Annotated in this window: 49 protein-coding genes, 2 pseudogenes and 1 riboswitch (1 of these 52 running past the window's edge); of the genes and pseudogenes, 23 read left to right on the top strand and 28 right to left on the bottom strand. The window is 71.4% G+C overall.

The window, feature by feature from the left end; translation table 11 throughout:
• Window positions 1-217: 217 nt before the first annotated feature.
• From JCO01S_RS06405 to JCO01S_RS06430, 6 genes and pseudogenes are all read left to right on the top strand, one after another.
• Entirely contained in the window at window positions 218-1618 is a 1401-nt protein-coding gene (locus JCO01S_RS06405; protein ID WP_068252521.1) for a MoxR family ATPase, read from the top strand.
• Window positions 1608-3621, top strand: a pseudogene (locus tag JCO01S_RS06410) (VWA domain-containing protein). Before JCO01S_RS06405 ends, JCO01S_RS06410 begins: the two are co-directional and overlap by 11 nt.
• 117 nt (window positions 3622-3738) lie before the next feature.
• A complete protein-coding gene (locus JCO01S_RS06415; RefSeq protein WP_245634346.1) occupies window positions 3739-5136 on the top strand; it encodes a branched-chain amino acid ABC transporter permease in 1398 nt (465 codons plus the stop codon).
• A gap of 21 nt (window positions 5137-5157) precedes the next feature.
• On the top strand, window positions 5158-6150 hold the full coding sequence (locus tag JCO01S_RS06420) for a branched-chain amino acid ABC transporter permease (protein ID WP_068252524.1): 993 nt from the start codon (window positions 5158-5160) through the stop codon (window positions 6148-6150).
• Window positions 6137-7015, top strand: a complete 879-nt coding sequence (locus JCO01S_RS06425) for an ABC transporter ATP-binding protein (RefSeq protein ID WP_084342695.1) — start codon at window positions 6137-6139, stop codon at window positions 7013-7015. Before JCO01S_RS06420 ends, JCO01S_RS06425 begins: the two co-directional genes overlap by 14 nt.
• On the top strand, window positions 7008-7745 hold the full coding sequence (locus JCO01S_RS06430) for an ABC transporter ATP-binding protein (RefSeq protein WP_068252527.1): 738 nt from the start codon (window positions 7008-7010) through the stop codon (window positions 7743-7745). The genes JCO01S_RS06425 and JCO01S_RS06430 overlap by 8 nt, the downstream gene beginning before the upstream one ends.
• 142 nt (window positions 7746-7887) lie before the next feature.
• On the opposite strand, the gene JCO01S_RS06435 is transcribed toward JCO01S_RS06430, so the two are convergent.
• A complete protein-coding gene (locus JCO01S_RS06435) occupies window positions 7888-9144 on the bottom strand; it encodes an ABC transporter substrate-binding protein (protein WP_218002234.1) in 1257 nt (418 codons plus the stop codon).
• Between the two features lie 238 nt (window positions 9145-9382).
• On the opposite strand from JCO01S_RS06435, the gene JCO01S_RS06440 reads away from it, so the two are divergent.
• On the top strand, window positions 9383-9997 hold the full coding sequence (locus JCO01S_RS06440; RefSeq protein WP_068252530.1) for a hypothetical protein: 615 nt from the start codon (window positions 9383-9385) through the stop codon (window positions 9995-9997).
• A 14-nt stretch (window positions 9998-10011) separates the two neighbouring features.
• On the opposite strand, the pseudogene JCO01S_RS15380 reads toward JCO01S_RS06440, so the two are convergent.
• The 5 genes and pseudogenes from JCO01S_RS15380 to JCO01S_RS06465 all read right to left on the bottom strand — a co-directional run bounded on the left by JCO01S_RS15380 (window position 10012) and on the right by JCO01S_RS06465 (window position 14250).
• A pseudogene (locus JCO01S_RS15380) lies at window positions 10012-10807 on the bottom strand (putative hydro-lyase).
• Between the two features lie 5 nt (window positions 10808-10812).
• Entirely contained in the window at window positions 10813-11691 is an 879-nt protein-coding gene (locus tag JCO01S_RS06450) for a 5-oxoprolinase subunit C family protein (RefSeq protein WP_068252534.1), read from the bottom strand.
• Window positions 11688-12299 (bottom strand): 5-oxoprolinase subunit PxpB, encoded by a 612-nt coding sequence (pxpB, locus tag JCO01S_RS06455; RefSeq protein WP_068252537.1) that lies wholly within the window; start codon window positions 12297-12299, stop codon window positions 11688-11690. The genes JCO01S_RS06450 and pxpB overlap by 4 nt, the downstream gene beginning before the upstream one ends.
• The gene (locus JCO01S_RS06460; protein WP_068252693.1) at window positions 12296-13075 is read right to left on the bottom strand and encodes a LamB/YcsF family protein; all 780 of its coding nucleotides are present in this window, start codon (window positions 13073-13075) and stop codon (window positions 12296-12298) included. The genes pxpB and JCO01S_RS06460 overlap by 4 nt, the downstream gene beginning before the upstream one ends.
• A gap of 26 nt (window positions 13076-13101) precedes the next feature.
• A complete protein-coding gene (locus tag JCO01S_RS06465; protein ID WP_169796903.1) occupies window positions 13102-14250 on the bottom strand; it encodes an NRAMP family divalent metal transporter in 1149 nt (382 codons plus the stop codon).
• Here JCO01S_RS06465 and JCO01S_RS06470 point away from each other — a divergent pair.
• Entirely contained in the window at window positions 14249-14704 is a 456-nt protein-coding gene (locus JCO01S_RS06470; protein WP_245634347.1) for an FCD domain-containing protein, read from the top strand. The genes JCO01S_RS06465 and JCO01S_RS06470 overlap by 2 nt on opposite strands.
• Before the next feature lie 19 nt (window positions 14705-14723).
• On the opposite strand, the gene nhaA is transcribed toward JCO01S_RS06470, so the two are convergent.
• From nhaA to JCO01S_RS06500, 6 genes are all read right to left on the bottom strand, one after another.
• Entirely contained in the window at window positions 14724-15995 is a 1272-nt protein-coding gene (nhaA, locus tag JCO01S_RS06475) for a Na+/H+ antiporter NhaA (protein ID WP_084342698.1), read from the bottom strand.
• 96 nt (window positions 15996-16091) lie between these two features.
• Entirely contained in the window at window positions 16092-17522 is a 1431-nt protein-coding gene (locus tag JCO01S_RS06480) for an MFS transporter (RefSeq protein WP_068252547.1), read from the bottom strand.
• 199 nt (window positions 17523-17721) lie between these two features.
• Window positions 17722-18114, bottom strand: a complete 393-nt coding sequence (locus JCO01S_RS06485; RefSeq protein WP_068252550.1) for an ectoine synthase — start codon at window positions 18112-18114, stop codon at window positions 17722-17724.
• Between the two features lie 32 nt (window positions 18115-18146).
• Window positions 18147-19439, bottom strand: coding sequence for a diaminobutyrate--2-oxoglutarate transaminase (gene ectB / locus JCO01S_RS06490; RefSeq protein WP_068252553.1), 1293 nt, complete (start codon window positions 19437-19439; stop codon window positions 18147-18149).
• Window positions 19440-19492: 53 nt separating this feature from the next.
• Window positions 19493-20011, bottom strand: coding sequence for a diaminobutyrate acetyltransferase (gene ectA / locus JCO01S_RS06495; RefSeq protein ID WP_084342699.1), 519 nt, complete (start codon window positions 20009-20011; stop codon window positions 19493-19495).
• Between the two features lie 129 nt (window positions 20012-20140).
• On the bottom strand, window positions 20141-21271 hold the full coding sequence (locus tag JCO01S_RS06500; RefSeq protein WP_068252560.1) for a MalY/PatB family protein: 1131 nt from the start codon (window positions 21269-21271) through the stop codon (window positions 20141-20143).
• A 41-nt stretch (window positions 21272-21312) separates the two neighbouring features.
• Between JCO01S_RS06500 and JCO01S_RS06505 the strand changes: the two genes are divergently transcribed.
• The 9 genes from JCO01S_RS06505 (at window position 21313) to gcvP (ending at window position 29394) form a co-directional block, all read left to right on the top strand.
• Window positions 21313-22302, top strand: coding sequence for a DUF881 domain-containing protein (locus tag JCO01S_RS06505; protein WP_068252563.1), 990 nt, complete (start codon window positions 21313-21315; stop codon window positions 22300-22302).
• Window positions 22299-22631, top strand: a complete 333-nt coding sequence (locus tag JCO01S_RS06510) for a small basic family protein (RefSeq protein WP_068252566.1) — start codon at window positions 22299-22301, stop codon at window positions 22629-22631. Before JCO01S_RS06505 ends, JCO01S_RS06510 begins: the two co-directional genes overlap by 4 nt.
• The gene (locus tag JCO01S_RS06515; RefSeq protein WP_068252570.1) at window positions 22628-23431 is read left to right on the top strand and encodes a DUF881 domain-containing protein; all 804 of its coding nucleotides are present in this window, start codon (window positions 22628-22630) and stop codon (window positions 23429-23431) included. The genes JCO01S_RS06510 and JCO01S_RS06515 overlap by 4 nt, the downstream gene beginning before the upstream one ends.
• A gap of 26 nt (window positions 23432-23457) precedes the next feature.
• Complete coding sequence (gene gcvH / locus JCO01S_RS06520; RefSeq protein WP_068252574.1) at window positions 23458-23844, top strand: glycine cleavage system protein GcvH; 387 nt, start codon at window positions 23458-23460, stop codon at window positions 23842-23844.
• A gap of 46 nt (window positions 23845-23890) precedes the next feature.
• Window positions 23891-24343, top strand: a complete 453-nt coding sequence (locus JCO01S_RS06525; RefSeq protein WP_068252578.1) for an FHA domain-containing protein — start codon at window positions 23891-23893, stop codon at window positions 24341-24343.
• Between the two features lies 1 nt (window position 24344).
• On the top strand, window positions 24345-25046 hold the full coding sequence (gene ftsR, locus JCO01S_RS06530; protein WP_068252587.1) for a transcriptional regulator FtsR: 702 nt from the start codon (window positions 24345-24347) through the stop codon (window positions 25044-25046).
• Window positions 25047-25080: 34 nt separating this feature from the next.
• Entirely contained in the window at window positions 25081-25554 is a 474-nt protein-coding gene (locus tag JCO01S_RS06535) for a bifunctional nuclease family protein (protein ID WP_068252590.1), read from the top strand.
• A 144-nt stretch (window positions 25555-25698) separates the two neighbouring features.
• A complete protein-coding gene (locus JCO01S_RS06540; RefSeq protein WP_068252593.1) occupies window positions 25699-26280 on the top strand; it encodes a MerR family transcriptional regulator in 582 nt (193 codons plus the stop codon).
• 65 nt (window positions 26281-26345) lie between these two features.
• A riboswitch (glycine riboswitch) is annotated at window positions 26346-26435 on the top strand.
• Window positions 26436-26505: 70 nt separating this feature from the next.
• Window positions 26506-29394 (top strand): aminomethyl-transferring glycine dehydrogenase, encoded by a 2889-nt coding sequence (gcvP, locus tag JCO01S_RS06545; RefSeq protein ID WP_068252596.1) that lies wholly within the window; start codon window positions 26506-26508, stop codon window positions 29392-29394.
• Between the two features lie 10 nt (window positions 29395-29404).
• Here gcvP and JCO01S_RS06550 read toward each other — a convergent pair whose 3' ends face one another.
• The 6 genes from JCO01S_RS06550 to JCO01S_RS06575 all read right to left on the bottom strand — a co-directional run bounded on the left by JCO01S_RS06550 (window position 29405) and on the right by JCO01S_RS06575 (window position 39084).
• Window positions 29405-32548 (bottom strand): AAA family ATPase, encoded by a 3144-nt coding sequence (locus JCO01S_RS06550; protein WP_068252598.1) that lies wholly within the window; start codon window positions 32546-32548, stop codon window positions 29405-29407.
• Window positions 32545-33714: an exonuclease SbcCD subunit D gene (locus JCO01S_RS06555; RefSeq protein WP_068252607.1), complete on the bottom strand. Its 1170-nt coding sequence runs from the start codon at window positions 33712-33714 to the stop codon at window positions 32545-32547. The genes JCO01S_RS06550 and JCO01S_RS06555 overlap by 4 nt, the downstream gene beginning before the upstream one ends.
• A 99-nt stretch (window positions 33715-33813) precedes the next feature.
• On the bottom strand, window positions 33814-36294 hold the full coding sequence (locus JCO01S_RS06560; RefSeq protein WP_068252610.1) for an FtsX-like permease family protein: 2481 nt from the start codon (window positions 36292-36294) through the stop codon (window positions 33814-33816).
• A gap of 2 nt (window positions 36295-36296) precedes the next feature.
• Window positions 36297-37058: an ABC transporter ATP-binding protein gene (locus JCO01S_RS06565; protein ID WP_068252619.1), complete on the bottom strand. Its 762-nt coding sequence runs from the start codon at window positions 37056-37058 to the stop codon at window positions 36297-36299.
• Entirely contained in the window at window positions 37055-37837 is a 783-nt protein-coding gene (locus JCO01S_RS06570; protein WP_084342701.1) for a response regulator, read from the bottom strand. The genes JCO01S_RS06565 and JCO01S_RS06570 overlap by 4 nt, the downstream gene beginning before the upstream one ends.
• Complete coding sequence (locus JCO01S_RS06575) at window positions 37834-39084, bottom strand: sensor histidine kinase (protein ID WP_068252623.1); 1251 nt, start codon at window positions 39082-39084, stop codon at window positions 37834-37836. The genes JCO01S_RS06570 and JCO01S_RS06575 overlap by 4 nt, the downstream gene beginning before the upstream one ends.
• A 121-nt stretch (window positions 39085-39205) precedes the next feature.
• Between JCO01S_RS06575 and JCO01S_RS06580 the strand changes: the two genes are divergently transcribed.
• Genes JCO01S_RS06580 through JCO01S_RS06590 form a run of 3 tightly spaced genes read left to right on the top strand, consistent with a single transcriptional unit; the run spans window position 39206 to window position 41788 of the window.
• On the top strand, window positions 39206-40687 hold the full coding sequence (locus tag JCO01S_RS06580) for a glutamate-cysteine ligase family protein (protein ID WP_068252628.1): 1482 nt from the start codon (window positions 39206-39208) through the stop codon (window positions 40685-40687).
• Window positions 40684-41127, top strand: coding sequence for an OsmC family protein (locus JCO01S_RS06585; protein WP_068252630.1), 444 nt, complete (start codon window positions 40684-40686; stop codon window positions 41125-41127). Before JCO01S_RS06580 ends, JCO01S_RS06585 begins: the two co-directional genes overlap by 4 nt.
• A gap of 40 nt (window positions 41128-41167) precedes the next feature.
• Window positions 41168-41788, top strand: a complete 621-nt coding sequence (locus JCO01S_RS06590) for an L-threonylcarbamoyladenylate synthase (RefSeq protein ID WP_068252632.1) — start codon at window positions 41168-41170, stop codon at window positions 41786-41788.
• Window positions 41789-41793: 5 nt separating this feature from the next.
• Here the strand turns inward: JCO01S_RS06590 and JCO01S_RS06595 are convergent, their stop codons facing one another.
• The 3 genes from JCO01S_RS06595 to JCO01S_RS06605 form a co-directional block, all read right to left on the bottom strand.
• Window positions 41794-42981: a glycine C-acetyltransferase gene (locus tag JCO01S_RS06595; protein WP_068252635.1), complete on the bottom strand. Its 1188-nt coding sequence runs from the start codon at window positions 42979-42981 to the stop codon at window positions 41794-41796.
• Window positions 42982-42984: 3 nt separating this feature from the next.
• A complete protein-coding gene (gene tdh / locus JCO01S_RS06600) occupies window positions 42985-44025 on the bottom strand; it encodes an L-threonine 3-dehydrogenase (RefSeq protein WP_068252638.1) in 1041 nt (346 codons plus the stop codon).
• Window positions 44026-44101: 76 nt separating this feature from the next.
• Complete coding sequence (locus tag JCO01S_RS06605; RefSeq protein ID WP_369407281.1) at window positions 44102-45166, bottom strand: methyltransferase domain-containing protein; 1065 nt, start codon at window positions 45164-45166, stop codon at window positions 44102-44104.
• 179 nt (window positions 45167-45345) lie between these two features.
• Here JCO01S_RS06605 and JCO01S_RS06610 point away from each other — a divergent pair, with 179 nt between their 5' ends.
• Complete coding sequence (locus JCO01S_RS06610; RefSeq protein WP_068252644.1) at window positions 45346-46563, top strand: mechanosensitive ion channel; 1218 nt, start codon at window positions 45346-45348, stop codon at window positions 46561-46563.
• Window positions 46564-46684: 121 nt separating this feature from the next.
• Here the strand turns inward: JCO01S_RS06610 and JCO01S_RS06615 are convergent, their stop codons facing one another.
• From JCO01S_RS06615 to JCO01S_RS06640, 6 genes are all read right to left on the bottom strand, one after another.
• Window positions 46685-48316, bottom strand: a complete 1632-nt coding sequence (locus JCO01S_RS06615; RefSeq protein ID WP_068252647.1) for an AMP-binding protein — start codon at window positions 48314-48316, stop codon at window positions 46685-46687.
• A 71-nt stretch (window positions 48317-48387) separates the two neighbouring features.
• Complete coding sequence (locus JCO01S_RS06620) at window positions 48388-49620, bottom strand: MFS transporter (protein WP_068252650.1); 1233 nt, start codon at window positions 49618-49620, stop codon at window positions 48388-48390.
• The gene (locus JCO01S_RS06625) at window positions 49617-50066 is read right to left on the bottom strand and encodes a MarR family winged helix-turn-helix transcriptional regulator (RefSeq protein ID WP_245634349.1); all 450 of its coding nucleotides are present in this window, start codon (window positions 50064-50066) and stop codon (window positions 49617-49619) included. Before JCO01S_RS06625 ends, JCO01S_RS06620 begins: the two co-directional genes overlap by 4 nt.
• Window positions 50067-50175: 109 nt before the next feature.
• Window positions 50176-52197 carry a choline BCCT transporter BetT gene (betT, locus tag JCO01S_RS06630; protein ID WP_068252656.1) on the bottom strand — a complete coding sequence of 674 codons (2022 nt, stop codon included), beginning with the start codon at window positions 52195-52197 and terminating at the stop codon, window positions 50176-50178.
• Window positions 52194-53954, bottom strand: coding sequence for a choline dehydrogenase (gene betA, locus JCO01S_RS06635; RefSeq protein WP_068252659.1), 1761 nt, complete (start codon window positions 53952-53954; stop codon window positions 52194-52196). Before betA ends, betT begins: the two co-directional genes overlap by 4 nt.
• A 31-nt stretch (window positions 53955-53985) precedes the next feature.
• Complete coding sequence (locus tag JCO01S_RS06640) at window positions 53986-55476, bottom strand: aldehyde dehydrogenase family protein (RefSeq protein ID WP_068252662.1); 1491 nt, start codon at window positions 55474-55476, stop codon at window positions 53986-53988.
• 103 nt (window positions 55477-55579) lie between these two features.
• Here JCO01S_RS06640 and JCO01S_RS06645 point away from each other — a divergent pair, with 103 nt between their 5' ends.
• The gene (locus tag JCO01S_RS06645) at window positions 55580-56179 is read left to right on the top strand and encodes a TetR/AcrR family transcriptional regulator (protein WP_157074507.1); all 600 of its coding nucleotides are present in this window, start codon (window positions 55580-55582) and stop codon (window positions 56177-56179) included.
• Between the two features lie 38 nt (window positions 56180-56217).
• Here JCO01S_RS06645 and JCO01S_RS06650 read toward each other — a convergent pair whose 3' ends face one another.
• Window positions 56218-56955 (bottom strand): methyltransferase domain-containing protein, encoded by a 738-nt coding sequence (locus JCO01S_RS06650; protein ID WP_369407282.1) that lies wholly within the window; start codon window positions 56953-56955, stop codon window positions 56218-56220.
• Between the two features lie 38 nt (window positions 56956-56993).
• On the opposite strand from JCO01S_RS06650, the gene JCO01S_RS06655 reads away from it, so the two are divergent.
• Window positions 56994-57113: the beginning of an LOG family protein gene (locus JCO01S_RS06655; protein ID WP_245634350.1), read on the top strand. It continues 471 nt past the right edge of the window; 120 of the gene's 591 nt are visible here — the first part of the coding sequence; it begins with the start codon at window positions 56994-56996; its stop codon lies off the right edge, out of view.

The following is a 57113-nucleotide window of genomic DNA, read 5'->3' on the forward strand; positions in this document are numbered from 1 at the left end:
TCAGCCCGACCGAGTGAGAGGCCCGGAAACCCAAGGGTTTCCGGGCCTTCGTCGTGTCCGGAGTGGACCTGCGGCGCATCTCGGGTCGGCATGTCGTGCGGCAGTTCATCCCCCTTCGCGCGCAACGGCCGCGGCATACCGGGCCCTCCCACCCCGTCCCGGCCGGACTGCCGTGCGAGCTGCACCGCCTCACCGCCGAAGGACTAGCCTCGGGACGGTGAGCACCTCGACTGCCGCCCCGACCATCGCGACCGTCGGCGAGCTGCGCGCCGCCGGTCACGTTGCCAAGCCGCTGCGCACCGAGCTGCGCGACAACCTCCTGGAGCGGCTGCGGGCGGGGGTGGACCCGTGGCCCGGGATCCACGGTTACGAGGACACGGTGGTCCCGCAGCTCGAGCGGGCCCTGCTCGCCGGTCACGACATCGTCCTGCTCGGCGAGCGCGGCCAGGGCAAGACGCGCCTGCTGCGGGCCATCGCCGGACTCCTGGACGAGTGGACCCCCGTCATCGAGGGCTCCGAGCTCGCCGAGCACCCCTTCGAGCCCATCATCCACGCCTCCCGCCGGCGGGCCGCCGAGCTCGGGGAGGACCTGCCGGTCACCTGGCTGCACCGCGACGAGCGCTACGTCGAGAAGCTCGCGACGCCCGACACCTCGGTCGCCGACCTCATCGGTGACGTCGACCCGATGAAGGTCGCCGAGGGCCGCTCTCTGGGCGACCCCGAGACGATCCACTTCGGCCTCGTGCCACGCAGCCACCGCGGCATCGTGACGATCAACGAGCTGCCCGACCTCGCCGAGCGCATCCAGGTCGCGCTGCTCAACGTCATGGAGGAGCGCGACATCCAGATCCGCGGCTACGTGCTGCGTCTGCCCCTCGACGTGCTCGTGCTCGCCAGCGCCAACCCCGAGGACTACACCAACCGCGGCCGGATCATCACGCCGTTGAGCGACCGCTTCGGCGCCGAGATCCGCACCCACTACCCGCGCGAGCTCGAGGCCGAGATCGCCGTGACCCGGCAGGAGGCACACCTCGCCGCGGAGGTCCCCGACCACCTGCTGGAGATCCTCGCCCGCTTCACCCGCAATCTGCGCGAGTCCTCCTCGGTCGACCAGCGCAGCGGCGTGAGCGCACGCTTCACCATCGCCGGCGCCGAGACGATCGCCGCCTCGGCGCTGCACCGCGCCGCCCGCCAGGGCGAAGGGGAGGCCGTCGCCCGGGTCGTCGACCTCGAGACCGCGGTCGAGGTCCTCGCCGGCAAGATCGAGTTCGAGAGCGGCGAGGAGGGCCGCGAGCACGAGATCCTCACGCACCTGCTGCGCACCGCGGTCGCCGAGACCGTGCGCCACCTCGTGCGCGGCATCGACTTCGGCCCGCTCGTCACCGCCATCGAGGAGGGCGCCGAGGTCGCCACCGGTGAGCAGGTGAGCGCCTCCGACTTCCTGGCGGGGCTCCCTTCGCTCGCGGAGGCCACCGTCTACGAGGACCTCTTCGAACGGCTCTCCGCCGGGTCCGAGGGTGAACGCGCCGCGGCCGCCGAGCTCGCGCTCGAGGGCCTCTACCTCGCCCGCAAGGTCGGCAAGGACACCGCGGGAGGCGAAACCGTGTATGGCCACTAGCCGCAGCCGCTTCCGGCGCTATGACGGGGGCGACCCGCTGGCGCCGCCCGTCGACATCGCCGAGGCGCTGGACTCGATCGGCGAGCGGGTCATGGGGGGGGTCCTCGCCGGAGCGCGCCCTGCAGGAGCTGCTCCGGCGCGGCAGCAACGGTCGCCCCGGGCTGGACGTCCTCTCCCGGCAGATCCACGAGAAGCGTCGGGAGCTGCTGGCGCGACACGACCTCGACGGCACGCTGCGAGAGGTCCGCGAGCTGCTCGACCGGGCCGTCCTCGAGGAACGCGGCCAGCTGGCGCGCGACGTGCACCTCGACGACACCGAGCGTGCCTTCGCCGAGATGCGTCTCGAGGGGCTCCCGGACTCCACGGCCGCGGCGGTCCACGACCTCGCGGACTACCCGTGGCAGTCCACGCGGGCGCGGGAGGACTACGAGCGGATCAAGGACCTGCTCGGCCGCGAGGTCCTCGACCAGCGCTTCGCCGGGATGAAGCAGGCCCTCGAGGACGCCACCGACGCGGACCGGGCGGCCGTGGCCGACATGCTCGCCGACCTCAACGATCTGCTGGAGAAGCACCAGCGGGGGGAGGACACCCCGCAGGACTTCGAGGACTTCATGGCCGAGCACGGGGACTTCTTCCCCGAGGGGCCCAAGGACGTCGAGGAGCTCATCGACACCCTGGCGAGGCGGGCGTCCGCCGCGCAGCGGATGCTGAACTCGATGACCCCCGAGCAGCGCGAAGAGCTCATGCAGCTATCCGCGCAGGCCTTCGGCTCACCAGAGCTGATGGAGTCGTTGGGGCGCCTCGACGGCAACCTGCAGACGCTGCGGCCGGGTGAGGACTGGAGCGGGTCCGAGCAGTTCGGCGGCGAGCAGGGGATCGGCCTCGGCGACGGTACCGGCGTCCTGCAGGACCTGGCAGCGTTGGACGCCCTCGGCGAGCAGGTCTCCCAGACCTACGGGGGCGCACGGCTCGAGGACATCGACCTCGACGAGCTCGCCCGTCAGCTCGGCGACGAGGCGGCCGTCGACGTGCGAGCCCTGCGAGACCTCGAGCAGGCACTCCGCAGCAGCGGATCGGTCCGGAGCGACTCCCGCGGGCAGCTGCGGCTCACCCCCAAGGCGATGCGGCAGCTCGGCCGCTCGCTCCTGCGCGACATCGCCCGGCGCATGTCCGGTCGCCAGGGGCAGCGCGACCTGCGCCAGGCCGGCGCCGCCGGCGAACGCTCCGGCGCGACCCGACCGTGGGCCTTCGGCGACACCGAGCCCTGGGACATCCCCCGCACCATCCTCAATGGCGTCCGTCGGCGGGCGGGCGAAGGGGGAAGCCGCCTCATCACGACCGACGACATCGAGGTCAACGAGACCGAGGCGCGTACCCAGGCGGCGGTCGCCCTGCTCGTCGACACCTCCTTCTCGATGGCGATGGACGGACGGTGGGTCCCCATGAAGCGCACCGCACTGGCGCTGCACACCCTGATCCGCAGCCGCTTCCGCGGGGACGACCTGCAGCTGATCGGCTTCGGCCGGAACGCCAGGGCGATGGAGATCGAGGAGCTCACCGAGCTCGACGCCTTCTGGGACAAGGGCACCAACCTCCACCATGCGCTGCTGCTCGCGCAGCGTCACTTCCGCAGGCACCCGAACGCGCAGCCGGTCCTGCTCATCGTCACCGACGGTGAGCCGACCGCCCACCTGGAGCCCCACGGCGAGACCTTCTTCGACTACCCGCCACACCCGCTGACCATCGCGCTCACCGTCCGCGAGCTCGACGCCCTCGCGCGGCTCGGCGCCCGGACGACCTTCTTCCGGCTGGGGGAGGACCCCGGCCTGGCCCGCTTCATCGACAGCCTCGCCCGCAGGGCGGACGGGACCGTCGTCGCCCCCGAGCTGGACGACCTCGGCGCCGCGGTGCTCGGGTCCTACCTCGGCTCCAGACAGCCGGGGCGGCCGCCCGGTGGGTATGACGATTGGTTCGGCGGCCGCGGGTTCTGGTTCGACGGCTGAGGAGCACCCGCCCGGAAGGTCACAGTCGGATGTCATCGACGCGCACGCCGGCCCCGGGCATCCCCGTCCGGCTATGCTCCCTCCGATCCGACAACGACGTCTTCCGGAGGCCGATCCGTGCGCTCCCGCCTCGTGGTGGCCTTCACGGCACTGCTGCTGACCCTGTTGGTGACCCCGGCTGCCCTGGCGAGCACGATGACGGCACCGAGCACGGTGACCGAGGCCGAGGGAGAGGCCATCCAGGGCACGCTGCGCGGTCCGGACCGGGAGCCGGTCGAGGGCGCTGCACTGAGTGTCGCCGCCAAGGGCAAGGAGGTCGGCAGCGCGAAGACCGATGCCGACGGTGCCTGGCGGGTCGACGTCCCCGGGCCGGGCACCTACACGGTCACCCTCGACGTGGCGACCATCCCGAAGGGGATGCAGCCGCGGGACAAGGGAGGAGCGACCCTCTCGGACGTGCAGGTGCGCAGCGGACGTGCCTCGACGGTGATCTTCCCGCTCATCGCGGCGAGCGCGAAGCAGCAGGACCCGGAGGCGGCCAGCGAGACATCCTCGAGCTCCACGGAGGACTCCACCGCCGACACGGGCGGCGCCGACGCGCCGGCCCCACCGGCCCAGGAGGGATCCGGCTTCGCGGGGCGCTTCCTGCAGCTGGTCGTCGAGGGCATCAAGTACGGCACCATCATCGCGATCACCTCGGTGGGCCTCTCGCTCGTCTTCGGCACGACGGGACTGATCAACTTCGCCCACGGTGAGCTCGTGGCGCTCGGTGCGATCGCCGCCTTCTTCTTCTCCTCGGGCCCCGTCGACCTGCCACTCGTCCTCGCCGCCGTGCTCGCCATCATCATCGGCGGCGCCTCCGGCGGGGTGCTCGAACGCGGGCTGTGGCGCCCCCTTCGCAAGCGGGGGACGGGCCTGATCCAGATGTTCATCATCTCCATCGGGGTCTCCCTGCTGCTGCGTCACCTGCTCCTCGTGCTCTACGGGGGAGGCCGCCAGCAGTACGACCAGTACGGGCTGCAGGGGGAGATGGCCCTCGGGCCGGTCTCGATCACCCCGCGCGACCTGACGGTGACCGTCATCGCGATCGTCGTCATCCTCTGCGTGGCGCTGATGCTCCAACGCACCCGGATCGGCAAGGCGATGCGTGCCCTCAGCGACAACCGCGACCTGGCGGAGTCATCGGGGATCAACGTGGACCGGGTGATCCTGCTCGTGTGGATCCTCGGCGGGGGACTGGCCGCGCTCGGCGGCGTCTTCTACGGGCTGACCACGGCGGTGTACTGGGACATGGGCTTCAACCTGCTGCTGCTGATGTTCGCCGGCGTGATCCTCGGCGGGCTCGGCAGCGCCTTCGGGGCCGTCGTCGGCAGCCTCGTCGTCGGCCTGGTCGCCCAGCTGTCCACGCTGTGGTTCCCCACCGAGCTGCAGAACGCGTGGGCGCTGCTCGCCCTGATCATCGTCCTGCTCGTCCGCCCCCAGGGGATCCTCGGCCGCGCGCAGCGCGTGGGTTGACCGGGGGAGGCAAGGAGAGAGATGGACTGGCCCAGCATCTTCGGCAACGCCGTCCAGGGCATGATCGGCCCCGAGGCGGCCTACTTCGCCCTGGCCGCGGTCGGGCTGAACATCCACTTCGGGTACACCGGTCTGCTGAACTTCGGGCAGGTGGGCTTCATGCTCGTCGGTGCCTACGGGGCGGCGGTCTCGGTGGTGACCTTCGGGTGGTCCCTCTGGGTGGGACTGCTCGTGGGCCTCGCCTGCGCAGTGCTCCTGGCGCTCGTCCTCGGACTGCCCACGCTGCGGCTGCGGGGGGACTACCTGGCGATCGCCACCATCGCGGCGGCGGAGGTGCTGCGCTACGTCTACCGGTCCAGCACGCTGGAGCCGATCACCGGCGGCGTGTACGGGCTGCGGCAGTTCGCCGGGGAGTTCTTCGAGCTCAACCCGTACCCGCCGGGCAGCTACGGGTGGGGTCAGGTCACCTTCGACCACCGCTCGCTGTGGGTGATGACGGTCGGCTGGAGCCTCGTCGCCCTCAGTTGCCTCATGGTGCTGCTGCTCATGTCCAGCCCCTGGGGCCGGGTGCTCCGCTCGGTGCGCGAGGACGAGCTGGCAGCCCGCAGCCTGGGCAAGAGCGCGTACGGCTTCAAGCTCCAGAGCCTCGTCCTCGGTGGTGTGCTCGGTGCCCTCGCCGGCGTGCTCATGGCGATCAGCGTCCAGTCGGTCCAGCCGGACAGCTACGACCCGAAGGTGACCTTCTACCTCTACACGATCGTCATCCTCGGTGGCGCCAGCCGCGTCCTGGGGCCGGTGCTCGGGTCGGTCATCTTCTGGTTCCTGCTGACCTTCCTCGACAGCTTCCTGCGCGGGGCCACCGCGTCCGGGCTGATCTCTCCCGAGGTCCTGGACAGCGGCGACGTCGGTGCTGCCCGGTTCATCGTCGTCGGGCTCGCCCTCGTGCTGCTGATGGTGTACCGACCGGCCGGGATCCTCGGCAACCAGAAGGAGCTGCGCCTTGACGTCAAGTGAGCAGGCACCGGCGGCGAAGGGGGTCGGCCGCCTCGTCGACGTGCGCCCGGAGCCGGGCGTGGCCAAGCCGGACGCGATCTTCGTCGCGGACGACGTCGTGCGCAGCTTCGGCGGCCTGCGCGCCGTGGACGTGGACCACCTGGAGATCCAGCGGGGCACGATCACCTCGCTCATCGGGCCCAACGGCGCGGGCAAGTCCACCTTCTTCAACGTCGTCTCCGGCTTCGACCGCCCCGAATCGGGCCGGTGGAGCTTCCGGGGCAGCGACATCACGACGCTCCCGGCCCACCGGGTTGCCCGCACCGGGATGGTGCGCACCTTCCAGCTGACCAAGGCGTTGACCCGGCTCACGGCCCACGAGAACCTCATGCTCGGGGCGACGGGACAGCGCGGGGAGCGCTTCCTCCCGGCTCTCGTCAAGCCGATGTGGAAGCGGCAGGAGGCGGAGATCTCGGCCCGCGCCGATGAGCTGCTGGAGCGCTTCAACCTGGCGCACATGCGCGACGAGTTCGCGGGGACGATGTCCGGTGGCCAGCGCAAGCTCCTGGAGATGGCCCGGGCGCTCATGGTCGAGCCCACGATGATCATGCTGGACGAACCGATGGCCGGGGTGAATCCGGCCCTGACCCAGTCGTTGCTGGGCCACATCCAGGCGCTGCGCGACGAGGGGATGACGATCGTGCTCGTCGAGCACGACATGGACGTCGTCATGGGCATCAGCGACTGGATCGCCACGTTCGCCCAGGGACGACTCATCGCCGAGGGACGCCCCGAGGACATCCGACGGGACGAGGCGGTCATCGAGGCCTACCTCGGTGCCCACCGCAGCCTGCCCCCGCAGGAGGAGGAGACCGAGGATGACTGACACCGACACCACCCCCGTACTGGCCGCCGTCGACCTCGTGGCGGGCTACATCCCGGAGGTGGACATCCTGCGCGGCTGCACCGGGCACGTGGGGAAGGGCGAGCTCGTGGGCGTCATCGGCCCGAACGGCGCGGGCAAGTCCACGCTCATCAAGGCGATGTTCGGCCTCGTCCCGGTCCGCTCGGGCCGGGTGATGCTGGGGGAGAAGGACATCACCGCGCTCCCGGCGCACGCGCTGGTCTCCGAGGGGCTGGGTTACGTCCCCCAGAACGACAACGTCTTCCCCTCACTGACCGTCGAGGAGAATCTCGAGATGGGGATCTACCTGCGGCCCAAGGAGTTCCGCACCCGCTATGCCGCCGTCAGCGACCTCTTCCCGCTCGTCTCCGACCGTCGCTCGCAGAAGTGCGGTTCGCTCTCCGGCGGCGAGCGACAGGTCGTGGCCATGGGCCGGGCCCTGATGACCGACCCGACGGTCCTCTTCCTCGACGAGCCCTCGGCGGGCCTGTCCCCGATGATGCAGGACACCGTCTTCGAGTCCGTCCGCACCATCAACCAGTCCGGGGTCTCGATCCTCATGGTCGAGCAGAACGCGTCCAAGTGCCTCGAGATCGCCCACCGTGGGTACGTGCTGGACCAGGGCCGGAACGCCTACGAGGGCACCGGCGAGGAGCTCCTGAACGACCCCAAGGTCATCGAGCTCTACCTGGGCACGCTCGCCAAGATCTGAGCAGGCCCCGGGGTGGGTCGGCTCCGCGGGAGAGGAGGTGGGGGTCCGCCCGACTCAGGACGTAGGCCGCCCGCGGCCGTAGTCCAAGGGCGGCGCCCCCACCTCCTCCTCTCGCGGGGTCCACTCCGGGGCACTCGCGCAGCTACTCCTGGGCCTTGACCTGCTCGGTGGAGATCGTGTTGAGGTCACCCTTCTTGTTGAAGCCGTAGACCTCGATCGAGGCCGCCCCGGGCTCGCCGTCGTCGACGAAGTCCAGCGGGCCGCTCTTGCCCTGGTAGTTGATGTCCTTGCCGTCCTTGATCAGGCCCTTGCACTCCTTGAAGGTGGCGCACTCGGTGCCCTCGCGGGTGACGCCGACGACCTCCTTCTTGAAGTCCGTCGGGTCGGTGCTGTCGGCCTGCTCGGCCGCGAGCGCGATGATGTTCACGCAGTCGAAGACCTGCGGCGCGAACTGGGTCTCCTTCAGCTTGGGGGCGAAGCCCTTGAGCTCCTTGACGAAGTCCTTGTTCGCCGACGAGGCGGGCGCCGTGCCCTTCATGCCGTCCAGGACGCTCGGGTCCTTGGGGGAGACCAGCTCCGGCAGCTCCTCGCTGCGCAGGCCGTCCGCCCCGTAGATCCCGACCTCGTCCGTGGTCAGACCGGACTCGACGAGTCCCGAGAGGACCTGCTTGCCCTCCTCGAAGGCGATGAGCACGACGGCGTCGGGGTCGCTGGAGACGGTCTTCTGCACCACCGCGTCGAAGTTGGTGGACTTGGGGTCGTACATCTCCTGCGTCGCCACCGTCGCGCCGGAGCTCTCCAGCGCGTCCGCCGTGGCCTTCGCCAGGCCCTTGCCGTAGTCATCGGCCCGGGCGACGATCGCGACATTGCTGTAGCCGTCGGCGATGATCGTGTCGGCCAGGACCGGCCCCTGCATGGCGTCCGAGGGAGCCGTGCGGAAGTAGTAGCCGTCGTCCTCGTAGCCGGTGAAGGTGGGCGCCGTGTTCGAGCCCGAGCACTGGACGACCTGGGCCCCGGTGACCTTGTCGATGATGGCCAGGGACATGCCCGAGGCGGCCGCCCCGATGATGGCATCCACGTCCTCGCCCAGCACCCGCTCGGCGGACTGGGAGGCCACCGCCGCGGTGTCGGCCTCGTCGCCGCTCACCACCGGGGGCAGCTTCTTGCCGAGCACGCCGCCGGCGTCGTTGATCTCGCTCATGGCGTACTTGGTGGCCTGCACCTGAGGGGGCCCGAGGAAGGCCAGCTGCCCGGTCTCGGGCAGGACGTACCCGAGCTGGAGCGGCTCGCTGGAGCCGCCACCATCGCCGCCGTCGCCGCTCCCCCCACCACATGCCGAGAGGGCCAGCATCCCGGCCACCGTGAGGCCGAGGGCCTTCGTGCGCATGCCGATTCGCATACGGTCTCCTTTGACGTGACGCCCGGTCACCGGGACCCGGCAGGATGCCGGGAGGGCGCGGACGGTGCGAATGATCCGGTGAACCTAGCACCTGAGGGACCCCGGCGGATCCCGGCGACAGGAGCCGTGACCGGCTTGAGACCTTGGCGGGGACGAGACCGGCATGGTGGTTGGGGCAGGAGACGTCGGACGTGTCAGTATGAAGGGCCCACGCACGTGACCAGACAAGGAAGGGTGGATGGCCTACTTCAACCCGCCTCCGGACTGGACGGTGCCTGAGGGATGGACCCCACCCAAGGGCTGGCGACCGGACCGGGACCTGCCCGAGGCGCCCCTCGGCTGGGACTTCTGGGTCGACGAGAAGGGCAACGCGACCACCGGGCCTCCCGGCTACTACAAGGGCCTGAACCTCAAGGGCCTCTGGTTCGGCGTGGTCGTCGGCGCCATCGCGCTGGCGCTCATCGGCATCCTCGTCGGCTACGGCGTCGCCAAGCCGCAAGGTGGTCTCCTGCCGCCGCAGGCGGACACGACGACGGAGACGAGCACCGACACCACGACGACGACGGCCCCGCCCGAGACGAGCACCGACACCAGCACGGCCACGGCCACGGCCACCGAGACGGAGACGCAGACCGTCGCCGGTGAGGCCACCACGGTGACGGTGCCGGGCGAGGCGCAGACCGTCACCGACCAGGTCACCCGGACGGTGACGAAGACCGGCGGGGGTGGTCAGAGCACGGTGACCACGACGGCACCGGCGGAGACCATCACCCAGACCGTGACCAAGAGCGCGCCACCGAAGACGAACACCGTCACCGTCACCCGCGGCGGTGGTCAGGGCAACGGCAACTGATCGTCGCCGGGACCTCAGGGGACGACGTACTCGCTGTCCCTCGCGTCGGTGACGGCCATCATCCCCGGCGCGTGGCCGATGGCGAAGGGGGGGCCGTGAGGCCATCACCGCCGCCTGGGGCGTCACCCCGCAGGCCCAGAAGACGGGTACCTCTCCCGGCCGGACCGTGACCGGGTCGCCGAAGTCCGGTGCCGCCAGGTCCTCGATGCCCAGCTCTGTCGGGTCGCCGACGTGGACCGGCGCCCCGTGCACGGCTGGGTAGCGGGAGGTCACCCGCACCGCAGTGGCGACCTGCTCGGCGGGGACCGGTCGCATGGAGACCACGAGCGGTCCCGAGAGCGCACCGGCCGGGCGGCAGTCCCGGCTCGTCCGGTACATCGGCACGTTGCTGCCGGCCTCGATGTGCCGGACGGGCACACCGGCCTCGAGCAGCGGGTCCTCGAAGGTGAAGCTGCAGCCGATGAGGAAGGCGACGAGGTCCTCGCGCCACACGTCGCGCACGTCGTCGACCTCCGCCGTGAGCCGCCCGTGCTCGTAGATCCGGTACCCCGGCAGGTCCGTGCGCAGGTCCCCGGCGAAGATCCCGGTGGCGACCTCGCCCGGCTCGCCGACGTCCAGCACGGGGCAGGACTTGGGGTTGCGCTGGGCGAAGAGGAGCACGTCGTAGGCGTGCTCGCGGGGCACCGCGATGAGGTTGGCCTGGGTCCAGCCTGCGCACCATCCCGATGTCGGGGCGCCCAGCCCGGCACGGAAGTGCTCGCGTGCCTCGCTCGGTGACAGCAGGTCCGGTTGCTCCGGCAGCGCGCTCATGACGATCAGCTCCCTTCCCGGGACGTGAAGTGGATCCGCTGCCCGGGCCGTGCCTGGGCAGCGAGCGGGACGTCGCGTGAGAGGACGACGGCGATGACGGGGTAGCCCCCGGTGACCGGATGGTCGGCGAGGAAGAGCGTGGGCCGACCGGACGGCGGTACCTGGAGCGCTCCGAGGGTCATGCCCTCGCTGGGCAGCTCCCCGTCCCGGCTCCGCCGGAGGACGGGCCCCGAGAGCCGCATGCCGACGCGGTCGCTCTCCGAGGTGACCTCCCACGGCTCCGCGAGGAGTGCCCGCAGCGAGTCCCCGTCGAACCAGTCCTCCCGCGGACCGAGCCGCACGCGCAGCCGTACGGGACCAGTCGTCGGGGGAGCCACGGGAGCACGGTCCACGAGTGGGTCGCCCGCCGGGGGCCGGCCCACGGGCAGCTGCCGTCCGGGGGAGAGGGGCTCGGGTCCCAGTCCGGCGAGGGTGTCGGTGGAGCGCGAGCCGAGCACCCGGTCGACACCGATACCGCCGCGTACCGCCAGGTAGCTGCGCAGGCCACTCCCGGGCGGCTCCAGCCGCACCCGGGCACCGTTGGGAACCCAGCACACGGAGGCGTGGCCGACCGGGGTGCCCTCGATCGTCATGGCCGCCGGAGCGCCGGTGACGGCCATGAACATGCCACCGTGGGCCCGGACCTCCAGCCCGCCGAGCGTGGCCTCGAGCGCGGCCGCGCCCTCGTCGTTGCCGAGGAGGCGGTTGGCCAGGCGCAACGACGCGGTGTCGGCGGCCCCGGAGAGCCCGACGCCGAGTGCCGCCAGGCCGGGTCTGCCCAGGTCCTGCACCGTGGCGAGCGGCCCGGCGGCGAGCACCTCGAGGCGGCGGGTGGGCCGTGTCACGAGTCCTCCACGAAGCGCACCCTGGTGCCCGGCACCAGCAGGGCGGGGGGATCCCGCTCCAGGTCCCAGACCCGGGCCGAGGTGCGTCCGATGAGCTGCCAGCCTCCCGGGGACTCGCGAGGGTAGACCCCGGTGAACTCGCCCGCCAGGCCGATCGACCCGGCCGGCACCCTGGTCCGGGGGGACTCCCTTCGTGGCACGTGCAGGCACTCGTCCTCGCTCACGAGGTAGCCGAAGCCGGGGGCGAAGCCGCAGAAGGCGACCGTCCACTCCCCGGCGGTGTGCGCCTCGACGACGCCGCGCTCACCGAGCCCGGTGATCCGGCCGACCTCGGCCAGGTCCTCGCCGTCGTAGATCACGGGCAGCTCCACCTCCCGGCCGGAGGCGCGACGCGCCCGACCGTGGGAGGTCTGCTGCACCGCGCGGGTCAGCGCGCTCGGATCGGTGACGCGCGGGTCGATCCGCAGCAGCAGCGTGCGTGCGGCCGGCAGCATGTCGAGGACTCCTTCGGGCGGGTCGTCGACGAGCGCCGCGTAGAGCGCGAGGACCGCGTCGAGGTCGCTCAGCTCGACGAGCAGCCCACTGTCGCCGCACGGCAGCGTCCTCATCGCGACCCCGGTCCCCGCTCGGGGGCGAAGGGGGTGATGCGCACCCCGGCCTGCTCGAGGGCGGCCCGGACGTGCTGGGCGATCTCCACCGCACCGGGGCTGTCGCCGTGCACGCAGAGCGACTCGGCGGGCGCCGGGACGGTGCTGCCGTCGACGGCCTCGACGACGCCCTCCCGGGCCATGCGCACGCACCGCTGCGCGATGACCTCGGGGTCGTGCAGCACGGCTTCGGGCTCGTGCCGGGAGACCAGTGTCCCCTCGGGGGTGTATGCGCGGTCCGCGAAGGCCTCCTGCACCGTGGCCAGACCCGCCTCCCCGGCCTGCCGCAGCCAGGCCGAGCCCGGCAGGCCGAGGACCGGCAGCGTGGGGTCGTAGGCGAGGACGGCGGACACGACCGCCGCGGCCTGCTCCTCGTGGTGCACGATCGTGTTGTAGAGGGCCCCGTGGGGCTTGACGTAGCGGACGCTCGTGCCGCTGGCCCGGGCCAGGCCCTCCAACGCCCCGATCTGGTAGATGATGTCCGCGGTCAGCTCCTCGGGCACCATGTCGATGTACCGGCGCCCGAACCCGGCGAGGTCGTTGTAGCCGACCTGGGCACCGACCGAGACGCCGCGGGCGGCGGCCCCCTCGCAGGAGCGGCGCAGCACCGAGGCGTCCCCGGCGTGGAAGCCGCAGGCGACGTTGGCACTCGTGACCACGCCGAGCATCGCGTCGTCGTCACCGAGGGTCCAGCGGCCGTAGCTCTCGCCGAGGTCCGCGTTGAGGTCGATGGTCATGGCCGGTCCCTCCTTGGTCTGCTGGGTCACTGCTGCCACAGGTCCGTGATGCCGGCGAGGGACTCCCACCCCAGGTACAGCGAGAGCACCCAGATGGCCAGTCCTACCACTCCCAGCCAGATCGGGTAGCGGTAACCGCCGAGCAGGTCCCGCCGGCGCAACGCCACCCACAGGATGATGCCGAGACCGACCGGCAGGATGAGGCCGTTGAGCGCCCCGGCGAGGATGAGCAGCGTCACCGGCGTCTGGTCGACGCTGACGAAGATGAGCGTCGAGACGAGGATGAAGCCGACGACGAGCCAGTTGCGGTAGCGGGTCAGCCACGGGGTGAAGGTGGCCAGGAAGGAGACCGAGGTGTAGGAGGCCCCGATGACGCTCGTGATGCTCGCCGCCCACAGGATGACCCCGAAGACGACGACACCGGCATGGCCGAGCGCGTGCTCGAAGGCCGATGCGGTGGGGTGGTCCTTGGCCAGCTCGAAGCCACCCGCGACGACGCCGAGGATCGCCAGGAAGAGCGCGACGCGCATGATGCCCGCGACGACGACCGCCGTCACCGAGCCGCGGCTGATCGACTCGACCTCGTCCGGGCCGGTGATCCCGGAGTCGACGAGCCGGTGGGCGCCCGCGTAGGTGATGTAGCCGCCGACGCTGCCGCCGATCAGGGTGACGATGATGAGGAAGTCGACCTGCTCGGGCACGACGGTCTGCTTGAGTGCGTCACCGACCGGCGGGTTCGAGGTGAACGCGACCCAGGAGACCATGGCGATCATCGCGACACCGAGGACGACGACGATGCGATCCATGGCTACGCCGGCCCGCTTGCTGAGGAAGATGGCCACGGCGATGAGGGCGGAGACTGCACCGCCGATCTTGGCGTCGACCCCCAGCATCGCGTTGGCCCCGAGGGCGGTGCCCCCGATGTTCCCGATGTTGAAGACGAGCCCGCCGAAGACGACGAGTGCCGTCAGGACGTACCCCAGCCCGGGGAGGACCGTGTTGGCCAGGTCCTGGGCACGCAGCCCCGTGATGCCGATGACGCGCCAGACGTTCAGCTGCACGCCGATGTCGACGACGACGGAGATGAGGATCGCGAAGGCCATCGCCGCGCCGAGCTGGTTGGTGAACACCGTCGTCTGGGTGATGAAGCCGGGGCCGATGGCGCTGGTGGCCATGAGGAAGATCGCGCCGAGGAGGGCTCCCTTCCCCGTGCCGGCGATCCTCGACGGGGCCGCGGCCGATGTGGACGTGGTGTCCGGGGCCGGTTCCTGGAGCAGTCCGGACCTGCAGGGCCTGCGCGACGCGACCGCGGAGGGGGAGCGGGCGGTGACCCAGCGGGCCTGGCCGGCCCTGGGGTCGGCGAACATGCACTTCCACCGCGAGCTCGGGGCCCTCGCGGGGAGCCGACGGCTGGACGAGACCATGGAGCAGGTGCTGGCCGAGATGCGGCTGGTCTTCAGCGTCATGGCCGACCCGCACGCGTTCCACGCGCCCTACCTCGCGGAGAACCAGAAGCTGTTGCGGCTCCTGGAGGACGAGCGCTACGAGGAGGCCCGGGCGGCGCTCGCGCACTACCTCGACATCGCCGAGGCCCAGCTGCTACGGGCCATGGACTCCCTCGCCGGCTGAGACCCTGGGGTCGGTCCGACTAACCCGCGACCGCCTGGCGGGCCCTGGCGCGCCGGGCGCAGACGAGGCCGCCGACGATCGCGGCGACGAAGGAGCCGAGGAGCACCCCGATCTTCACGTGCTCGTCCGCGACGCTCTGGGGGCCGAAGGCGAGCTCTCCGACGAGCAGCGAGACGGTGAAACCGACACCGGCCACGAAGCCCAGGCCGAGCATGTCCCCCCAGCCGAGGGTCTCGTCGAGCTGGAAGGCGGGCAGCCGGTCCAGGAGGAAGGCGGTTCCGACGATGCCGATCGGCTTGCCCACGACGAGTCCGGCGACGATGCCCAGGGTGATCGGGTCGGTCAGCGCCTTCCCGAGCCCCGCGACGCCGCCCACGACGACGCCGGCGGAGAAGAAGGCGAAGACCGGGACGGCCACGAGGGTGGAGAAGATGCCCCACTGGTCGGCCAGGTGGGCGACGATCCCCTCGTAGGCCGGCTCGCCGTCGTCGAGGACGACCCGCACGTGCGCACTCGCGGTGGCGGCGACGGGCGGCATGAAGCCGAGGAGCACGCCGGCGATGGTGGCGTGGATGCCCGAGGAGTGCACGAGCCACCAGGTGATCATGCCGAGGGGGAAGAGGAGCCACCAGGACGTGATGCCGCGGCGGGTGAGCAGCGCGAAGAGCGCCAGCGGCACGATCGCCAGCAGCAGGTAGACCAGGTGCAGCTGTTCGGTGTAGAAGATCGCGATGATCGTGATCGCGATGAGGTCGTCGACGATCGCCAGGGTGAGCAGGAAGATCCGCAGCGCCGTCGGCAGCCCGCGCCCGACGATCGCCAGGACTGCCACCGCGAAGGCGATGTCGGTCGCCGTCGGGATCGCCCAGCCGCGCAGCCCATCGGACTGGCCGGACAGCACGACGATGAGTCCGTAGATGATGGCCGGCATCGCCACGCCCCCGAAGGCGGCGGCGATCGGCACGGCCGCCTTCTTGGGGTTGCGCAGCTTCCCGGCGACGAACTCCTCCTTCAGCTCGAGACCGACGACGAAGAAGAAGATCGCGAGCAGACCGTCGGAGGCCCACTGGCCGACCGTCAGGTCCAGGTGCAGTGCGGGGATGGCCACCTGCGCGTCCCGCACCGAGGTGTAGAGCCCGGACGCCGGCGTGTTGGCCACGACCAGGGCGACCACCGCGGCGCCGACGAGGAGGAGGCCGCCGAAGGCATCACTTCGGGCGGACTCACGCACTCCCCGCCAGATCTGGTGGGGAGCCGGGCGAACACGTTTGGGGTCAGACACACTCGACACTGTATGGCCTGGTCCACAGCCGCCGTACGAAGGGGGCGTGCCCGGCCACGTCGACGGCCGGGCACGCCCCCCCCCTTCGCGGAGGTGCCGGGTGGGTCAGCGCCCGCAGGCGTCCAGTGCCCTGGCCTCGAGCTCGATGACGTCGGTGCCGTAGTCCTCCGGCTCCGACTCGGGGATGTCGGTGCCGTGCAGCGAGGCGCCGGCCGTCTCCTTCATGAAGAGCAGCGCCGCCATGCCGAAGAGGCAGCCGAACATCAGGTACACCGCGGGGAACTGCAGGAAGCCGGTGGCCGAGACGACCTTCTCGTTCAGCGGCGCCGCCGTCCCACCGAAGATCGCCGTGAAGACGTTGTAGGTCACGGCGAAGCCGGCGAAGCGCACCTGGGTGGGGAACATCGCCGGGAAGGTCGCCGAGATCGTCGACAGCTGCGGGATGTAGAGCAGGCCCAGCACGGCGAAGCCGATGAGCGCGCCGGTGAAGCTGGTCCCGATGAGGTAGTACATCGGCACCGACATCACGAACAGGCCGATCATCGAGGTCCACCACATCTTGCGGCGCCCGATGACGTCGGAGAGGTGGCCGCAGAAGGGCAGCAGCGCCATCATCGCGACCTCGCCGATGACGATGACGAGCAGTGCGGGCGTCTCGTCCATCTCGATCTTCGTCTCGAGATAGGTCGGCATGTACACCAGCAGCGTGTAGTTGATGATGTTCAGCGGGATGACGAGACCGGCCATGGTCAGGATCGGGCGCCAGTAGGTCTGGATCAGCTCCTTCAGGTCCCCCCAGGCGGAGGCCTCGGACTCTCCCTCGTCCTCGATCTCCTGGTACACGGGGGTCTCGTCCATGCGCGACCGCAGGTAGAGACCGATCGCGCCGAGCGGACCGGCGACGAAGAACGGGACGCGCCAGCCCCAGTCGGTCATGGCCTCGCTGCCGATGCCGAGCTCGAGGAGCAGGACGACGACGGTGCCGAGGGCGTAACCCGCCAGGGTGCCGAACTCGAGGAAGCTGCCGTAGAGACCTCGGCGCTTGTCCGGCGCGTACTCGGCCATGAAGGTCGCCGCGCCGCCGTACTCACCACCGGTGGAGAAGCCCTGGATGAGGCGCAGCAGGATCAGCAGGGCGGGCGCCCACAGGCCGATCTGCTCGTGCGTGGGGAGCAGCCCGATGCAGAAGGTCGACCCGGACATGATGAGGATCGTCAGGGCCAGGACGCCCTTGCGGCCCAGCTTGTCGCCGAGAGGGCCCCAGAAGAAGCCACCGAAGGGCCGCGCGACGAAGGAGACCGCCAGCGTGGCCAGCGTCAGCAGGGTCGCGTACTCGCCGGGGAAGAAGTGGGTCCCGATGTATCCGGCGACGACCGCGTAGGCGCCGTAGTCGTACCACTCGGTGGCATTTCCCAGGGATGAGGCGGCGACCGCCTGCTTGATGGTCTTGCGGTCCGGTAGATCCGCGAAGGGGATCTCACCTGTCGGGTACGGCTGGGCTTCGTCGAACTCGTCCTTCGGTGCGGACGTACTCATGTCCCCTCCTGGGATGTCGGTGACAGCGTCGGGTCCCGCGTGAGCCCAGCCACGGTACGTCCGGGGATCGGGCCACGCACCCGGAAACGCCGGATGAATTCCGGGCGCAGGATCCTCCGTCCCGGACGGCGCCGGGCAGCACGAAGGGGGTGGGCGACGGCCCACCCCCTTCGTCAGGTCAACGATCGCTCGCGGCGGCTCAGTCGTCCTCGGTGAGCAGCGGGTAGACGCCGTTCTCGTCGTGGACCTCGCGACCGGTCACCGGCGGATTGAAGACGCACGCGCAGTGGATCTCCTCCTCGACGGTCACGGTGTGCTTGTCGGCGTCGTCGAGCATGTACATGACGCCCGGCTTCAGCTCGTACGTCTCACCGGTGTCGCGGTCGGTCAGGGTGCCCTTGCCCTGGTACACGTACACGGCCTCGACGTGGTTGGCGTACCAGAAGTCCGAGGACGTGCCCTCCTTCAGGACCGTGATGTGAAAGCTGAAGCCGACCCTGTCCCGGGCCAGGACCATCCGGCGGCTCTGCCAGTTGCCGTGGATGACGTCGTCCTCGGTGCCGTCCAGGTCGTTGACGTTGACAACCTTCATGCGGTGTCCTCCTCAGATGTCGATGGTGGTGGTCACGCGGAGACGGTAGCGCCCTCGCGCGCGGGCGCGCCGAGGACCTCCCGGGCCGCGTCCTCGAGGGCGTCGAGGCCCTCGGCGAGCTGCTCCTCGGTGATGGTCAGCGGCGGCATGACCTTGATGACCTCGTCGGAGGAACCGGAGGTCTCGATCATCAGCCCCCGCTCGAAGGCGGCGGCGGCGATCTGGTCGGCCGCGTCGAGGTCGCGGAAGGCGACTCCGGAGAGCAGGCCGCGACCACGCACCTGGCTGCCCTCGGCGAGGCCGGCGATGAGCTCGAGGCGGGCGTGCTGCTGCTCGGAACGGGCGGCGACGTTCTTCTCCAGCTCGTCGTCGGCCCAGAAGGTGCGCAGCGCCTTGGTGCCGGTGACGAACGCGGGGTTGTGGCCGCGGAAGGTGCCGTTGTGCTCGCCCGGCTCCCAGTCGTCGATCTCCGGCTTGATGAGCGTCAGCGCCATCGGCAGCCCGTAACCGGAGATGGACTTGCTGATCGTGATGATGTCCGGGTCGAGGCCGTACTCCTCGAAGGAGAAGAACTTGCCGGTCCGGCCGCAGCCGGCCTGGACGTCGTCGATGATGAGCAGGACCTTGTGCTCACGGCACAGCTCCTGCAGCTCCTTGAGCCACTGGCCGCGGGCGGCGTTGAGGCCGCCCTCGCCCTGGACGGTCTCGACGATGACCGCGGCCGGCAGGGCGTGGCCGGAGCTGCTGTCGGCCCAGATGCGCTTCAGCCAGGCGAAGTCGGAGGTCTCGCCGTCGATGTAGTCGTCGTAGGGCGCAGCCGTCGCGTGGTACAGCGGGGTGCCGGCGCCGCCGCGCTTGAAGGAGTTGCCGGTCACCGCCAGCGCGCCGAGCGTCATGCCGTGGAAGGCATTGGTGAAGGAGACGATGTCCTCTCGGCCGGTCGCCTTGCGGGCGGTCTTGAGCGCGGTCTCGACGGCATTGGTGCCGGTCGGGCCGGGGAACTGGATCTTGTGGGTCATCCCGCGCGGCGCGAGGATCAGCTCGGTGAAGGTCTCGAGGAAGTCGCGCTTGGCGACGGTGTACATGTCCATCGAGTGGGTGACCCCGTCCCTGGCCAGGTACTCCAGGAGGGCCTCCTTGAGGACCGGGTTGTTGTGCCCGTAGTTCAGGGCACCGGCGCCCGAGAAGAAGTCGATGTAGCGCTCGCCGTCCTCGGTCCACTGGTACGGGCCGCTCGAGGTGTCGAAGACGACCGGCCAGTTCCGGCAGTAGCTGCGTACCTCGGACTCGCGGGTGGTGAAGATCTGTGTGTCGGGGTTGCTCATGAGAGGGGTCCTTCCTCCGTGAAGTCGTGGGGGTGGCGTGTCGGGGTTGCGGGTCAGAAGGGTCCGATGCGGTGCAGCACCTCCGGGTCGTGGCCCTCGTCGGGGAAGTGCCCCGCAAGGAAGAGGTCGATCTCCTCGTGCCCCGCACCGCGGCCCCGGGCGAAACCGGAGAAGAGCGCGCGTGAGGCGGTGTTGTCCGCCGTGATCGTCGTCTCCAGGCTGGTCACGCCGGGGACGGTGTCCGCCAGGTGGTCGAGCATCCGGCCGGCGAGGCCGTGGCCGCGCTGGTCGGCGTCGACGGCGACCTGCCACACCATGAGGGTGTGCGGGGCGTCGGGGCGGAGGTAGCCGCTGACGAAGCCGACGACCGAGCCCCCTTCGTCCTCGACGACCACGCTCGTGGTCGCGAAGTCACGGGCCCACAGCAGGTAGGCGTAGGACGTGTTCAGGTCCAGGGTCTGGGAGTCCCGGGCCACGCGCCACATCGAACCGCCATCCTCGATGGTCGGCTGACGCAGTGTGAAGCGGGACTGCTGGGAGGTCGATTGGGTCTTGTCTGGCTCAGCGGTCACCTGTTTCAACTTAACGTGACCAGCGCACGAATCAAGTCAGCCCCCGTGGGATCGGGCCCGAACGCCTCGCCATGCGGCGGAATTGGCCACATCGTGATCCGTGACACCCGCCGTCCGGGACGACCCCGGTCACGCCCCCGCGACCGATGCGAGCCGGCGCACTCCCTCCTGCAGCACCTCGGGGGAGGCGGCGAAGTTCAGCCGGGCGAAGCCCTCACCGGCGCCGAAGGGGAGGCCGCTGTTCAGGGCGAGGCGGCCGCGCCCCAGCAGCGCGGCGGCGGGGTCCTCGCCGAGACCGGTCCCACGCAGGTCCAGCCAGGCGAGGTACGTGGCCTCGCCCGGGCTCCAGAGCGCGCTGGGCAGATCGGCCAGCAGCTCCTGCAACAGGCTCCGGTTGGCGTCGAGGTCCGCCACGAGGTCCGCGAGCCAGTCCCGGCCGTCGTCCAGGGCCGCGCTCTGCACCCGCATCGCGACGTGGCTGGCGTGGTGGCCGAGGTCCTCCGGCACCCCGGTGAGGGAGCCCGCCGAACCGGGACCGGCCAGCACGGCCGCCGCCTTGAGGCCGGCGAGGTTCCACCCCTTCGCCGCCGACAACACCGCCAGCGCCCGCTCGGCGGCGGGGATCGCGGTGATGGAGGTGAAGCTCGCCCCCGGCAGCACGAGCGGAGCATGCACCTCGTCGCTGATGATCCCGACGCCGTGGGTCCGGGCGGTCTCGGCCAGCGAGGCCAGCTCGGTGGCGGTGGGTACCGTCCCCGTGGGGTTGTGCGGGTTGGACAGCAGCACCGCGCCCCGCCCCGGGTCGCCGGCGAAGTGCCGGCTGAGGGCCGGCACGTCCAGGCGCCCGGTCGGGGTCAGCGGCACAGCCACGAGCTGCCGGCCCGCGGCCCTGACGACGGAGTGGAAGGGCGGGTAGACCGGCACGGTGACGTAGACGGGATCGCCGGGGTCGGTGAGCGCGGCGATCGCGGCCTGCACGCCCGTCATGACGTCGGGGACGAGGCGCATCCGTCCCGGGTCGGCCGGCGCCCCGGCGTCCCGGTACCACCGGGCCACCGACTCCAGGTAGTCCGCGGGAACCGGGTAGCCGAAGTCGCCGTCACGCGTGATCCGCTCCATCTCCTCGGCCACCGAGGGCGCCGGCAGGACATCCATCTCGGCGACCCACATCGGGAGCACGTCCTCCCCGTGGGCGCGCCACTTCACGCTCGTGCGGCGTCGGCAGGTGGTCTCGTCGAGGGTGAGCACGTGTCGTTCCATGCCTGCACTCTCGCACCGACCCCAGCACCTAGGCTGTCGCCATGAGCTGGGACCGGAGCGCGCCCGGGTCGCGCGGGCTCCCGGACCCTGCGGACCTGGACGAGGACGAGGCCGAGTACGGCGACAAGGCGGGCCTACCGCGGGCGGAGCGCCGCAAGGACGCCTCGATGACGCTGCTGACGTCTATGCTCGAGCGGCCCCTGGACCCCGGGTACGCGGCCATGGCCAAGGCACGCGAGGCCCGTGGCGAACCACGCTCCACCGGCCCGCGCCGACCCCTGCTGCTCATCTCCCTGCTCCTCATCGGACTGCTCATCGGGATCAGCACGGCGAGCCTGCGGGCCCGGCAGGACGTGCGCAGCCAGACCCGGGGTGACCTCATCGAGCAGATCCAGAGCCGTCAGGCCGCGGTGGACGAAGGGGGCGAGAAGGCCCGCCGCCTGCAGCGCCAGATCGACGCGGCCGGCTCGAAGATCGCCCCCGGAGAGGTCGAGGCGCGCCAGCAGGACCAGGAGGCGCTGCGCGTCACCACCGGTGTGGTGGAGGTCGAGGGACCGGGAGTGACCATCACCCTCGACGACGCCGACGGCGCCGGGGGGAGCGCCGACGGCGACCCGCGCACCGGGGGATCGGACGAGGGCCGGGTGCAGTCCGGCGACCTGCAGATCATCACCAACGGGCTGTGGGCCGCCGGCGCGGAGGCGATCGCCGTCAACGACCAGCGTCTGACCGCGCACTCGGCGATCCGCTTCGCCGGTGAGGCGATCCTCGTGAACTTCCGGCCGCTGACCCGCCCGTACACCATCGAGGCCATCGGTGACCCCGGGCAACTGCGCTCGGGTTTCGAGGAGGGCCCCGGCGGGGCGTACCTGGACATGCTCGGCTCGGACTACGACATCCCCGCATCCGTCTCGACCGATGACACCATGACTCTCCCCGGGGCCGACGAGGTCTCCTCCGCGCACGCGGAGGTCGTCTCGCCCGGTGAGGACATGCCGCCGGAACGTCCCGTCGAAGAGGAGAGTCGATGATCCCCGCCCTCGGACTGGTGCTGGGCATCGTGCTGGGCCTGGTGCTCCAGCCGGATGTCCCGGTGTGGCTCCAGCCCTACCTGCCCATCGCCGTGATCGCCGCGCTCGACGCGGTCTTCGGCGCGGTGCGGGCGGCCCTGGACGGGATCTTCAACGACAAGGTCTTCGTCGTCAGCTTCCTCTCCAACGTCGTCGTCGCGGCGCTCATCGTCTTCCTCGGCGACCAGCTCGGGGTGGGCTCGCAGCTGTCCACCGGTGTCGTCGTCGTCCTCGGCGTGCGGATCTTCTCCAACGTCGCCTCCATCCGTCGACACCTCTTCAAGGCATGAGCACCAAGGACGAGCCACCGGAGCCGCACCGGGCCTTCACCGAGCAGACGAAGCCGGGTGGCTCCGCCGGCAGGGCGTGGCGTCGGCTGTACCGGATCGCCCGCCCGCGGGCCACGCTCGCCAACGGCTTCGCGCTCTTGCTCGCGGCGCTGCTCGGGGTGGCGATCGTCACCCAGGTGCGCCAGACCCAGACCCAGGGGCTGGACAGTCTCCGGGAGGACGAGCTCGTGCGGATCCTCGACGACGTCACCCAGACCGGCAACCGGCTGGACGACCAGGTGAGGGATCTGGAGCGGACCCGCGACGACCTCGCCGAGGGCGGGGGCGACTCGCCGGAGGCGATCCGAGCCGCTCAGGAGCGGGCCGACACCCTCGGGATCCTCGCCGGCACCGAGCGCGCGACCGGGCCCGGCATCACGCTGAGGATCGAGGACCCTGATGGGCAGATCACCTCGGCCACCGTGCTCGACGCCGTGCAGGAGCTGCGGGACGCGGGGGCGGAGGCCATCCAGATCGGCGACGTGCGCGTCGTGGCCGACACCTGGTTCCGCGACGGCAACGGGGGAGTGGTCGTCGCCGGGCACCAGCTGCATCCTCCCTACACGATCACCGCGATCGGTGACGCGCACACGATGGGCTCCGCGATGGAGATTCCCGGAGGCGTCACCGCCTCGGTGCGCAGCAAGGGCGGCAGCGCCGAGGTGGAGCAGTTCGAGTCGGTGAACGTGGGGGCGTTGCGTTCCAAATCATCGCCTCGTTACGCTCAGCCCGTCCCGGAGTCGAGCGACGACTCCGACTGACCTGTGCTCGACGAGGAGAAGAGACGATGGCCGAGACCTACCCCGATGACCTTCGCTACACCAGCGACCACGAGTGGGTGAAGGACACCGGTGGGGGCACGGTGCGGGTGGGCATCACCCAGTACGCGCAGGAGGCCCTCGGCGACGTGGTCTACGTCAGCCTCCCGGAGGTCGGCGAGACCGTCGACGCGGGCGACGGCTGCGGCGAGGTCGAGTCCACGAAGTCGGTCAGTGACCTGTACGCACCGCTGCCGGGGACCATCACGGCTGTCAACGACGCCCTCGACGCCTCCCCGGAGCTGGTGAACTCGGACCCCTACGGCCAGGGCTGGATGTACGAGCTCGAGCTCGCCGAGGACGCGGACACCTCGACCCTGCTGGACGCCGCGGCCTACCGCGCCGAGACCGACTGACGAGCAAGGGCACTAGGCTGGCCCACGAGAGGATTGAGGAGGGCAGATGAGCAGCAACGAAGAGGGCAGGCCGGCTCGGCAGGACCCCACGACGCAACGGTTCACCGGCTTCACCAGCTCGGTCCCGTCCGATGCGGGCGATACGGACTACCACCTGAACCGTGAGGAGCAGGCCACGGTCGACGCCCTCAACCCGGGGACGGCGCTGCTCGTCGTGCTCAGGGGGCCCAACACCGGCGCCCGGTTCCTCCTCGACGACGCCGAGGTGACCACGGGTCGGGGCCCGGACCGGGACATCTTCCTGGACGACGTGACCGTCTCGCGCAAGCACGCGGTCTTCGTCCGCGAGGACGGCGGCTTCGGCGTGCGGGACGTCGGCTCGCTCAACGGCACGTACGTGAACCGGGAGCGCATCGACCAGGCGAGCCTGCGCACGGGTGACGAGGTGCAGATCGGCAAGTTCCGCCTCGTGTACTACTACTCCAGCGCCACCGGCTGAGGTGGCTGCGGAGCGCATCGGTATCGGCGCCCTGCTGAAGCGGCTGCAGCCCGATTTCCCGGACATCAGCATCAGCAAGATCCGCTTCCTCGAGTCCGAGGGGCTGGTCACGCCGGCACGGACCTCCTCGGGGTACCGGAAGTACTCGCAGCAGGACATCGAGCGCCTGGAGTTCGTCCTCACCGCCCAGCGCGACCGGTTCTGGCCGCTCAAGGTGATCCGGGATCGGCTGGACGCCGTGGAGCGGGGTCTGGACGTCGACTCCGACGAGGGGCCGGTCCCGCCGCGGGGCCCCGGTGGCGAGATCGGCGAACGACTCTCCGCCCCGATCCGCCCGCTTCGGCTCACCGGGCCCGAACTGCAGCAGGCGGCCGGGATCGATACCGACATCTTCCGTGAGCTGGTCTCCTACGGGCTGCTGCCGAAGAACCGCGAGCACTTCGACGCCCACGACCTGGAGGTCGCGACGGCGGCCGGGGCGCTCGTCGAGACCGGCATCGGGGTGCGTCACCTCCGCCCCCTCAAGAGCGCTGCCGAGCGCGAGGTCGGGCTGACCGAGCACGTCCTCGGGCAGCAGGCGCTGCGCGGGCGTGCCGCGACCGAGGACGGCGTGGACGACGCCACCGTGGTGCGCACGGTGGTCGAGGGGTGCCTCGAGCTGCACGTGGCGCTGGTGCGCCAGCAGCTCGACGCGCAGGACTGACCGGCTCCCAGCGGCGGGGGATACGGTGGGAGACGTGAAGTCTCTCGATGTGCTCGGTGTCCGTGTAGAGATGCCCACCTCACAGCCGATCGTGCTCCTGCGGGAGCGGGACGGCGGCCGTCACGTGCCCATCTGGATCGGGGCGGCCGAGGCGACGGCCATCGCCTACGCGCAGGAGGGAGTGGTGCCCCCGCGCCCGCTGACCCACGATCTGCTCGTCGACGTCATCCACGCCGTCGGGCGCGAGCTCGTCAGCGTCCGGATCGACTCCGTCCTCGAGGGCGTCTTCCACGCGAGCCTGGTCCTCGACGACGACACCGAGATCTCCTCCCGATCCTCCGACGCGATCGCCCTCGCGCTGCGCAGCGGCGCCACGATCGTCGCCCAGGAGAGCGTGCTGGACGAGGTCGGGATCGAGTCCTCCGACGAGGAGGACGAGGTGGCCAAGTTCAAGGAGTTCCTGGACGACGTCTCCCCGGAGGACTTCGACGAGCCCGGTGAGGGGTAGCCCTCGCGGGCGCGACACGCGGTGGCGTGGGTGCGCCGGTGATTGACGCTCCCCCTCCGGGGTCGTAGCGTCAAAGCACACCGGAAGATGCCGGTGTGCTTTCCCGTTCGGCCCCGGACGGGCAATGGTGAACGGGAGGGCGCTGTGAACGCCACGAACGAAGACGGCAGGACCTCGGTCCGCAGTCAGGGCGTGCTCTTCGACGACGACCTGCCCGAGCTCGCCGAAGACATCGGCTACCGCGGCCCCGCCGCCTGCCGCGCCGCCGGCATCACCTACCGCCAGCTGGACTACTGGGCCCGCACCGGGCTGGTCGAGCCCGGCCTGCGCGGCGCCGCCGGCTCCGGCAGCCAGCGGCTGTACGGCTTCCGCGACATCCTCGTGCTCAAGGTCGTCAAGCGGCTCCTGGACACGGGGGTCTCGCTGCAGCAGATCCGCGTCGCCATCCAGCACCTGCGTGAGCGCGGGGTGGAGGACCTCGCCCAGATCACCCTGATGAGTGACGGGGCCAGCGTCTACGAGTGCACCTCGGCCGACGAGGTCATCGACCTCGTCCAAGGCGGTCAGGGCGTCTTCGGCATCGCCGTGGGGCGGGTCTGGCGCGAGGTCGAAGGCTCCCTCATGGAGATCCCGAGCGAGCGCATGGGCGACCCCGACGAGGATGCCGAGGTCCCCGAGGTGCCCGGCGACGAGCTCGGCGCACGGCGTCGCGCCAAGCTGGCCTGAGCGCGCCGAGACCCGGGTACGCGCCTGCGGCGACGCTGTTAGTGTGGGGCCGCGACACAGGCCGTTCACCCCACGGGGGAGAGTCCCCGCGCTGCGGGGCGCCGAAGGGGCAAACTCCCCGGAACCTCTCAGGCGCCAAGGACCTCGTGGATCAGGCACCTCTGGAGCGCGTGCGCGACAGAAGGGGAGGCTGACTTTGTGCCCGTACGCGTCCAAGGGAGCCTCATGAGCAACCCGTCCCTGTCCCAGTTCGTCGGCCGCCACATCGGCCCCCGTCCGGAGGACGTCACCGAGATGCTGGCGACGGTCGGTCAGCCCGACCTCGACGCCCTGTGTGATGCGGCGGTCCCCGGCGCGATCCGGCAGACGGATGCCCTGGGCATCGAGGCGGCGCCCAGCGAGCTGGCGGTCCTGACGGAGCTGCGCTCCCTGGCCGCCAGGAACACGGTCCTGACCTCGATGATCGGCCTCGGGTACTACGGGACGATCGTCCCGTCCGTCATCCAGCGCAACGTCCTCGAGGACCCCGCCTGGTACACCGCGTACACCCCGTACCAGCCGGAGATCAGCCAGGGTCGTCTCGAGGCCCTGCTGAACTTCCAGACGATGGTCGCGGACCTGACCGGTCTGCAGACCTCCGGCTCCTCGCTGCTCGACGAGTCCACCGCCGCCGCCGAGGCGATGACCGTGATGCGCCGCTCCAGCAAGGTCACCAAGGACGCCGTGCTCGTCCTGGACACCAATGTCTTCCCCCAGACCAGCGCGGTCATCGCCACCCGGGCCGTGCCGCTGGGCATCGAGGTCGTCACCGCCGACCTCACCGGCGTCACGAGCGCCGAGCAGCTGCGGGCTGCGGCGGGGGACCGCGACGTCTTCGGGGTACTCGTCCAGTACCCGGCCGCCGACGGGCGCATCCACGACTGGCGGGCTCTCGCCGACGCGGCCCACGAGCTGGGCGCCCTCGTCACCGCCGCGGCGGACCTACTGGCCCTGACCCTGCTCACGCCGCCCGGCGAGTGGGGGGCGGACGTCGCCGTGGGCACCACCCAGCGCTTCGGCGTCCCGATGGCCTTCGGCGGCCCGCACGCCGGCTACATGTGCGTTCGCGCCGGGCTGGAGCGCACGCTTCCCGGCCGGCTCGTCGGGGTCTCGGTGGACGCCGACGGACGTCCTGCCTACCGACTGGCCCTCCAGACCCGCGAGCAGCACATCCGCCGGGACAAGGCGACGAGCAACATCTGCACCGCACAGGTGCTCCTGGCCGTCATGGCCTCGATGTACGCCGTCTACCACGGCCCCGAGGGCCTGCGCGCCATCGCCGAGCAGGTCCACGGCACCGCCCACGAGCTCGCCGACCGGCTCCGCGCGGGTGGCGTCCAGGTCGCCGAAGGGCCGTGGTTCGACACCCTCCGGGTCGTCGTGCCCGGCCGGGCCGACGACGCCGTGGCCGCTGCGCTGCAGGCCGGCGTGAACATCTGGCGCCACGACGCCGACACGGTACTGCTCTCGGTGGACGAGACGAGCACCCTGGACGAGGTCGCGGCCGTCGCCGTGGCTCTCGGCGGGGCCGCGAAGGGGGAGGACCGGGCCGTGCCCGCCGAGCCGGTGAGCCCGCAGTGGCCCGGCGCACTGGTGCGCACGAGCGGCTACCTCACCCACCCCGTTTTCCACGAGCACCGCTCCGAGACCCAGCTGCTGCGCTACCTGCGCCGGCTCTCGGACCGGGACTTCGCCCTGGACCGGGGGATGATCCCGCTCGGCTCGTGCACGATGAAGCTCAATGCCACGACCGAGATGGCGGCGATCACGTGGCCGGAGTTCTCCGGGCTGCACCCCTTCGCCCCGGACGAGCAGACGGTGGGCATCCGCGAGCTCATCACGCAGCTGAGCGGCTGGATCGCCGAGGCCACCGGTTACCACTCCGTCTCGCTGCAGCCGAACGCCGGCTCCCAGGGCGAGTTGTCGGGGTTGCTGGCGATCCGTGCGTACCACGCCGCGCGGGGCGAGGAGCAGCGGCGGATCTGCCTGATCCCGGCCAGCGCGCACGGCACCAATGCCGCCTCTGCCGTGATGGCCGGGATGAAGGTCGTCGTGGTCAAGACCGCCGAGGGCGGCGACATCGACATGGACGACCTCCGGGCGAAGGTGGACAAGCACCGAGATGACCTGGCGGCGATCATGGTGACCTACCCCAGCACCCACGGGGTGTACGAGGACACCATCACCGAGCTGTGCGCCCTCGTGCACGACGCCGGCGGACAGGTCTACGTCGACGGCGCCAACCTCAACGCCCTCCTCGGGCTGGCCCAGCCGGGTCGCTTCGGGGCGGACGTGTCGCACCTGAACCTGCACAAGACCTTCTGCATCCCCCACGGTGGTGGCGGACCGGGCGTCGGCCCGGTGGCGGTGCGCGAGCACCTCGCCCCGTACCTGCCGAACCACCCGCTCGCCCCGGCTGCCGGGCCGGGGACCGGGGTCGGGCCGATCAGCGCCGCGCCGTACGGGTCGGCGGGCATCCTCTCGATCTCGTGGGCCTACATCCGGCTCATGGGCGGTGCGGGCCTGAGCCGGGCCACGCAGGTGGCCGTGCTCAACGCGAACTACATCGCCCGCCGCCTCGACCCGCACTTCCCGGTGCTCTACTCCGGCCAGGACGGGCTCGTCGCCCACGAGTGCATCATCGACCTGCGTCAGCTCAGCAAGGACTCCGGCGTGACCGTCGACGACGTCGCGAAGCGGCTCATCGACTACGGCTTCCACGCCCCGACGATGAGCTTCCCGGTCGCGGGGACCTTCATGATCGAGCCCACCGAGTCCGAGGACAAGGGCGAGATCGACCGCTTCTGCGACGCGATGATCGCCATCCGCGGCGAGATCGACGCCGCGGCCGCCGGCGGTGGCATCGAGGGGTCCGTGCTGCGCGGTGCCCCGCACACCGCGGAGTCGCTCGTGGGGGAGTGGGAGCACTCCTACGAACGGGCGAGCGCGGTCTTCCCGCAGGGCGTGGATCCCTCGGCGAAGTACTGGGCCCCGGTGTCGCGGATCGACGGCGCCTACGGCGACCGCAACCTCGTCTGCTCCTGCCCGTCGCCGGAGGAGCTGGCCGAGCTCTGATCGGGCCGGGTCAGGCGATGTCGCGAGCGGCGTCGTCGTGGACGGTGACGCGTGAGCCCGCCTGCCCCTTGTGCACCGTGACCCTGGCCGGGATGCGGGTGCGAAGGTCACTGACGTGGCTGACCACACCGATCACGCGTCCGCCGTCCCGGAGACCGTCGAGCACGTCGAGCACCTGCTCGAGGCTGTCCTCGTCGAGGCTCCCGAAACCCTCGTCGACGAACAGCGTCCCGAACTCGCGCCCGCCGGACTCCTCCCGGATGGCATCGGCGAGTCCCAGCGCAAGAGCGAGGGAGGCGGTGAAGGACTCGCCACCGGAGAGCGTGCTGGTGCCGCGGTCCTGACCGGTCCACAGGTCGCGGACCAGCAGCCCGAGGCCCCCGCGCCGACGGCCTGTCGGGGAGGCGTCGTCGTGGGCGAGCTCGTAGCGACCGTCGGCCATCGCCTGCAGCCGTTCGTTCGCCAGCTCGACGACCCGCTCGAGTCGGGCGGCGAGCACGAAGGTCGACAGCCGCATCCGCTTGTCGTTGTCGCGGCCGGTACCCGTCGCCAGGTCGGCCAGGGCACCGGCGAGGTCCGCCTCGGCGACGGCCGGACCCAGCGAGTCGCACTCTGACCGGATGCGCTCGAGCAGGGCGCCCACCTGCCGCTGGACCGTCGCGGCGGAGGCCTGCTCCCGGCCGGCCGTGTCTGCGGCCTGACGTGCGGTGCGCGCCGCCTCCTCGAGAGCCGTCAGGTCCGGGGCCTGCCGGGCCAGTGCGGCCTGCACGTCCTCGTCCGCCAGTGCTGCGTCCACGGCGGCGACCTGTTGCTCGTGACGCTCGATGTGCTCCGCCAGGGCGGCCAGCTCAGCGCGCCCCAGGGCGGCCTCGTCGGCCTCCCGGGCGTCGCTGAAGCCGTGCTCCGCCAGGGCGTCACCGAGCCGCTCGTCAGCATCCAAGGCGGCTTCGCGGGCACGGACCAGTTCCGTCTCGGCCCGGCTGCGGGCGAGGACCGCGTCCCTCGCGAAGGAGTGTCGCTGAGCGTGGCTCTCGAGCAGCTCCTGCCAGGCATCGCGCCGAGCGCTCCAGCGACCGACGGTGTCGGCCCCGGGGACCTCGTCACCCGCTTCCGACTCCGGGTCAGGTGCTGGAGCATCCGGAGGCGTCCCGGGCCACTCACGACAACCGCAGTCCGCGCCGTGCTCGTCCAGCAGGCCGCGCAGCCGCTCGTCGGCGCCGTGGGCGTCGCTCGCCAGTTGGTCCCACCTGCTGGCGAGATCCGCCAGTCCGTGCTCGGCGGCGGTGTGCTCCTCCTCGGCCCGGGTCAGCGCCGCGTGCGCGGCCCCGATCGTCTCCTCGGCCCCAGGCTGCTCGAGGGCGAGTGGCTCCAGCTGCTCCTGCTCGGTCAGGAGTGCCTCGTGCCGGCGGCGCAGCTCCTCCTCGTCGGCTCCGTCGGGGGTCAGCTCCTCGGCCGTGGCCCGGGCGGCCTCGAGCGCGGAGGCGGATTCCTCGCGTCGACGGCGCGCGGACTCCCGGGCCTCCTCGGCGGCATCGGAGGCATCGCGCGCCAGGTCGATCTGGGCGGCCGTGACCACACGCCCCGCGGGAGCCGGCGAGGGGTGCTCGGGCGAGCCGCACACGGCGCAGGCCCGTCCCTCGACCAGTTGCTCGGCGAGCTCACCCGCCATGTTGTCCAGTCGCTGCTGGACCAGCTCCTGGAGGAGCTGCCGGCGATCCTGTGCGGTGTCGCGGGCCCGCTGCGCGGCGTCCACGGCGGCCCGGTGGGCCTGCGCCAGGTCGCGGACCCTGCCCTGGGCGGCCAGGGCGCGGGCGAGCCGCTCGGTCTCCGGCCGCACCACCTCGAGCCGCTCGGCGGCGGCGCCCACCTCCTCGAGACGCTCCTGCGCGTGCCGCAGCGTGGTGGTCGCGGAGGCGACTGCCTGCTGCGCACTGGCCAGGGCGCTGCGGTGGCCCTCGCCCTCCTGCCGCAGCCGCCGCACGTCGGTGAGGACCCGCGTCAGTCCCGCCACCTCGTGCTCGGCACCGCGCAGCCGCTGGTCCTGCTCGTCGGCCGACTCCAGCCAGTCCCGGGCCGCCACCCGGTCCACTCCCTCGGGGAGCCCGCGGAGCGCCTCCTCGTGGGCGCTCCGCGCCAGCGTCTCCGCCTCCCGGGCCCGGCGCTCGGCTGCGACGAGGGGCGCGACCGCGGCGGCCTCCCGCGCACGGGACAGTGCGGCACGCCGCTCCACGTGGGTCGCCTCCTGCGCCGCGAGCTGCGCAGCGGTCTCCCGGGCCCGGTGTCCCCGCTGTTGCAGGGTGGACAGCTCCCGGGCGGTCTGCAGGTCCACGGTGGCACGGCGGTCGGCTCGGCGTGCGGCATCGGCCACGGTCATCAGCTCGGCGGCGTGGGCCACGAGCGCCTCGTCGACCGCGGCCACCGACGCCGGCAGCTCGTCCACGCCGAGCTCGCTCCACGGCGCGTCCGGCTCGGGCAGCTGCGCGGTGCTCTCCGACAGCAGCTCGCTCAGCTGGAGCACCTGCTGGGAGAGCCGGTCCCGTCCGCGACCGACGGCCTCGCGGGTGCGGTGGCGACGGTCGGCGAGCCAGGCCTCCACACCGGCGTAGTCGGAGACGTCGAAGAGACGCTCGAGCACCTCGCGGCGGACCTCGTCGGAGGCGTGCAGGAAGGCGGCGAAGTCCCCCTGGGGCAGCAGGACCACCCTGCGGAACTGCTCGAGGCCCATCCCGAGCAGGTCGTCGAGCACCTCGGCCGTCTCGTCGATCCGGGTGCTCAGCGAGGACCAGCCACCGGAGGTCCGTTCCTCCAGCGTCACCCTCGCCGGCTCCGTCGTCATCCCGGCGCCACGCTTCTTGGGTCGCTCCCACGACGGGCTGCGCCGGATGCGCAGCCGCCGACCCGCGATGGTCAGCTCGAGGGTGACGCTCGTCGGCGTCCGGGGTGGGGCGTGGTGGCTGCGCAGGCTGTCCGGGCGGCGGTCCCCGGGGACACCGGCGTAGAGGGCGAAGCAGACCGCGTCCAGCAGGCTCGTCTTGCCGGAGCCGGTCTGACCGTGGATGAGGAAGAGCCCCGCGGAGCCGAGCGCCTCCAGGTCCAGGTCGACCGTGTCCGCGAAGGGTCCGAAGGCGGTGGCCTCCAGCCGGTGCAGCCTCACGCCGCACCCCGGCGCCGGCGGCCACCGCGCCCCTCGTCGGGCGAGCGACGCACGTCCTCGAGCGCGGTCTGCAGCAGCTCGCGCTCCTGCTCGCTCACGCCCACACCTCGACGGACGTCGTGGACGAAGTCGCAGCACACGTCGAGCGGCTCACGACGGCGCAGCCGGGCGGCATAGCTGCGGACGGGCAGGACCTCGCCCTCGGGCTCGAAGCGCAGGTTCAGCAGGTGCGGGAAGCGGCGGGTCAACTGCTCCATCGCGCCGGTCGGCCGCACGGCGTCGGTGAGGGTCACCTGCACCCAGGCACTCTCGGCGGCGGCGTGCTCGGGGGAGTCGAGCACCTCCTCGAGCCCGCCCCGGATGACGGCGAGGGGGCGGTGGACGGGGGCCGGGACGGACTCGACCCGGGCGGTGCCGTCGGCGTCGAGGTCGACGAGGAGTGAGCCCTTGACCTGGTTGGCCTCGCTGAAGGACATCGCGACCGGCGAGCCGCTGTAGCGCACGGTCTCGGCGACGCGCTGCTGGCCGTGCAGGTGGCCGAGGGCGGCGTACCCGACGCCCTCGAAGAGCTCTGCCGGAACCATGCCCACGCCACCGCTGGAGATGTCCCGCTCGGAGTCGCTCGAGGCACCGCCGTTGGCGAAGCAGTGCGCCATGACCACGCTGCGCGGCCCGCGGCGGGCCAAGTCGGTGCGCACCCGGTCCATGGCGGCCCGCAGGACCGCCGTGTGGCTGCGCTCGGTGACGCCGAGCAGGTCGCCGACGCTCGAGGACGCGGGCTCGAGATAGGGCAGCGGATGGATGGCGACGTCGTCGAGCAGCACGGGCTCACCGATCCGGGCCGGGTCCGTGCGGATGTGCAGCCCGGCGTCGGCGAGCAGCTCGGAGGCGAAGCCCAGCCGGATGGCGGAGTCGTGGTTGCCACTGGAGATCACCACGCGCGCGCCGGCGTCGATGATCCTCGTGACGGCCTCGGAGAGCAGGGCAACCGCGTCCGGGGCGGGGAGGGCCCGGTCGTACACGTCGCCGGAGACCAGCACCGCGTCGAGGGCCTCGGAGCGGACCAGCTCCACGAGGTGGTCGACGTACTCCGCCTGCGCACCCAGCAGGCCGACACCGTGGAACGAACGTCCCAGGTGCCAGTCCGAGGTGTGCAGCAACCGCATGCTCCCCATGTTATGAGCGGGCACCGACAACGCCGTGGCACGACACCCGGGAGGGGCCCGCCCAGCCGGGTGCCGTGCGTGGTGACGGGGGCAGGCCGGCTACTCCGCGGCCAGCGCCCGTGCCGGGGCCACCCGGGCCGCCCGCCGGGCCGGCAGCACCGAGGCGAGCACGCCGGCAAGCACCGCGACGAGGGCGACGAGGCCGAGCTGCCCCCAGGGCAGGGTCGGTGAGACCGTCACGAACTCGCCGAAGAGCGAGGCGACCCCGGTCACGCCGTAGACCACGCCGAGACCGGTCCCGACGAGCACCCCGGCGAGGGCGAGCAGTGCCGCCTCGATGCCCAGCATCAGCCGCAGCTGACCGCGGGTGAGCCCCAGCGCCCGCGTCAGCGCGGATTCGCGGGTGCGCTCGATGACGCTGAGCGAGAGCGTGTTGGCGATCCCGACCACCGCGATGAGCACCGAGACCGCCAGGAGTGCCAGCACCACGGCCAGGGCCATGTCGAGGGCCTGCATGTTGGTCGCGCGCACCAGTGCCCCGCCACCGACGGATCCTTGCTCGACCCCGGCACCGATCTCCTTGATGCGGTCCACGGAGGTCTGGGCGTCCGCACCGTCGGCGAGGCGCACGAGGGTCGCGGTCGTCGTCGGTCCGGAGTCGAGCTGCTGCAGCGTGCCCGGGGTGACGAGCCACGCGGTGTCGAAGCCGCCCCCGACCCGCACGGTCACCGGGACGGAGCCGTCGCTGCCGTGCAGCTGCAGCTCGTCCCCGTCGCCCAGCCCGGCCGCGTCGGCGGCGTCCTCGCCGACGACCACCGTCCCGGGGCCGGGGTGGGGCATGGCACCGGCGTCACGGACCACCTGGTCCACGTCGCCCGGGACCGCCGCGACCGGGGTCGGCTCCTGCGGCGTGGAGCCCTGCCCGGAGACGCGCACCTGCGTGCCGCTGAGCTCCGCGGTGGCCGCCACACCGTCGACGTCACCGACCGCTTCGACGCTCGAGGAGGGGATTCGGGCCCCCTCGAGGACGACGTCCACCGGGTACTGCGAGTCGAGGAAGTCGGTCATCACGGTCCGGGTCGTCGCCGCCCCGACCGCGGTCATCGTCACGAGGGTCACGCCGACGAGCAGCGCGGACGCGGTCGAGGCCGCCCGGGCGGGATTGCGCACGGCGTTCTCGACCGCCAACCGGCCCGGTGAGCCGAAGGGCCGGGCGGCCACGAGCCCGACGAGGCGCACCACCCGGGGCACCAGGACGGTGCCGACGAGCAGGATCCCGCTGAAGGAGAGGAGCCCGCCGAGGACGCCGAGGCCGACCGCGGGCAGCATCCCGGCTGCGACGAGGGCACCGGCGCCCAGCAGGGCCAGCAGGGTGCCCGAGGCGATGCGTACCCGTCCGCGCCGGCTGCGGGCCGTGACGGCGGCGTCGGGACGCAGCGCCGCCAGCGGCGAGACCCTCGAGGAGCGCACCGCGGGCCGCAGCCCGGCGACGAGCACGACGAGGACGCCGACGACCACGGGCACGACCACCGCGCGGGTCGGCACGGTGAGGACGAGCTCGGGCAGCGAGTCACCGGCCAGTGCGCCGCCGCCCTCGACGAGTGCCCAGGCCAGACCGGTGCCGACCCCGACGCCCACGACCGAGGACACCGACCCGACGACGAGCGCCTCGAGCACGCTGGCGCGCACGACCTGTCCGCGCGTGGCACCCACGGTCCGCAGCAGCGCGGTCTCCCGGGCCCGGCGAGCGAGCAGGATCGAGAAGGTGTTCCCGATGACGATCATCGAGACGAAGAGCGCGATGACCGCGAAGGCGAGGAAGAAGGACGCCAGGAAGTCGCTGCCGCCGGTGAACTCCTCGACCTTGGCGTCCGCGTGCTCGGTGGCGGTGCGCACGGTGACGTCGGCCCCCTGCGACTGCAGGGCGGAGGTGATGCTCGCGCTCGTGGCCTCCTCGTCGCCGTCGGTGCCGGCGACGGGGATCTCGTCCCAGCCGGTGACACCGGTCAGGTGGGTGACCCCCTTCGGCGTCGCGAGGACCGCGGGGGTGCCGCCGCCGTAGCGGGGGTCCTCGGAGACGTCGAGGACACCGACGACCTTCGCCCGGGTCGCACCGCCGTCGTCGGTCGCTCGGACCGGGACGGTGTCCCCGACCTCCAGCCCGGTGCCGGCACGGACGGTCTCGGAGAGCGCGATCTCGTCGGCGCCCTGTGGCGCCCGGCCCTCGGTGACGGGGTGGGGCACGAGCGAGGACTCGGTGGTGATCATCGCGGGGGAGGCGTCGGTGGAGCGCCCGATCATCCCGGAGCCGCTCCGGACGGGGTCGACGTTCGCCACGCCGTCGATGTGGGAGAGGCGGTCCGCGACACCGGCGGGGAGGGTCTCCTCGCCCTTCGGTGGGGTCACGACGGCGGAGTAGGACGAGTACTGGCCGGCCACGGCGTCCCGGATGGAGGCACTCATCGTGCCGGTGAGGACGAGGGTCGCGGCCACGAAGGCGACGCCGAGCACGACGGCCAGACCGGGAGCGAGGAACTGGCGGGACTGGTGGCGCAGCGAGGCGGCGGTCAGCGAGGTCATGCTCACTCACCCAGGCCCTTCATGGCCGCGAGGACCGAGTCCTCCGTGGGGTCGGCCAGCTCGCCGGCCACGACGCCGTCAGCCAGGAGCAGCACCCGGTCGGCCCAGGAGGCCGCCCGGGGGTCGTGGGTGACCATGACGACGGTCTGTCCGAGCTCGTGCACGCTGGAGCGCAGCAGTGCCAGCAGCTGCGCCGAGGACTGCGAGTCCAGCGCACCCGTCGGCTCGTCGGCGAAGATCACGTCGGGCTCGCCGACGAGGGCCCGGGCGACGGCGACCCGCTGCTGCTGCCCGCCGGAGAGCTCCCCGGGCCGGTGGTCGAGGCGGTCCTCGATGCCCAGGGTCGTGGTGAGGTGGGCCATGAGGTCCGGGTCGGTGCGTCGGCCGGCGAGCGAGAGGGGCAGCTCGATGTTCTGCCGGGCGGTGAGCATCGGCAGCAGGTTGAAGGACTGGAAGACGAAGCCGATCCGCTCGCGGCGCAACAACGTCAGGGCCTTGTCCGAGAGGGCGGTCAGGTCGGTGTCCCCGATGAGTACCCGGCCGCTCGTGGGCGTCTCCAGGCCGGCGAGGCAGTGCATGAGGGTGGACTTGCCGGACCCGGACGGGCCCATGATCGCGGTGAAGCGGCCGGCGTCGATGCTCACGTCCACGGCGTCCAGTGCGGTCACGGCCGAGTCGGCGGCGCCGAAGGTCCTGGTCAGCGCGACGGTCCGCGCGGCGACGCGGGTGGTCCTCGGGGGTGTGGGTGGTGATGTCGTCGTCATGTCCACCACCTTCCTCGGGGCGAAGGGGGTGGCACATCGGCCTGCGGTAGGGACCTGGGCGTCGAGGTGAGGTGGGACTGCGACCCGCGTCGTACGTCGACGAGACCCGTCTCGTGGGCGAGCAGGACCATGTGCACGCGGTCGCGGAGGTCGGCCTTGGCGAGGATGCGTCCGATGTGGGTCTTCACCGTGGCCTCGGCCAGGTGCAGCTCGCGGGAGATCTCGGCATTGTTCGCGCCCCTGGCGACCGCGCTGAGGACCTCGATCTCCCGCTCGGTGAGCCGGGCGAGGCGCGGGTCCTCCTCCGGTCGGCTTGCGGGCGCGGTCCTCGCCGAGGGCACGAGGTCCTCGGCGAAGCGCGCGATGAGCCGGCGGGTCGTGCTCGGGGCGATGACCGAGTCACCGCCGTGCACGGCACGGATCGCCGAGAGCAGGTCCTCGGGTCCGACGTCCTTGAGCAGGAACCCCGAGGCGCCCGCCTGCAGCGCCGCCCAGGCGTACTCGTCGAGGTCGAAGGTCGTCAGCACGACGACCCGGGGAGCCGGGCCGCCGCCGGCGAGCAGTTCCCGGGTGGCGCTGACCCCGTCCATCCGCGGCATCCGGATGTCCATGAGGACCACGTCCGCCGCGGTCGCCTCGAGCAGGTCGAGCGCCTCGCGCCCGTCGCCGGCCTCTCCGACGACCGTCATGTCGCTCTGCGCGTCGAGGACCATCCGGAAGCCGGCGCGCACCAGCGACTGGTCGTCGACGAGGACGAGGCGGATGGGGTCCTGGCTCACGTGGTCTCCTCGGGATCGGCGAAGGGGAGGACGGCGCGGACACGATAGCCGCCGCCGGGGACCGGTCCGGCGGCCACGGACCCGCCGAGGCTGTCGGCGCGCTCGCGCATCCCCACGAGGCCGTGACCGCTCCCGTCGTCGTGGGCGCCGGCGCCCCGCCCGTCGTCGAGCACCTCGACGTGCAGGGCCCCGTCCCGGATCCGCGCCCGCACCCGGGCGCCCGCGGCGGGTCCGGCGTGCTTGATGACGTTGGTCAGGGACTCCTGGACGATCCGGTGGGCGGCCAGGCCCACCTCCCGCGGGACCTCGAGGGCCCCGACCTCGTCCTCGAGGGTGACCGTCACCCCGGAGTCGGCGACCCGCCCCACGAGGTCCGGCAGGTCCGCGAGCGAGCCGGTGGGTGCGTACGCCAAGGCGCCCGGGCCCCCTTCGTCATCGGTCCGGAGGACACCGACGAGGCGGCGGGTCTCGGCGAGTGCCTCCCGCGCGGTCGTCCCGATGGTCTCCAGCGCCTGCCCGGCGCGCCCCCGGTCGAAGTCCTCCGCGTGCGCGGCGGAGTAGGCGGCGCCATCGGCCTGCACGACGACGACGCTGAGGGAGTGGGCGACGATGTCGTGCATCTCGCGGGCGATCCGGGTGCGCTCGTCCTGGGTGGCGATCCGGGCCCGCTGGTCGCGGTCGCGCCGGAGCGCCTCGTTCTGCTCGCGCAACCGGGAGACCAGCTCGCGCCGCTTGCGCGTCAGGTCGCCCCAGTACCAGCACAGCAGGGCCAGGCCGCTGAGGTAGCAGGAGGCGATGACCCGCCCACTGCCGCTGAGGTCGCGATACGTGTCCCAGTCGAGGACGGCGAGCGGCCCGGCCACCACGCTGACCAGGGCACCGACCAGCCGCACCCGCCGGTGGGTGGAGTATCGGGCCACGGCGTAGGCACCGATGAGGGCGGAGACGTTCGAGGGCAGGGTCGTGTCCAGCACCACCAGCTGGGTCACGTGGGTCGCGACGACGAGCGCGAACGCCACTTCGGGCCGAGTGCGCCGCCAGGCGAGGGGGAGGACCTGGCCGCTGGAGACCAGGCCGATGACCACGAGCCGGGTCGGGGTCTGCGCGAGGCTGACGACCGCCAGCGCGGTCATCAGAAACCACAGCAGCAGCGCCAGGGCCGCGTCCACGAGCTGCGCGTGGTCCTCCCACCACTGCCGCAGGCGCTCGCCGGGGCCCCGGCGGGTGGTGGCTGGGGTCGTGGTCATCACCGGGAGCGTAGGCGCGTCGGCACGGCCACCGCATCAGACCTGGGTCTGATCCTGTTCCGGGCGGCCCGACTTGGGTAGATTCACGAGGACCCACCCACCGCCGGGCGAGAGGTCAGCCATGGGCAAGGAAGTCGCGGCACAGAGCTACTCGCGCGAGGAGCGGCAACGGTACCGGGAGAAGGTCCACCAGGACCTCGACGTCCTCGAGCGGATGCTCGCCGAGCGAGCCTTCGACGAGGCCGTGCCGCTCACCGGTCTGGAGATCGAGCTCAACCTCGTCGACGAGGAGCACCAGCCCGCCTTCGTCAACGACGACGTGCTCCGGGCGATCGCCGACCCCGACTACCAGACCGAGCTCGCGCAGTTCAACATCGAGCTCAACGTCGCACCCCGTGCGCTGCCGGGCGACGCCGCGCTGCAGCTGGAGGAGGCGCTGCGCGAGTCGCTCAACCGCGCCGAGACCAAGGCCAACGAGTCCGGCACGCGGATCGTGCCGATCGGGATCCTGCCGACGCTGCGGCCGGAGCACCTCGCCGGCGAGTGGATCAGCGACAACAACCGCTACACGGCCCTGAACGACTCGATCTTCTACGCCCGCGGGGAGGACGTCGTCATCGACATCGAGGGGCCGACGGGGGAGCGGGTGCACACCTTCGCCGACACCATCGCCCCCGAGTCGGCGTGCACCTCGGTCCAGCTGCACCTGCAGGTCGGGCCGGGGCGCTTCGCCGACCACTGGAACGCCGCGCAGACCGTCAGCGCCCCGCAGGTGGCCATCGCGGCGAACTCGCCCTTCTTCTTCGGGCGTCGGCTGCACGCCGAGACCCGCATCGAGCTCTTCTCGCAGGCCACCGACACCCGACCGATCGAGCTGAAGAACCAGGGCGTGCGGCCCCGGGTCTTCTTCGGGGAGCGGTGGATCACCTCGATCTTCGACCTCTTCGAGGAGAACGCGCGCTGGTTCCCAGCACTGCTCGCCGAGGCCGGCGAGGAGGACCCCGTCGCGGTCCTCGAGGCCGGCGGCACCCCGCTGCTGGAGGAGCTGAACCTGCACAACGGCACGGTCTACCGGTGGAATCGCCCGATCTACGACCCCGCCGGTGGCCACCCGCACGTGCGGGTGGAGAACCGCGTGCTGCCGGCCGGCCCGACGATCATCGACGTCCTGGCCAATGCCGCCTTCTACTACGGCGTCGTGCGCACGCTCGCCGACGAGGACCGCCCGGTGTGGACCCGGATGTCCTTCCCCGCCGCGCAGGCGAACTTCGAGGCCGCAGCCCGGGACGGCATGGAGGCCCGCCTCTACTGGCCCGGGCTGGGCGAGCTGCAGGCCGACGAGCTCGTGCTGCGCCACCTGCTCCCGATGGCCCGTCGCGGGCTCGCCGACTGGGAGGTCTCCCAGGAGGTCATCGACCGCTACCTCGGCGTCATCGAGGAGCGGTGCACCTCCGGGGTCAACGGCGCGGTCTGGCAGACCGAGTGCGTCCGTCGCCTCGAGGAGACCGGGGCGGACCGCGCCACCGCGCTCGCCGAGATGCTCGAGCGCTACTGTGCACACATGCACACCAACCAGCCCGTGCACACGTGGGAGCTGCCATGAGCGCCGAGGACCCCGGGGCGGGGCACCGCAGCGTCGACCTGGAGCGGGTCTCCCGAGGCCACTACCGGCTGCGCAACGAGCGCGGCGGATGCCTGGTCATCGGCGACGGCTCGGGTGAGGAGTTCACCCCCGTGGAGCTGCTGCTCGCCGCGATCGCCGGCTGCAGCTCGGTGGACGTCGACCTCATCACGAGCCGGCGCGCCGAGCCGGAGGAGTTCACCGTGCTCGCGAGCGGAGAGAAGGCCTCCGAACCGGGCAAGGGCAACCACATGACCGACATCGAGGTCACCTTCCGGGTGCGTTTCCCCGAGGGGGAAGGGGGCGACGCGGCCCGCGAGGCCTTCCCCCGGTCCGTGGCGCAGTCCCGCGACCGGCTGTGCACGGTCTCCCGGACCGTCCAGCTGGGCACGCCGGTGCAGATGAGCGCCGAGGACCTCTGAGACCTCCCACGACGGGCTCACGTTCCCTACGGTGGGGGCCATGGCCACCTTCCTCGAAGTCCACCCGGAGAACCCCCAGCCACGCACCGTCGGCAAGGTCGTCGAGCGCCTCCGCGAAGGGGCCCTCGTCGCCTTCCCCACGGACTCCGGCTACGCCCTCGGCGGCCGGCTCGACGACCAGTCGATCAAGGACCGGATCCGCGACATCCGCAAGCTCGACGAGAAGCACCACTACACGCTGCTGTGCGCGGACTTCAGCCAGCTCGGGCACCTCGTGCACGTCGACAACTCGGTCTTCCGGGCCATCAAGGCGGCGACCCCCGGGCCCTACACCTTCATCCTGCCCGCGACGAAGGAGGTGCCCCGCCGCCTCCTGCACCAGAAGAAGCGGACCGTGGGCGTGCGCATCCCGAGCCACCCGCTCTCGCGCGCGCTGCTGGACGGCCTCGGTGACCCGATGCTCATCTCGACGCTGCTGCTGCCCGGCGAGGAGAGCACCCCGACCTTCGGCTGGGACGTCAAGGAGGCACTGGACCACCAGGTCGACATCGTCATCGACGCCGGTGAGGTGAGCACCGAGCCGACGACCGTGGTCGACCTCTCCGGTGACGGCGCCGAGATCGCCCGCCGTGGGGCGGGCGACCCGGCCCCCTTCGAGTAGGTCGGCTACCCGCCGACCGCGTCCCGGGCGGCGACGAAGGCTGCCACGCAGGTCCGCACGTCATCGGTGCTGTGCGCGGCGGAGAGCTGGACCCGGATACGGGCCTGCCCCTTGGGCACGACGGGGTAGGAGAAGGGGATGACGTAGACGCCGTGCTCGAGCATCCGCTCGGCGATCTGCCCCGCCTGCCGCGCACCCTCCTCACCGGGGAACATCACGGGCACGATGGGGTGCTCCCCGGGCAGCAGGTCGAAGCCCGCCCCGCCCATGAGATCCCGGAAGAGAGCGGTGTTGTGCCGCAACGTCTCCCGCTCCCGGTCCGACCCGCGGGCGATCTCGATGGCCTTCAGCGAGCCGGCGGCCACCACCGGTGCGAGGGCGTTGGAGAAGAGGTAGGGGCGGGAGCGCTGGCGCAGCAGTGCCACGACCTCCTTGGGGCCGGCGACGTACCCTCCGCTCGCCCCGCCGAGGGCCTTGCCGAGAGTCCCGGTGAGCAGGTCGACCCGGCCGAGCACGCCGAGCGCCTCGGGGGTGCCCCGTCCGCCCTCGCCGACGAAACCGACGGCGTGCGAGTCGTCGACGAGGACCATCGCCCCGTACTCCTCGGCGAGGTCGCAGATCGCCTCCAGGGGCGCGAGGTAGCCGTCCATGGAGAAGACCCCGTCGGTGACGATCACGGAGCGGCGGGCCCCCTTCGCCTCCTCGAGGCGGGCGCGCAGCTGGTCCATGTCGGCGTTGGCGTAGCGGTAGCGGGCGGCCTTGGACAGCCGGATGCCGTCGATGAGCGAGGCATGGTTGAGCGCATCGGAGATGATGGCGTCCTCCTCGCCGAAGAGCACCTCGAAGACGCCGCCGTTGGCGTCGAAGCAGCTGGAGTAGAGGATGGCGTCCTCGGTGCCCAGCCAGTCCGAGATGCTTGCCTCGAGCCGGGTGTGCAGCTCCTGGGTGCCGCAGATGAAGCGGACGCTGGCCATCCCGAAACCCCACTGGTCCAGGGACTCCGCCGCGGCCGCGCGCACCTGCGGGTGGTCGGCGAGGCCGAGGTAGTTGTTGGCGCAGAAGTTGAGGGCCTGCGTCCTCGTCGTCGTGATGTGCGCCTGCTGCGCGCTGGTGAGGCGGCGCTCGTCCTTCCAGAGGCCGTCGTCACGGATCTGCTGCAGCGTCGCCGCGAGGTCCTCCTTGAATGCGTACATGTGTCAGCTCCAATCCATGATGACCTTGCCGCACTCCCCGGAGGCGGCGGTGGCGAAGGCCTCCTCCCACCTCTCGGCGGGGAAGCGGTGGGTGATGACCGAGGAGATCGACTCCCGCAGCGCGGGCGAGGTGGAGAGCATCGCGTCCATCGTGTACCAGGTGTCGAACATCTCCCGGCCGTAGATGCCCTTGATCGTGATCATGTGGGTGATGACCTTGCCCCAGTCCAGCGGGTAGGGGCCGGCGGGCAGGCCGAGCATCGCGATGCGTCCGCCGTGGTTGAGGTGGTCGAGCATGTCCGCGACGGCCGGTGGGGCACCGGACATCTCCAGACCGATGTCGAAACCCTCTCTCATCCCGAGCTCGGCCATCGCCTCGCCGAGGTTGGAGCGCCCGGCGTTGACGAGCAGGTCGGCGCCGGCCCCCTTCGCCAGCTCCAGCCGGGCGTCGGACAGGTCCGTGATCGCGATGTACCGGGCTCCGACGTGCCGGGCGACCGCCGCGGCCATGACCCCGATCGGTCCGGCCCCGGTGATGACGACGTCCTCGCCGGCGAGGGGGAAGGACAAGGTGGTGTGCACCGCATTGCCGAGCGGGTCGAAGACCGCGCCGAGGTCGGGGTCGATCGAGGGCTCGTGCACCCAGGCGTTGTCGGCCGGGATGACGACGTGGTCGGCGAAGGCGCCGTCGCGGTTCACCCCGATGCCGATGGTGTTGATGCACAGCTGCCGGCGGCCGGCGCGGCAGTTGCGGCAGGTGCCGCACACGAGGTGCCCCTCGCCGGAGACGTGATCACCGACCGCGACCCGCGTGACGGCGGAGCCGACCTGGACCACCTCGCCGTAGAACTCGTGGCCGATCACCTGTGGGGTGCTCGGCACGGTGCCGACCGCCCAGTCGTCCCAGCCGTGAAGGTGCAGGTCGGTCCCGCACAGTCCGGCGCGCAGCACCCGGACCTTCACCTCGTCGGGCCCCGGCGTCGGTTCGGGGACGTCGATCAGCTCCAGGCCCGGACCCGGTCGGGGTTTGACCAGTGCTCTCATCCTTGCTCCTCTTCGAGTACACCGCGGTGGTCACCGCCCGACCGACCCTAGCGGCGAGGTGGTGGGCGGGCCCGCCTCAGCGGCCGGTCACCCGCTCCGCGAGGACCATGACCTCCACGTGCTCGGTCTGCGGGAACATGTCGAAGAGCCGCGCCCGCGTCACCCGGTACCCCGGGAGCGCGGCGAGGTCGCGCGCCAGGCTGCTCGCGCGGCAGCTGGAGTAGACCAGGTGGGCGGGCGCCGCGGACTCGATCGCGGCGCACAGGTCGGACCCGATGCCGCGCCGCGGCGGGTTGACGATCACGAGGTCATGGCCCAGCGCGGTCAGGGCCCGGGCATCACCCACGCGGAAGTCGGCCGGGACACCGAGCTCGGCCGCGGACCGACGGGCGCTGGCCACCGCATCGGGCGCGACCTCGACCCCTTCGACACGGCGCGGCGCCACCCCCTTCGCCATGGCGGCGTTGAGGGCGAAGCCACCGACCCCGCAGTAGAGATCGAGGACGCTCGTCGGGCCGACCTCCTCGACCCAGTCCCGGGCCTGGCGGTACAGCGCGCCGGCCACGACGGTGTTGGTCTGGAAGAAGCTGCGGGGACGCAGGTGGAAGGTGATGTCACCGAGCCGCATCGGCAGCGTGTCCGCCTCGGTGAGGACGATCTCCTCCTCGCCCTCGAGGACCGCCTTGTGCTCGGGCTGGATGTTCACCGAGACCACCCGCAGGCCCGGCTCCGCCGCGTGCAGCCGCTCGAGGCCGCGGCGGATGCGCCCGAGCTGGCCGGGCGAGCGGAGCACGAACCGGACCATGGTCTCGCCATCGGGCGACCCGGTGACGATGAGGTGCTTCAGCTCGCCCTGACGACCGGGGACGTCGAAGGGGACCAGCCCCAGGTCCGTGACCGCCGGGACCAGCCGGTCCAGGGCCGCGGCCAGCGACGGCTCGTACAGCCCGCACTCCGGGAGGGCGACCCCGCGCCGGTCCGCGTCCAGGATCCCGAAGGTCGGCTCCTCGCGGGAGCCCGCGACGACGAGCTTCGCCTTGTTGCGAAAGGCCGCCTCCGGCCCGACGAAGGGGGCCTGCCACGCCCCGCCCGGGACCACGTCCTCGAGCACCTGCGCTACCCGGACTCCAAGGTCGTCCACCTGGTGCTCGTACGGGGCCCCCATGAGTGTGCAGGAGGAGCATTCACCGGCCTCGAAATGGAGACATTGCACGTGAACATGGTAAGTCTTTTCCAATTGCTGGCCCGTCCTGGCGAAATTGTGCCGCCAATGGCCGTACGGTCGGCAATGTCTGAATTCACGCAGCAAGGAGCACCCACATGAATGTCTTCGAGGACACCGACTGGGGATCCATCATCGGAAAGGCGATCGCTGCGATCGCCATCCTGGTGGTGACCTGGATCATCGCATCGATCATCAAATGGGCCTTCGCCAAGCTGGCCGGCAAGATCCCGGCCCTCCAGAAGGCCGGGAACGGCGGTGAGAGCATCGGCGCGACGCTCGGGTCGATCGCCTCCCTCCTCGTCTGGCTCCTCGGTCTCGTCGCGGTCCTGCAGGTCCTCGGCCTGCAACAGGTCCTGACCCCGATCCAGGAGCTGCTCAACGGCGTGTTGGGCTTCCTGCCCAACCTCATCGGTGCCGGCATCGTCTTCGTCGTCGGTGCCCTGCTGGCCAAGGTCGTGCGTCAGCTCGTCGAGACCGCTCTCGGCGCGCTGCCCTTCGACAAGTGGTTCGCCTCGGTCGGCGGTGCCGCCGACAAGGTGACGGGGACCGCCACCGGCGAGACCCCGCCCCCGCCCACGGGCGACCCGGCTCCCGCCGGCGGTCCGGCCGCGGCGCTGCCGAAGGTCGCGGGGACCATCCTCTACGCGCTGATCATGATCGTCGTGGCGATCGCCGCGCTGCAGATCCTGGGCATCCAGTCCATCTCGCAGCCGGCCTCGCAGATGCTCGAGACGATCTTCACGGTCATCCCGCAGATCGTCATCGCCGGCGTGCTGCTGGCCGTGGGCGTCTTCATCGCGAAGTTCGTCGCCGACATCCTCCAGCAGGTCCTGGACGGCGTCGGCCTCGAGCGGGCCGTCACCCAGAGCGGCGTGCTGCCCGAGGACACCAAGGTCACCCCGGTGATCATCAAGGTCGTCCAGATCGGCATCGTGCTGTTCTTCGCGGTGATGGCCGCCCAGATGCTGGAGTTCCCGCAGATCGAGCACTTCCTCAGTGAGGTCATCGAGCTCGGCAGCCGGGTCATCTTCGGTGGCGCGATCATCGCGGCCGGTCTGTTCATCGCGAACCTGCTGGCCCGACTGGTCTCCGGCAGCGCCGGGACCATCGTGAAGTACGCGACGATCGTGCTGTTCGTCGCGATGGGCCTGAAGTACATGGGCATCGCCGACTCGATCATCGAGCTCGGCTTCGGCGCCCTCGTCGTCGGTGGCGCCGCCGCCGCGGCGCTGGCCTTCGGTCTGGGTGGTCGCGACGCGGCCGCCCGCCAGCTGGAGAAGATGCAGCAGGACAAGGGCGGCCCGCAGGGCTGACCCACTGCCACCACCGCGAAGGGGGCGGTGCCGGGTCTCCCGGCACCGCCCCCTCCTTCGTGGCTCCTCCGTCGCACCTCTGGACGGCGCTTCGCCGTCCCCCCGGGAAGGGCAGGACTGGTCAGGACTGCCTGATGAACTCCACGGACCGCTCGCGCATCTCCACCTTGCGCACCTTCCCGGTGACCGTCATCGGGAACTCCTCGGTCACGTGGACGTACCGGGGGATCTTGTAGTGGGCGAGCTTCCCGGAGGCGAACTCCCGCACCTGCTCGGCGGTGAGTGCGTCGTGGCCGGGACGGAGCACGACCCAGGCCATGATCTCCTCCCCGTAGTGGTCGTCGGGGACCCCGATCACCTGGACGTCGGCGATGGCGGGGTGGGTGTAGAGGAACTCCTCGACCTCACGGGGGTAGACGTTCTCACCACCGCGGATGACGACGTCCTTGATGCGCCCGACGATGCTGATGTATCCGTCGTCGTCCATGGTCGCGAGGTCGCCGGTGTGCATCCAGCGGGCCCGGTCGATGGCCTCGGCGGTCTTCTCCGGGTCCTCCCAGTAGCCGAGCATCACGCAGTAGCCACGCGTGCACAGCTCGCCGGTCTCGCCGCGGGGGACCGTGACGCCGGTGACCGGGTCGATGACCTTGGACTCGACGTGGGGCATCGAGCGGCCGACGGTCTCGGTGCGCCGGGCGAGGTCGTCGTCGGTGCGGGTCATCGTCGAGACGGGAGAGGTCTCGGTCATGCCGTAGCTGATCGCGACCTCGTCCATGTTCATCTCCGCGACGACCTGCTTCATCACCTCGACCGGGCAGGTGGAGCCGGCCATGATCCCGGTCCGCAGGGTGCTCAGGTCGTACTCGGCGAAGTCCGGCAGGCCCAGCTCGCCGATGAACATCGTCGGCACCCCGTAGAGGGAGGTGCACTTCTCCTCCACGACCGCCCGCAGCGTGGCCTCCGGCTCGAAGGAGGGCGCGGGGATGACCATGCAGGCGCCGTGCGAGGTCGCGGCGAGGTTGCCCATGACCATGCCGAAGCAGTGGTAGAAGGGCACCGGGATGCAGATCCGGTCCTGCTCGGTGTAGTGGATCAGCTCGCCGACGAAGTAGCCGTCGTTGAGGATGTTGTGGTGGCTGAGGGTGGCGCCCTTCGGGAAGCCGGTCGTGCCCGAGGTGTACTGGATGTTGATCGGGTCATCGGGCGTCAGGCCCGCGCCCTGCCGCTCCAGCTCTTCCTGGCTGACCGACGAGCCCCCGGCCACGAGGTCGTCCCAGGACGGGTCGCCGATGTAGACGACCTCGGTGAGGCCGGGGATCTCCGGCAGCGCCTCGTCGATCATGCTCCGGTAGTCGGAGGACTTGTGCGACTGCGCGCTGACGAGCATGCGCATCCCGGACTGGTTCGCGACGTAGGTGAGCTCGTGGGTGCGGTAGGCGGGGTTGATGTTGACCAGGATCGCGCCCATCCGGGCGGTCGCGTACTGCAGCATCGTCCACTCGGGGCAGTTGGGGGCCCAGATGCCGACGCGGTCCCCGGCGGCGACCCCGCGGGCCAGCAGGCCCCTGGCGAGGGCGTCCACGTCCGCGAGGAGCTCGGTGTAGGTCCACCGCCTCCCCGAGGGCATGTCCACGAGGGCGTCGCGGTCGCCGTGGGCGGCCACCGTGCGCTCGAGGTTGTCCCCGATCGTGTCCCCGAGCAGCGGGGCGTCCGAGGTACCGGACGTGTACGAGGGGAGAGCGGGCGATGCCATTGGGACCTCCTGGGGACGCGACGTTGCGTTGGTGTCCCCCAAGATAGCCGGGTCCCCGACCGGGTCGGCGCTCAGTCGACGTCGCCGACGAGGAGGGCCTCGCCCTCCGCCTCACTGTGCGGTACCGGAGCCTGCTCACCGCGCAGGTAGCGGGAACCGGCCATGAAGACCACCGCGCCGACGAGGACGGCAGCGGCCCCCATCCAGAACGGTGCGGAGTGGTTGATCTCCTCACCGAGGCGACCGGCCGCCCACGGGGCCACGGCGCCACCGGAGAAGCGCACGAAGGAGTAGGCGGCGGAGGCGACGGGGCGCTCGACAGGAGCCGCCCCCATGACGGCCTCGGTGATGAGGCAGTTGTTGACGCCCAGGAGTGCACCGGCCGCGATGATCCCGACGACGAGCACCTCGACGTGGTCGACGAAGAGCGCCATGACCGCCAGGTCGGCCGTGAAGAGCAGGAGGGCACCGGCGATCGAGGGGATCGTGCCGAAGTGGCGCTGCAACCACGGGGCGGTCCACACCGAGCAGACGGCGAGCAGCAGGCCCCAGCCGAAGAAGATCCAGCCGACCTGCGAGGCGCTCATGTCCAGCGGGAAGGGGGCGTAGGCCAGCAGCGTGAAGAAGCCCATGTTGTAGAAGAGCGCCGTCACCGCGACGGTGAGCAGCCCCGGGTAGCGCAGGGCCCTGAAGGGGTCGGCCAGCGAGGTCCGCTTGCCCTCCGGTGGGGTGGAGGGCAGCAACCAGATCGTCGCGACGAGGGCGATGGTCATGAGCACGGCGACACCGAAGAAGGGGGCCCGCCAGGAGATCGAGCCGAGCTGACCACCGACGATCGGGCCGACGGCGATGCCGAGGCCGAGGGCGGCCTCGAAGAAGATCACGGACTGGCCGACCGTGCCTGCCGAGGCCATGACGATCGTCGAGAGTGCCGTCGCGACGAAGAGCGCGTTGCCCAGCCCCCAGCCGGCCCGGAAGCCGACGATGGCCCCGATGCCGTCCGAGGCGCCGGCGAGCGCGGAGAAGACGATGATCAGCGCGAGACCGGCGAGCAGGGTGCGCTTGGCGCCCATGCGGGAGGAGACGACCCCGGTGATGAGCATGGCCACGCCCATGATCGCCATGTAGCTGGTGAAGAGCAGCGAGGTCTGGCTCGGACTGGCGCCGAGCTCGTCGGCGATGGGCTTGAGGATCGGGTCCACGAGGCCGATGCCCATGAAGGCGATGACGCAGGCGAAGGCGACCGCCCAGACGGCACGCGGCTGGCGCCAGGGGGATCCAGTGGGTTCGACGGAGGTGCTCATGCGGGGGAGTGGGGTCCTTCCTTGGTTGCCTCGAGGACCTCGCGCAGCACCCGGACGGCGGTGGCGAGGTCCTCTGTGGTCAGGTTCTGGTGGTCGGTGACGACCGTGGCGACCGCCTCGGCGTTGCGGTGACGCACGACGCCCAGCGCCTCCCGGCCCCCGTCGGTGAGGGTGACGAGGCTGGCCCGGGCGTCCTGCGGGTCCGTCTCCTTGGTGACCCAGCCCCGCGTCACGAGGGTGGCGACGGTGCCGGACATCGTGGGCTGGCGGGTGCGGTCCAGCTCCGCGAGGCGGCTGACGCCGCACGGCCCGTACTCGTCGAGCAGGGAGAGGACGCGGACACCGGCGGGGGGAGTGGAGTGGATGTGGCGACGGGAGGCGCGCACGAGACGGGCGGCGTGCATCACCAGGTCGCTGCTCAGCGGCAGCAGGTCGCGATCACTCACGTCCATCCATATTACATAGGTTCCCTATGCAGATGCCACCCCTGTCGACATGTGGGACGGGCCGCACCCCCACGTGGGGGTGCGGCCCGTACGCCTGCCTGCAGGTGACTCAGCCGAGCTGGGTCATCGCGCTCGTGGCCTGCCAGCGCTCGAGGTGGTCGAGCACGTCGTGACAGATCTGCTCCCCGGTGTAGGGGTAGACGTCGTAGCTCGAGCCCGTCGGCAGGGCGACCTCGAGGCGGGTGGTCAGGTCCGAGGCCTCACGCATCCGGGTGCCGTAGCTCGGTGCGGGGACCTGGCGGGCCCGCACGCGCCACTCGAAGGCGTTCGGCCCCTCACCGACGGAGAGCGTCGCGGAGTCACCGTGCTCGCCGGTGGCACTGCTGACCTCGACCTCCCGGCCCTCGCCGCGCAGCGCCTCCGCGACCTCCTCCAGGGCGGGGACCACGACGGTGGCGAGGCGGGCATTGGCCTGCCGCAGCGAGACCCGGCCGAAGCCGCTGCTCATCCGCTGGCGCCACGAGCCGACCCGGGCGGTGCTGCGGTGCCCGGCCAGGTGCGTGGTGAGGGAGAGCCGGGCGGCGGTGTTCAGGCCGCGCTCGGCCTCCAGTGCCCGGTGCAGCCCGACCATCACCAGGATCATGACGACGGCGAAGGGCAGTCCCATGACGATCGTCGCGTACTGCAGCGCGACGATCCCGCCCACGACGAGCATGGCGATCGTGAGGACACCGGTCGTCACGGCCCACAGGATGCGCAGCCAGGGCCGGCCGTCGCTCTCGCTGTCGGGCAGCTCGGAGCTGAGGTTGGCCATGACGAGCGCGCCGGAGTCCGCCGAGGTGACGTAGAAGAGCAGCCCGACGAAGGTCGCGAGACCGACGAGGAAGAAGGCTCCCGGGTAGTCCTGCAGCAGGGTGTAGAAGCCGGCCTCCGGCTGGTTTATCGCCAGCTGGCCGAACTTCTCGCCCCCGTCGGAGATCTTCTTCAGGGCGGCGTTACCGAAGATCGTCACCCACATCACGATGTAGATGAAGGGGATGATCAGGGTCCCCAGGACGAACTGGCCGATGGTGCGGCCCTTGGAGATCCGGGCGAGGAACATCCCGACGAAGGAGGCCCAGGCGACCCACCACGCCCAGAAGAAGAGGGTCCACAGGCTCATCCACTCGGCCGGGTGGTCGTAGGCCATCGTGTCCATCGTCATGCCGGGGAACATCGAGACGAAGTCGCCGACGTTCATCGTGATCGCCCGCAGCAGGAAGGTGGTCTGCCCGGTGATGAGCACCCACAGCGCGAGGGCGATGGCCAGGATGACGTTGAGCTGGCTGAGGAAGCGGATGCCGCGGTCCACGCCGGTGGTCGCCGAGATCGTGGCCACGCCGACCGCGACGACCACGAGGCCGATCTGGGCGGGGATGCCCTGCGGCACGTCGAACATCACGCCGAGGCCGACGTTGAGCATGACGACGCCGATCCCGAGCGAGGTGGCCACGCCGAAGATGGTCCCGAGGACGGTCGCGATGTCGACCGCGTCGCCGATGGGGCCGCGGATGCGCTTGCCCACGAGGGGGTAGAGCGCCGAGCGCACCGCGAGCGGGAGGCCCTTGCGGTGGGCGAAGAAGCCCAGTGCCATCCCCATGAGCGCGTACATGCCCCACCCTGTGATGCCGTAGTGGAAGAGGGTCCACACGGTGGCCTCACGGGCCGCCTCGACCGTCTCGGCCTGCCCCTGCGGGGGAGCGAGGTACTGGCTGGCGGGCTCGGCGACGGCGAAGAACATCACGTCGGTGCCGATGCCGGCAGCGAAGAGCATCGCCGCCCACGAGAAGGTGGAGAACTCCGGCCGGTCATCGGGGCCGCCGAGGCGCACCCGGGAGTGGCGCACCCCGAGGTAGACCACGAAGACGAGCACGGCCGTGGCCAGGGCGATGTAGAACCAGCCGAACCAGTTCGAGATCCACCCGACGACGTCGCCCAGGGTGCTCTCCGCACGGTCCGGCGTGATGAGGGCCCAGGCGGCGATGGCCGCGATGACGACGAAGGAGATCGCCAGGACCGAGCGCTTGGCCCGGGGCCGGCTCGGCCGGTCCGCGAGGAAATCGGGGTCGATGTCGGTGAGATTCACGCTCACTGCGAGACCCCCTTGGCGTCGGCCTCGCGCGCGACCTGTGCGGCGCTCGGCTGGTCGGTGGGGGTGTCCCAGGCGCCGTTGCGGGGGTCGCCCTGCGGGTACAGCGGCATCCCGCTCCCGGCCTTGTAGACCGGCGGGTCCTCGGGGGCGAGGGGGGTGTTCCCGGCGATGAGGTCCGCGGCCTTCTCGGCGACCATCATCACCGGCGCGTAGATGTTGCCGTTGGTGATGGTGGGGAAGACCGAGGCGTCGACGACGCGCAGCCCCTCGGTGCCGTGGACCCGCATCGAGGCGGGGTCGACGACCGCCATGTCGTCGGTGCCCATCTTCGCCGAGCACGAGGGGTGCAGGGCGGTCTCGGCGTCCTTGGCCACCCAGTCGATGATCTCCTCGTCGGTCGCCACGTCCGGGCCGGGCGAGAGCTCGCCACCGTCGAAGGGGGCGAAGGCCGGCTGGGAGAGGATGTGCCGCGCGGCCCGCACGACCTCGACCCACTCCCGGCGGTCCCGCTCGGTGGAGAGGTAGTTGAAGAGGATGCTCGGCTTGGTGAGCGGGTCGGCGTTCCTGATCCGCACGTGGCCGCGCACGTCGGAGTTCATCGGGCCGATGTGCACCTGGTAGCCGTGCTTGCCGCCGGCGGCGGTGCCGTCGTAGCGCACCGCGATCGGCAGGAAGTGGAACATCAGGTTCGGGTAGGCCACCTCGTCGTTGGTGCGGATGAAACCGCCGCCCTCGAAGTGGTTGGAGGCCCCGACGCCCTTGTCGAAGAAGAGCCACTCGGCACCGATGTACGGCGCCTTCCACATCTTCAGCCAGGGTGCGATGGAGACCGGCTGCAGGCTCTCGTGCTGGAGGTAGACCTCGAGGTGGTCCTGCAGGTTCTCGCCGACACCCGGGAGCTCGACGTGCGGGGTGACGCCGGCCTCGCGCAGGGTCTGCGGGTCACCGACCCCCGAGAGCTGCAGCAGCTGCGGGGAGTTGAACGCGCCGCCGCAGAGGATGACCTCGCCGGCGGTGACGGAGTGGTGCCGCCGGCCGGCCCGCACGAAGTCCACCCCGGTGACCCGGTTGCCCTGCCAGCGCAGACCGGTCACGGTGGCGAGCGTCGTCACGTCGAGGTTGGCCCGGTCGCGCACGGGGCGCAGGTAGGCGCGGGAGGCGGACATCCGGCTCCCCTTGCTCACGTTCCGGTCGAAGGGGGCGAAGCCCTCCTGGCGGTAGCCGTTGACGTCGTCGGTGCGGGCGTAGCCGGCCTGGGTCGTGGCCTCGAAGAAGGCCTGGAAGAGCGGGCTGGAGGCCGGGCCACGCTCGAGGGTGAGCGGGCCGGAGCCACCGCGCCAGGCGTCCGCGCCGGCGGTGGTGGTCTCCATCCGCTTGAAGTAGGGCAGGCAGTGGGCGTAGTCCCAGTGCTCCATGCCGGCGAAGCCGGCCCACTTGTCGAAGTCACCGGGGTTGCCGCGCTGGAAGATCATCCCGTTGATGCTCGAGCTGCCGCCGAGCACCTTGCCGCGGGCGTGCTTGACCCGGCGGCCACCCATGTGGGGCTCGGGGTCGCTCTCGTAGGCCCAGTCGTAGAGCGGGTTGCCGGCAGGGAACATCAGCGCTGCCGGCATGTGGATCAGCGGGTCGGCCAGGAAATCGGCGCGGCCTGCCTCGAGGACGAGCACCGTGGTGCCCGCGTCGGCGCTGAGCCGGTTGGCCAGTGCCGAGCCGGCGGATCCGCCGCCGACGATGACGTAGTCGTAGCTCTCTCTCATGTTCTTCTCTCCCTCTGTGGCGTCGGTGCGATCAGGCCCGGTCGGCGAACCAGTCGGCGCGGGCGGGCCTGGTGTTGTGCCAGATGTGCTTGGTCTCCTGGTACTCGTGCAGGCCGGCGAGGCCGAGCTCGCGGCCGATGCCGGACTGCTTCATGCCGCCCCACTCGGCAGCGGGCACGTACGGGTGGAAGTCGTTGATCCAGACCGTGCCGTGGCGCAGCCGTCGGGCGACGCGCTCGGCCCGACCGGCGTCCTGGGTCCAGACGGCCCCGGCGAGGCCGTAGACGGTGTCGTTGGCGATCGCCACGGCGGCGTCCTCGACCCCCTCCCGGTCGGCCCCGGTGAAGGTCTCGACGGTGAGCACCGGGCCGAAGGACTCGTCGTGGACGGCGTCCATGTCCTGGTGGCAGTCATCGAGGATCGTCGGGGGGTAGTAGCTGCCCTTGGCGAGCTCACCGCCTGGGCGCTCGCCGCCGCAGCGCAGCGTGGCGCCCTGCTCGACGGCGTGGGCGACGTAGGCCTCGACCTTCTCGCGGTGGGCGTCGCTGATGAGCGGACCGGTCTCGGCGTCCTCGTCGAGCGGGCCGCCCATGCGGATGGTCCCGGCGCGGCGGACGAGCTCGTCGACGACCTGGTCGTGGACCGAGTCCTCGACGACGAGGCGGGAGCCCGCGGAGCAGACCTGCCCGGAGTCCAGGAAGATCGCCGTGAGGGCGTTGTCGATCGCCGCGTCCAGGTCGGCGTCGGCGAAGATGACGTTGGGGTTCTTGCCGCCGAGCTCGAGGGCGATCTTCTTCACCGTCGGCGCGGCCGCGGCCATGATCGTGCGGCCGGTGACGACCCCTCCCGTGAAGGAGACGAGGTCGACCTCGGGGGCCTCGGTCAGCGTGGAGCCGACCTCCGCGCCGGCGCCGAGGACGAGGTTGGCCGCGCCGGGGGGAAGGCCGAGGTCGGCCAGGGCGTTCACGAGCCAGATCGAGGTGTGCGGGGTCAGCTCGCTCGGCTTGAGCACGAAGGTGTTGCCGGCGGCCAGGGCCGGGGCGACCTTCCACGCCGTCTGCAGCAGCGGGAAGTTCCACGGCGTGATGAGGGTGCAGACCCCGACCGGCTCGCTCACGACCCGGGAGGACACGTCAGCGACCCCGGGGTCGACGACCCGCCCCGCCTCGGCCTGCGCCAGCCCGGCGAAGTGACGGAAGACCGCGATGATGTCCTCCATGTCGATCTTCGCCTCGACGAGACGCTTGCCGGTGTCGAGGGCCTCCATCCGGGCGACCTGCTCGATCTCGTCCTGCAACCGGTCGGCGAGGCGGTGGAGCAGGGCCGCCCGCTCGGGGGCGGGGGTGTGGGGCCACGGGCCGTGGTCGAAGGCCAGGCGGGCGGCCTCGAGCGCACGTCGGGCGTCGGCGGGGCCCCCTTCGGCCACGGTGGCGATGTGGCTGCCGTCGGCGGGGCAGGTGATCTCCCGGGTCCGGCCGGACTCCGCGGCGGACCACTGTCCGTCGATGAACAGGGTGGACATGGCTCTCCTCGGGTCGGGTTCGTGGGAACGCATCGACTGTAACGGACGTTTCAGTCATAAGTGAAACGTGCGTTTCGCTCACCGCGGATCTAGGGTGGTCGGCATGGAACCGGCGGGGCAGACGGAGCAGCGCAGACGGCCTGCCCGGGAGCGGCTGCTCAACGCCGCGGACGAGCTGATGTTCGTCGACGGTGTGGTGCTCACCCCGGTCGACGTGATCCTCAGGCGCGCGGGCGCTGCTCCGGCGAGCCTGTACTCCAACTTCGGCAACAAGGACGGCCTCGTCGCCGCCGCGCTGGAGCGCCGCCTGAAGGAGTGGACCGAGGCCTGGGACGAGGCGATCGCCGCCGCGGGGTCACCCGTGGACCGGCTGCTCGCGATCTTCCCGGCCCTGCGCACCTACCAGCGCGAGCGGCTCAGCGAGCGGTGGTGCGCCTTCAGCGGAACCGCTGCGGCCGTGGGACGCCCGAGCCGCGAGGTGACCCGGATGCTCGATGCGGAGGACGACCTGCTGCACGGGCGGATCGAGCACTTCGCCGCGGAGGTCGTGGCGGGGGAGCGGGGCGTGCGGCTGGCCGACGAGGTGGTCGTGGCCTATCTCGGCGCGATCACCGGGATGCTGCGCGGGCACCAGGAGCGGGCCATCGCCGCCGGGGAGCGCACGGCACGCCACCTCGTCGAGGTGGCGATCGCCGAGCAGTAGGGGGTGCCACCGCCCGGGCAGACGGGCGGCACCTGGACTCATCCCACGCGCCAGACGCTCACGTGGGCCCCGCTCGAGGCGGTGAACGGCGTGCCCCTCCAGTCCTCGCCACGGCTCTCGAGCTCCATCCCCGCCAAGCGGGCCATGAGGTCCAACTCGCTCGGCCAGACGTAGCGGAAGTGGTGCGTGCCCCGGCGGTAGCTGCCGTCGGGGCGCCGGGTGAGGTGGTGCGAGACCGCCTCCTGCGTCACGACGTCGTAGGTGTCGAACCCGACGTGCTCGTCCGAGACGTCGAAGGGGACGGCCGCCTGCCCGGGTGGGAGGCGGCGAAGGGAGGGCACCCCCACCTCGACCACGAAGCGGCCACCGGGGACGAGGTGGCGGGCCGCATTGCGGAAGCACTCGACCTGCTCCTCCTGGGTGCACAGGTTGCCGATGGTGTTGTAGACGAGGTAGACGAGCGAAAAGGCTCCCTCCACCCGCGTGGTCGCCATGTCGCCGATCGCCACCGGGATCTCCTCGACGGAGACCTTGGTGCGCAGCTGCGCCACCATCGGTGGCGACAGCTCGATCCCGGCGACGGGGACGCCCTTCGCCCGGAGGGGGACCGCGCCGCACCCCCGTCGGCCAGGGCTGCCAGCCCCTCCACGGTCGGCGCGAGGACCTCGTCGGAGAACATCCCGCCCTCCTCGTCGTAGCGCTGCGCCTGCTCGGCGGTCCACACGTCGCTGCTCGTCATGCCCCCCAGCACACCGCGATCGGGACTCCGGCGCCACCGGATTTCGGCCTCGCCCCGACCGGCTATCGTGCCCGGGTGATCCAGCGACTGACGTGCTTCACCGGCTCCACACCCGGCAACGACCCGAAGTGGCTGGAGGTGGCCCATGACGTCGGGGTCGTCCTGGCCGAGCGCGGGATCGGGGTCGTCTACGGC

Origin of the sequence: Janibacter corallicola NBRC 107790, assembly GCF_001570965.1 — a bacterium.
GTDB classification, from domain to species: Bacteria; Actinomycetota; Actinomycetes; order Actinomycetales; family Dermatophilaceae; genus Janibacter; species Janibacter corallicola.

Coding starts and splice junctions, on each gene's coding strand:
- JCO01S_RS06500 (WP_068252560.1), bottom strand. CDS start 21,271: ATGGAACGACACGTGCTCACCCTCGACGAGACCACCTGCCGACGCCGC.
- JCO01S_RS06640 (WP_068252662.1), bottom strand. CDS start 55,476: ATGTCCACCCTGTTCATCGACGGACAGTGGTCCGCCGCGGAGTCCGGC.
- JCO01S_RS06470 (WP_245634347.1), top strand. CDS start 14,249: ATGAGGAAGATCGCGCCGAGGAGGGCTCCCTTCCCCGTGCCGGCGATC.
- JCO01S_RS06620 (WP_068252650.1), bottom strand. CDS start 49,620: ATGAGCACCTCCGTCGAACCCACTGGATCCCCCTGGCGCCAGCCGCGT.
- JCO01S_RS06560 (WP_068252610.1), bottom strand. CDS start 36,294: ATGACCTCGCTGACCGCCGCCTCGCTGCGCCACCAGTCCCGCCAGTTC.
- JCO01S_RS06575 (WP_068252623.1), bottom strand. CDS start 39,084: ATGACCACGACCCCAGCCACCACCCGCCGGGGCCCCGGCGAGCGCCTG.
- JCO01S_RS06505 (WP_068252563.1), top strand. CDS start 21,313: ATGAGCTGGGACCGGAGCGCGCCCGGGTCGCGCGGGCTCCCGGACCCT.
- JCO01S_RS06465 (WP_169796903.1), bottom strand. CDS start 14,250: ATGGCCACCAGCGCCATCGGCCCCGGCTTCATCACCCAGACGACGGTG.
- gcvP (WP_068252596.1), top strand. CDS start 26,506: ATGAGCAACCCGTCCCTGTCCCAGTTCGTCGGCCGCCACATCGGCCCC.
- JCO01S_RS06515 (WP_068252570.1), top strand. CDS start 22,628: ATGAGCACCAAGGACGAGCCACCGGAGCCGCACCGGGCCTTCACCGAG.
- JCO01S_RS06610 (WP_068252644.1), top strand. CDS start 45,346: ATGAATGTCTTCGAGGACACCGACTGGGGATCCATCATCGGAAAGGCG.
- JCO01S_RS06525 (WP_068252578.1), top strand. CDS start 23,891: ATGAGCAGCAACGAAGAGGGCAGGCCGGCTCGGCAGGACCCCACGACG.
- JCO01S_RS06645 (WP_157074507.1), top strand. CDS start 55,580: ATGGAACCGGCGGGGCAGACGGAGCAGCGCAGACGGCCTGCCCGGGAG.
- JCO01S_RS06430 (WP_068252527.1), top strand. CDS start 7,008: ATGACTGACACCGACACCACCCCCGTACTGGCCGCCGTCGACCTCGTG.
- JCO01S_RS06580 (WP_068252628.1), top strand. CDS start 39,206: ATGGGCAAGGAAGTCGCGGCACAGAGCTACTCGCGCGAGGAGCGGCAA.
- JCO01S_RS06480 (WP_068252547.1), bottom strand. CDS start 17,522: ATGAGTACGTCCGCACCGAAGGACGAGTTCGACGAAGCCCAGCCGTAC.
- JCO01S_RS06585 (WP_068252630.1), top strand. CDS start 40,684: ATGAGCGCCGAGGACCCCGGGGCGGGGCACCGCAGCGTCGACCTGGAG.
- gcvH (WP_068252574.1), top strand. CDS start 23,458: ATGGCCGAGACCTACCCCGATGACCTTCGCTACACCAGCGACCACGAG.
- JCO01S_RS06440 (WP_068252530.1), top strand. CDS start 9,383: ATGGCCTACTTCAACCCGCCTCCGGACTGGACGGTGCCTGAGGGATGG.
- tdh (WP_068252638.1), bottom strand. CDS start 44,025: ATGAGAGCACTGGTCAAACCCCGACCGGGTCCGGGCCTGGAGCTGATC.
- JCO01S_RS06590 (WP_068252632.1), top strand. CDS start 41,168: ATGGCCACCTTCCTCGAAGTCCACCCGGAGAACCCCCAGCCACGCACC.
- betA (WP_068252659.1), bottom strand. CDS start 53,954: ATGAGAGAGAGCTACGACTACGTCATCGTCGGCGGCGGATCCGCCGGC.
- JCO01S_RS06435 (WP_218002234.1), bottom strand. CDS start 9,144: ATGCGAATCGGCATGCGCACGAAGGCCCTCGGCCTCACGGTGGCCGGG.
- JCO01S_RS06555 (WP_068252607.1), bottom strand. CDS start 33,714: ATGCGGTTGCTGCACACCTCGGACTGGCACCTGGGACGTTCGTTCCAC.
- JCO01S_RS06460 (WP_068252693.1), bottom strand. CDS start 13,075: ATGACCATCGACCTCAACGCGGACCTCGGCGAGAGCTACGGCCGCTGG.
- JCO01S_RS06510 (WP_068252566.1), top strand. CDS start 22,299: ATGATCCCCGCCCTCGGACTGGTGCTGGGCATCGTGCTGGGCCTGGTG.
- JCO01S_RS06595 (WP_068252635.1), bottom strand. CDS start 42,981: ATGTACGCATTCAAGGAGGACCTCGCGGCGACGCTGCAGCAGATCCGT.
- JCO01S_RS06420 (WP_068252524.1), top strand. CDS start 5,158: ATGGACTGGCCCAGCATCTTCGGCAACGCCGTCCAGGGCATGATCGGC.
- JCO01S_RS06615 (WP_068252647.1), bottom strand. CDS start 48,316: ATGGCATCGCCCGCTCTCCCCTCGTACACGTCCGGTACCTCGGACGCC.
- ectB (WP_068252553.1), bottom strand. CDS start 19,439: ATGAGCAACCCCGACACACAGATCTTCACCACCCGCGAGTCCGAGGTA.
- JCO01S_RS06565 (WP_068252619.1), bottom strand. CDS start 37,058: ATGACGACGACATCACCACCCACACCCCCGAGGACCACCCGCGTCGCC.
- pxpB (WP_068252537.1), bottom strand. CDS start 12,299: ATGAGGACGCTGCCGTGCGGCGACAGTGGGCTGCTCGTCGAGCTGAGC.
- JCO01S_RS06485 (WP_068252550.1), bottom strand. CDS start 18,114: ATGAAGGTTGTCAACGTCAACGACCTGGACGGCACCGAGGACGACGTC.